This window comes from Lawsonibacter faecis (assembly GCF_014287675.1).
Taxonomy (GTDB): Bacteria; Bacillota; Clostridia; order Oscillospirales; family Oscillospiraceae; genus Pseudoflavonifractor; species Pseudoflavonifractor faecis.
In genome coordinates this window covers 114858-172528 of the sequence record NZ_JACOPQ010000009.1, presented here as the reverse complement: position 1 = coordinate 172528, position 57671 = coordinate 114858, and the positions used below count along the sequence as shown (strand labels likewise).

Below are 57671 nucleotides of genomic sequence, written 5' to 3'. Positions count from 1 at the left end.
GGCGCCGGTCACGGTGCCAGTGAGATTGGTCTCCAGCCTCGTCAGGGCCAGGATGGCGGCGCTGAGGGCGCTTGCGGCCTGATCCACCTCAGCCTGGGCGGCGTCCTGATTCGCCATAACCGTCTTGGCCGCAGCCAGGGCGGACTGGAAGGCGGCCCAGTCGCCGGAGTAGTCGGCCTGCCGCATGCCGTCACCCCGCAGGATGAGCTGGTTCAGAGTGCTCTTTTGGGTTTCACTCACGGAGATGCTCAGGTTGTCCAGGATGAAATCCTTGTAGCCGCCGAAGTTTTTCTCACTCGCCCAGGGGTCCTTCTCTATGTCCGGGCCGAAGCCCTCCGGATACTGGGGTTTCCCACTGGTGGAGCGGATGCCGAACCAGGTCTGGCCGGACTCGTCGCCGATGAGGGTGAAGGTGCACTTGGCCGTTGTGCCCTGCGCCTTGCTCAGGGGGACGGCAGTCACGTCTCCGCTGTAGACGCCGCTGCCGTAGACCACGTCGTATGTACCCTCGGAGCCCATCTGGTAGTCGAAGGAGACGGTGTAGGTCACGCCGGGCTCAAAATGGAAATTCTGGGGGATGGTGTAGTAGACCACGCTGTTCAGCTGCGTCAGGCCGTTGATTTTGACGGACCAGTCGCCGCCCAGAACGTCGCTGACCTTCTTCACGTCCCAGCCGGCCTGGGTGTAGGGGGCGTGGAGCTCGGAGAGGTGGGTGCGCCCGTCGGTGTCGCCCTGGGCGGGACCCACCACGAAGGGGAAGAGACCCTGGGCCACATGCTCAAAGTCCTGGGTGAAGGAGACGAAGCTGCCGTCGGCATCGTAGGTGTAGTGGTCGGACTCGTTCTCCACCACCCGCACGTCGTCGAAATAGGTGCTGCCCTCGCCGTCCTCCCGGCTCAGGGTCAGGGTCAGATCGCCGCTCTCTGGGGCGGTAAAGAACACGTACATATTCTGGAAGTAGCTGGCGCCGTCCTCCGTGGGGTGCGCGTTGCGGTGGACGTAGCTGCCGACGTAGTTGCGGGCGATGGAGCGCAGGGTGTAATTGGAGGAGAGCACATTGCCCTCGCTGTCGGAAACCGTCATGACGGCCCTGGCTTCGCTGCGGTTGTCCACGCCCACGTATACGGCGTATCTCTGGCCGGCCTTCAGGCCGGTCATGACCTGGCTGACGGAGACCTGGCCGTCCATCTTCAGCATGGGAATCTCGTGGTTGGTATACACAACTTCAGCGGCGCCGCCGCCGTCCACGGTCCAGCTGTCGGTGAGCGCGCCGTTGAAGGACACGTCCTTCAGGTGCATACCGGTGCTCCACTCCACGGCGGGGGCGGCGGCGCCGTTCTCGCCCTTAACCACCACATAGGGTGTCTCGGCCTCGATGTTTTCCAGGGTAATCCAGCCGTCCGCCACGGCCACGGTCTGCTCCCCGGTGCGGCCCTGGTCGGTGAGCTTGTAGACCTTCACGGTGGACAGAGTATCCCAGCCCTCCGGGAGCTGCCAGGTGCTCTCGCCGCCCTTTACGTTGTAGTGGTAGAGCTTTCCGCCTTCGCCGTCCCTGGTATCGCCGGCGGTCTTCCAGTACCAGGGAAGCAGGTATTTCAGGTTGCCGGCGGGCGCGTTGCCGGTGAAGTCGCCGGGGTTGGACGCGCCTGTGAGGACGACCCGGCCGTTGAGGGTAATGTTGCGGGAGCGGTACTCCAAGCGCTCCGCGGCGGTCCCGTAGGCGTAGGTGTCGTTAATCTCTCCGTCGGACCCCCGGGTTACCACCACGGTGTCCTTCCGGTCCTGGCTCTGGAGGGTGATCTGTACCTCCGGGGTCCACTGGGAGGTGGTGGACTCACTGAACGTGCTGTGCTTAACGCCGTAGGGGATGGTCACGGCCTCGTCGTTGTCCACCCACTTCATAATGTCGTAGTGCTGGAGGAACTTGGTGGGGAGCATCTGGTTGTACAGCGTGTCGATAAAGAGATCGTACTCCACATCGCCCTGCCACCCCTCAAAGCCCTGCATCACCGGGCCGCCCAGCAGGGGGGCGTTGGCAGCGCCGCCGTAGGTGGGGAAGTCGGGCACGAAGGAGTCCTTGTGGCTGTTGAGCATGAAGCGCATGATGGCGCTGTTGAGCTGACCCTTCTGGTCGTTTTCCCCGTAGGTAAAGTCGCTGACCCAGTGCTGGAAGGTGGAATCCCAGTCGTTGGCGCTGCCCCACTCGTGGACGATGCGCCAGTCGTGGCTGATAATCTCATTGGAGAGCTTCCGGGTCTGCCAGGCGTCCTCAGCGCCGGAGGTGTAGTTGCCCCAGACATCCACGTAGACGTAGTCCAGCTCGTCGGCCACCTGCGCATAGAGCTTGTCCCAGCGCTCCATACGGTTGCCGGAGGCCAGGTCGTAGACGCCATTGATGCCGATACCCTGATCCAGCCAGTTCCAGCGGTAATCCAGGCCGCCGCTGCCGTCTCTGCTGACCATGTCCTCATTGAAGGATTTGGCCTCGGGGTAAAATTCGCTGGCGTTCACATGGATGCCGAATTCCGCGCCGTACTTCCGGCCCTCCACCAGCATGGTCATCATGTCCTCGGCCCCGCCCATGCGGCGGCCGATGTCGTAGTAGTCCGGGTGGCCGGAGTCGTGTCCCTCGTTGGCGTAGCCCTTAAGGAGGATGGACTGGCCCAGGCCGTCGGAGTGGAGGGAGACCCGCTTCACGTTATCCAGGGCGGTGAGGAAAGGGTTGGCCGCCTCACTCTGGAAGTTCATGGAGATACGGGTGCTCACCAGATCGGGGATGCTGTCGCTGTAGGCCGGGATATGGATGATCTCGTTCTCCCGGGCGGCGATGGCGCCGTCCTGCCAGTCCACGGCGCCATCGCCGTTTTCATCCCCGGTGATGACCACCTTGACATAGGGCATCTCGTCCACGCCCTCGCGGATGCCCACCACCTTCTCCTCGGCGGTGAGGTTGGCGTTGCCCGCCTCGTGGGGGTCGCTGCTGCTGATTTTGCGGTCGTAGTACCACAGGGAGCTGCCCGCGCCCACGCTCTTGTAGGCGCCGCTGTCCCGGGCGGAGAGGGTGATGCGGTGGTTGTCCTTGGCCGCGCCGCCCGTACCGATATCGGAGTTGCCGGAGATGCCGGCGCTCAGCTCGTCGTTGGAGAGGAAGACGTACATATAGCGCTGATCGTTCAGGCTGTCCACGTTCAGACTGTCATCCACCGCGCGGAAGTAGTCCCCGCTCTTGATGGTGCTGACGCCCAGGCGGGCCGCCGCCAGGTCCGCGCCCGGCTGGGTGCTGCGCACGGAGATGAGGCTGTGGTCGGGGATCTCAATGCTCTCAATAGGGTACTCCGTCCGCGCGGCGGGGTCGGCGTATTCCACATCGGTGATGTGGAACTCCAGGGTGTTGCCCGCCGCCGTAATCTCGGCGGTAATGACGGCGTCGATGCGGCTGGCCGCGTCCTTTACGGCCATGGTATAGGTGATTGCAGCTTCCGTCTCGCTTGCCTGGGCACTCACGGCGGGCTTAACGTCCACGCCGTTGATGCGCAGGGTGTCCAGCACGGCGGTCTGCCCGTAGAACACCTTGCCCGCGCTGCCGCCCTTCATGGTGTACTGGATGACCCGGGGGAACGCCGTGTCCACCAGCACGTCCATGCCGTCGGTGGAGAGGGTCGCGGTTTTGATTTCCAGCTTCGGCAGCTGAACGCTTATGCCTGTAAGGTCGTCCTCTGCCACAGTTATCTGCCTTTCGGCGCTGATATAGCCATCGGCAGAGATGGTCAGGGTGTACGTCCCAGCCGCCACGCCGGCGATGGTATATCGACCGTCCGCGCCGGTGACGGCCTGCCTGCCGCCCAGCTCGACCAAAGCGTCCTTCAAAGGCGCGCCGCCCTCGCCGGTTACGGTGCCGCTGACGGTGGGAAGCCTGGAGAGGGCCGCGTCCTGTCCCTCCAGGGCCGCGCCGTCCACGGTGATGTTGAGCTTGCCGTCGGCATAGCCCTCCTTGGAGACGGTGGCTGTATAGGCGCCGTCGGCAATTTTGTTGCCGCTGTCGAAGGAGTAGTTGCCGTCGCTGTCGGTGAATACCGTCTTTCCGGCGATGGTCACGGCGGCCCCCTCGATGGGGGCGCCGTCCTTGGCGTCGGTCACGGTGCCGCTGACGACGTAGCCCTCTATTTTCGCCTGACCGGTGTAGGTGACGCCACTGACCAAAATTTCAGTCGACTTATCGTTCCAGCGGCCGACCTTGAAGCCCACGGTGCCGGCGTTGCTGCTGTTGCCGCCGCTGGCGGAGAAGTCAAGGGGCAGCCCGGGGAAGAGGTCCTGGCCGTTGGCGGTGGCCTTGGTCAGGGAGGTCCCGGTCCACTCCAGGCGGACGGTAACCGGCTCACCCACGGCGGGCAGGGCCACCCGGCCGCCCTGGTACCAGGCGCCGTCGCCGCCTGAGAGGGTCTGCCAGAACCAGCCGCCCGCGTCGCAGCCGATAAAGAAGGCGTTGCCGGGGTCTTTATAGTTGAGGTAGACACCGAACTGGGTATAATTATTCGTATGCTCGCTGACCCGCTCCAGAGTAAACTCCAGGAAGTGGGGTGCGTTCACATCCTCCCCCGCCAGCGCGTCGGACAGGGTTTTGTCAAGGAAGACGGCGGGATAGGGATTGTTCACCGTATCGGTCTCGCCGTTCCTGTTGCCGGTTCCCGCCTTCAGGTATCGCTTGCCGTCCCGCAGCTCGTTGACCGCGCCCTCGCCCTTGACGGTGGCGGGGTCCTGTGTCCAATCGTCGTGGATGGCGCCGTCGGCAATGCCCACGTCGGGCGTCTCGGGGACTTCCGGCTCCTCCGGCTCGGTGGGGGCCTCCTCGCCGCTCACCAGGAAGTAATTAATCTCGGTCTGGTACTCATCCCTCTCGGAGGGCTTGGCGTTTTCATTAACCTCATTGGAGATGGTGAGCACCAGGGTGTGCTCACCCTTCCCAAGGCCGCTGACCTTCCAAGCCTCCTGCTCGTTGCCCAGAGCGCTGTCGCCGTAGAAATCCACGTCGGCGCTCTCGCCGTCGTCAATGACGGCCTTCAGGATGGGGCCGTTGAAGGCCTTTTTCCCGTAGACGGCGATGCCGGTCCCGGTGAAGCGGACCGTCACGGCGGAGCCCTCGGTATTGCTGTAGTGGGTGGTCTGACCCTCCGCGTCGGTGTATTCGTGCCAGCCCTCGCCCCATGTGACCGCATCGGTATCCGTGTCCTCAATTTTGGCGGGCTCCTCCGCCGGAGGGGGCTCCTCCGCTGCCGCCGCCGGCAGAAGGGAGAGCACCATGCACAGGGTGAGAAGCAGCGCCAGCGATTTTTGAAGCCTTGATTTTGGCCTGGTCATGCAAAATCCTTCCTTTCCAATTCTAGTTACAGCGTACTGTTCCAGTTGCCGTTGTCTCCATTATACCGATTCCGGGCGCCGCCCGGCTTCTCTATATGTACACTATGTCCATGCTTTTTTATATCTTTAGGCACAAATTTAGTCGCCTGTCACAATAGTAAAGCGTATTTGGGTGGAAACACTGTAATGTGACGGGCCGTATTTCGCGGACATACATGGAATTGGCGGCACGCAAAGATGGAGGCGGCGTCTTGGACGCCGCCTCCATTTTTAAATCTATATGCCTGGGGCCGGGGGCGGACGGTTTGGTCCTTCGCCTTCATCCGCCAACACCGCCGGCAGCGCAAAGCTCAGCAGCTCCGCCAGGGGGACGGCGGGGCTGTACAGATACCCCTGGAACATGGTGCATCCCAGCTCCAGCAGCGCGTCCCGGATGGCCACGCTCTCCACGAATTCCGCGATGACCTGAAACCCCAGGCTGTTTCCCAGGGCGGTGATGGAGCCGATAATCTCACGGGAGCGGCTGTTCTCCAGCACCTGGAGGACCAGGCCCCCGTCGAGCTTGACATAGCGGAAGCGGTTGTTGCGCAGATAGTTGAGGGAGGTCTGCCCCATACTGAAATCGTCGATGGCGAGCACGATGCCGCACGCGCCGAACCGCTCGATATTGGCCGTGATATTGGGCAGATTGGCGAGGGAGGTCTCCTCGGTGACCTCCAGCACCAGGTTTTGGCACACGCCCAACTCCTCCGACAGATGAATCACGCGCTCGGTGAACGTCTGATTGTCCAGCTGATCGGCCACGATGTTCATGGACACGTGAATATGGTCCCCAAACTGCCGGCGCAGTGCGGGGATATCCCGGCAGACTGTGTTGAGAATGGACCAGGTCAGATCCTGAAAGCAGCCGTCCTCCTGGGCCAGGGCCACGACCAGGGGCGGGTACAGCCGGCTGCCGCCGAATTCCCAGCGCAGCAGGGCCTCGGCGCCCACCACCCTGCCGTCGGCGTCAACCTGGGGCTGGTAGAACACCGGAATGGCGTCCGCACGCACGTCGGTGCGCAGCTGGCTGACAATCCCCTTGGCGATGATGCCCAGACTGCCGTTGCGCTCCAGATACCGCGGCCGCCCGCCGGACTGCTCCTGGTCCCGGAAGTGGGCCGTCAGCTCATGGATTAAATAGTCCTCCCGCCCCTCCTGGATGTGCTCGGACAGGCGGACGAAGGGGAGATAAATCAGCGTGCCCAGCGCCACCGTCACCAATTGCACCGCGCTTCCCTTCCAGGAGCCGGTGGCCAGATAGCCGCTGAAAAATACGGGGGTCGTCCAGTTGACCGTCGCCTGCACGGCCGGCATCCAGCCGGATATCACGGCTGCGTAGGACACCAGCATGGAGACGATGGGCGTCAGGATAAAGGGGACGGCCAGGACGGGGTTTAACACCACGGGCAGGCCGAACACCAGAATCTCGTTGATGTTGAAGAGGGCCAGGGGCGCGGCGGAGTAGGCGAGCTGGCGGCTTCCCTTCTGCCGGGAGACGATAAGCAGCGCCAGCACCAGGCAGAGGGTGGCCCCGCTTCCGCCCAGCACGGCGAAATTGTCCAAAAAGGACTTGCTGATGACGCCGGCCGAAGCGCCGTCGGCAAACACCGTCTGCGCCACCGGGTCCAGCGCGTTGCCGCCGTGGATGCCGAATACCCAGAGGAGATCCAGCAGCAGCAGAAATACCACGCCGTTTCCCGGCTCCTGCCGCAGCCCGCCGAAAGCCCGGAAGAGAAGGCCGCTGATCAGATCGTTGAGATTCCCCACGTGGAAAAGCTTCTGCAGCAGAAGATTCCCCACGGCGAACACGACGATGCAAACCGCAACCGGCAGGATGGCCGACATGCTGCTGCGGAAATGGATGTCGTTTCCCGCGCTGTAGGAGCGGTATCTGCGAAAGGCCCCCAGATCGAGGGCAAAAAACAGCCGGGTTGCCAGCACGGAACAGACCATTGCGGTAAATACGCCGGTGGTCCCGAAACAGGACAGCGTGAGCGACCCGCCCTCCCCGCCGAAGGAGGCGATAAAGCAGGCGCAGGCGGCCACCATGGATACAATCCGCAGAGTGAAATTCTCTCCGGCCAGTGCGTCCGAGTAGAAATAGCTGATGGCCAGCACGAGATAGAGGGACAAAAAGCCGGTGGTGGAGTCAATAATGAAGTTGAGAAAGGACACCAAAATACCGCCGCCGAAGGCGGCGAGAAAATCCTGATACGCCGCCGCCGGGAAATTCAGCAGCAGCAGCGCGAAGGAGCCGGTCAGCACCACGGGGATGACAAGCAGAAACCCCTTTTTAATCGCGCTGAGCACCGTATTGTTCTCTATGGCGTACAGCGCTTTGCGGATCGTCCCGATCATGCCGTCACCTCCCCAAATAATAGCCATTTTAACACATTTCTCGCCCTGAAAGAAGAGCCAAGTTCTGCGTCCGGCAGATTCATGATAAATTGCACTGGCCGGTTGGACAGGCTTAATTGCGCAGGAAGGCGGCAGGCCCCCCAAGGGTCTGCCGCCTTCCTGCATTGTAACGGAGATTCTAAGTCACCACAAACCGCTTTGATACCGAGTCCTTCGCGTAACGCTCGTAGATTTCAGGGCGCTCCTCCTTGAGCGCCTTTGTGTCGAGCCGGGTGGAGACGACGGATTTCCAGGATACACGGTAGTCCTTCGTGGTAATCTCATCCACCTCCCGGCGGGTCAGCTCCGCTTTAATCTCGTCCTCCAGCGCGGTAATGCCGTCGTGCAGTTCGTCGGCAGCGCGCTTCAATCTGCGCAGTTCCCTGAGCTTTTCATTGAGAATATCGTCGTTCACGGTACCAGCCCCCATCAGCGTTGATGGTAAACTGTATGATAAAAAAGGGAATGTATGATAGCGCCGCCCTGATTCTCCCGGGGCCTGTACCGCGCCGCGCCGCCCAAACGTTAAAACGCTGAGGACAAATATAGAGAGGAGACTCAGCGGATGAACTGCAGGTTTGAATGTTCGGCGGCAGGAGGCGGGAGAGCGAATGTAGTTTTTGCGTTCCGATATGTCGGTAAATGTTTCCGGTATAAAATCTTGAAATCCTTGCCTTGTCCCCCTATTGTTTACATGTGGGAGGTGTGGAGATGGAGCTGAGGCAGAATCTGTCCGACAATCTGAAGGTTTTGCGGCAGGCGAGGGAGGCGACGCTGGAGGGCTTTTCCCTGGATATCGGTATCAGCCGGAGCACCCTGCAGGAGATTGAGGCGGGCAAGGCCAACGCCACGCTGGACACTGTGGACACCATTGCCGCCCACCTCGGCGTTTCGCCGCTGGATTTGCTGTCGGCAGGGACGGAGACTCCGCAGCAGATTCGCACCATCCTAAACACAATGGAACAGTTCAGCAGACTGACCCCGGAGAAGCAGGAGCTTGCTATCAAGCACTTCCAGGCCCTCATGGCGATTATTGGGGGTGGGGAGCCGTGAGCGTCATCTATGACATGCTCCGGTATGTGGGCGTCGGCCCGCAGTACCGCGGATACCGGTACCTGTCCGTGGCGGTGGAGCTGGTGATACAGCACGGCGGAGGCGACGTGCAGGTGACGAAGGCAATCTACCCTGCGATTGCGCAGCGGTACAATACCACCGGGGACTGCGTGGAGCGCGACATCCGTACGGCTATCCGACGGGCTTGGGAGTCCGGCGGGCAGGAGACCTTAAGCGCCCTGGCGGGACACCCACTGGAGCAGAGGCCGACCAACAGACAGTTTATCTGCCTTCTGGCCGACCAACTGCGCAGGGCGGCACAGGAGAGTCCCGTGGGCATGCTGTGGGTGCAGCTTTTGACAGAGGAATAAAGATGGCCCCGTGGGAACCGTGAACGACGGCTTCCACGGGGTAATTTGTACGGAAACCGGCGCATCCAAAGAAGCGGATTTCTGAGCCGCCTGATGACTGCGGGCGCACCCGTCAGTCCGCTTCCTGCCGGAAAAAATCCGACGCGAGTGCGGTGTAAAAGCATTTTTGCCAGGGACAGAAATCTTGATGCCGGGCCAATTTACTTGGCCCGAGCAGATCAAATAATAGGGGTAAAGCCGCCCAATGACGGCGAAATCCACAAAAAAGGGCAGAAAAGATAAAATCTTTTCTGCCCTTTTTTATGGTGCGCGAGGCGGGAGTCGAACCCGCACGTCCTTGCGAACACTGGCACCTGAAGCCAGCGAGTCTACCAATTCCACCACTCGCGCATATTGTTTGCACTCACCGCAGGGGGCTCAGCGCAAGTGATATATTACCATGTGGACGGGCTCCTGTCAACCCTTTTTTGCGCAAAGACAAAAATATTGCCGCGAGCGCTGGACACACTAGGGACGGAAAGGAAGTGAGCGCGATGAACGGTAACACCGAACTGCTCAATTTTGTCTACCAGAACGCTCAGATGGGCACGGTGACGTTAAATCAGCTGGACGATATCATAGACAACGATGATTTCAAGCGCCATATGAACGCCCAGCTGGAGGGGTACCGCTCCATGGAGGAGCAGGCAAAAAAGCTGCTGGAAGAGAACGGATGCGATGAAAAGGGGCTGACGGCCTTTGAAAAAATCAGAACCTATCTGATGATTGACCTGCAGACCCTGGCGGACAAGTCCGCATCCCATGTGGCGGAGATGATGATGATCGGCAGCAACATGGGGGTCATCAACGCCGTTAAAAATCTGAAGAAATACGACAGGGCGGAAAAGAGCATTAAAAACCTTATGGAGCGGCTGCTGAAGTTTGAAGAGGATAATATACAGCAGCTCAAAAAGTTTCTGTAAAGAGACGGGCAAGAAGCCGCAAAGAAAGCAGCGAAGCAGGCATATGTTACGCCTGCTTCGCTGCTTTCTTGCTCAGGTCTGGTCCTTCTTGTGGATAATCATGTCTAAAATGAGTTTATCCAGCTCGTCGGAGCCCTCGTTGCCCAGAAGGGCGAAATTGTCGATGCTGTCCTCAGGCCGCAGCTCCACAATGCCCTCGTTGGAGGCCACCCGCAGGCGGCGCATGGCCAGGGTGGCGGCCAGCATGGCGGCGTTGGTGCAGGTGGAGATTTTCAGCGCACAGGAGGCCTTGGCCCCGTCGCAGAGCATCCCGGCCACATTGCCCAGCACATTGGAGATGGCACAGGCGATTTCGGGTAGACCGCCGCCCCTGAGCCACACCACGGCGCTGGCCACCCCGGTGGAGGCCACCACCGCGCCGCACAGGGCGGAGAGAACGCCGAACTTGCTCTTGATGTAGATGGTGATGAGGTTGGAGAGGGCGCAGGCCCGCAGCAGCCGCTCCTCGTCCTTGCCGTCCACACGCTCCCACACGGCCACGACGGGAAGGGTTGCGGCGATGCCCTGGTTGCCCGAGCCGGAGTTGGACATGACGGGCAGGTCCACCCCGGCCATACGTGCGTCGCTGGCGGCAGCAGCCAGACTCATGGCGTAATTGGTGGTGTCGTTGGCGCTGGCGCCGGCCGCCACGTCCTCCCGCAGGGTCCTGCCCACACGGAGACCGTAGTCCCCCGCGAGGCCCTCACGGGCGATGGCAGAGTTGAGTTCGATGGCCTGGCGGACCAGGGCGAACTCCTCCAGAGGGGCGGCGGTACAGAACTCATATACGTCGGACAGGTGGTAGGCGGGGGCGCAGCCGTGGTCCTCGCCCTCGGCCCGGCAGCTGTTCTGGTAGACGGTCTCGCCGTTTTTGACGATGGAGTCCACATGGGTGTGGGAGCCGATGACCCGGACCAGGACGGTATCGGCGTCGGTTTTAAGCTCCACCTCAATATAGAGCTTGGCCTCGCATTCCGCCCGGTCCAGCTCCACGTCCCCGGCGGCCACCAGGGCTGCGGCCCTGGCCACAAGCGCCGGGTCCAGGTTCTCCAGCAGCTCCAGCTCCCGGGCAGGGTCGCCGCAGACCGCGCCGATGGCGACGGCGTACTTGGGGCCGGTGAACTCGGTGCCGGGAATGCCCACCACAAAGGCGTTCTTGATGATGTTGGCCGAGGCCCGGAGGATGATGCGCCGGATTTCGCCGGAGGTCTGCGCGTAGGCGGTGGCCCCGGCGAAGGCGATGGCCACGGGCTCGGTGCAGCCGGTAGCCACCCTCATGCCGGAGGACATGGCGTCGCGCAGGGCCTGCATGGTCTGCTGATCCATTTTAATTCACTCCTTGGACAAAAAGAACGGCGGCCCCGAGGGGCCGCCCCACACCGAACGGAGCAGGGCGGGGAGTTCCCCGCCGTCCCTTCCTGTCGCGGTAAAAAACAGCGTCTTAGCTGTTTTTATGCGCGTCGACCCGCCGGAAGGGGTGCGCGCTTTGATTGCAGGGCAGCGAACATCAGGCCTTGTGGGCCACGCACTCAATCTCCACGAGGGCGTCCTTGGGCAGGCGGGCCACCTCGACGGCGGCGCGGGCGGGGCAGTTCTCGGTGAAGAACTCGCCGTACACGGCGTTCATCGCGGCGAAGTCGTTCATATCCTTCAGGAACACGCCCACGCGGACCACGTCGGTGAGGGTCATGCCGGCGGCGTCCACGATGGCCTTGATGTTGGTGAGGGACTGGCGGGTCTGGCTGGCGATATCGTCCCCGGCAAAGGCGCCGGTGGCCGGATCGAGGGGGAGCTGACCGGAGACATAGAGAAAGCCGCCGGCCTTCACAGCCTGGGAGTAGGGGCCGATGGCGCCGGGTGCGCCGGTGGTGCTGATGATCTCGTTCATGGGTATTTTCCTCCTACATATAAAATAAGGAATCAGGCTTGGCTATTCCCTTACAGGATAGAGGAAAAAAGCGGAAATGTCAATGTCAAGAAGAGAGAAAATAAATAGTTTTGAAGCTAAACTGAAAAAGTTTCTGAGAAAAATCTGAAATATTTTTCAGCAACCTGAAATAAACAGGCCGCGCGGCCCGTTATTGTGGTGAAAGGGCAAAACGAATCAACCGCTACCCAAACAGGCGCTGGCGCGCCGAATAAAAATGGAGGTATTGATATGAAACGCATGAGAACCGCCGTCACCGCACTGGCACTCACCGGCGCTCTGGCCGTCGGCGCAGTGGCCGCCACCACCGTGCAGAAAATTACCGCCGACTTGCGGCCGGACATGACCGTCCAGGTAGACGGCGAGGCCCGGACCATGCTGGACCAGAAGGGCAACATCGTCTACCCCATCAGCTACAACGGCACCACCTACCTGCCCGTCCGCGCCCTGGGTGAGATTCTGGGCCAGAACGTGGCGTGGGACAGCGCTACCCAGACCGTCATCCTCACGGAGAAGACCTGGGAGACCGTGGAGCAGTACGCCACCATCGGCGCGGTGGAGAAGGCCATGACCGCCGCCGAGCAGGACATCACAAGCCTGAAGGCGGCGGGCACCTACACCGAGCGGGCCAAGCAGTACGCCGCCCAGATGGTGAAGCTGGAATCTGTCCGCTCCAGCCTGGAGGCCCTGGTGGAGAAGAACCAGGAGGACTTCCGCTCCGGCGCCATCGACTACAAGGCCTTCAACGCCATGCAGGACCGGACCGGGGCTGTGGACGTGCGGCTGAAGGACGCCCAGGCCGCCCTGGAGAAGAAGACCATCGCCGACGACTCCGGCAGGCTCACCGCCTACCAGGAGTCGGACAGCGCCTTGAAGACCCTGGAGAGCCGCACCGCCGAGCTGGAGAAGGCCGTCAAGAGCCTGTCCCCCGCATCCGACTACGCCGGACGGGTGAAGCAGTACCAGGAGCTGTCCGAGAAGCTCTCCGCGCACAGCAGGGACGTGGCCGCGCGGGCCGAGATTATCAACGAGGACCTACGCCAGCAGCGGCTGAGCTACGACGATTACAACACCCTCAGCGCCCGGGCGGGCAGCCTGGACGTGCGGCTGAAGGACGCCCAGGCCGCCCTGGAGAAGAAGACCATCGCCGACGACTCCGACCGCCGCACCGCCTATGAGCAGTCCGCCGCCGCCCTCAAGGATCTGGAGCGCCGTATGAGCGCCCTCAAGACCGAGATAGCAGAGCTGAAAGCGGCCGGAGACTACGCTGGCAGGATTAAGCAGTATTTCGACATGGATGAGAAGCTCTCCGCCCTCGCCAAGGACGTGTCCGCCCGGTACGGCGTCATCAACGACGACCTGCGCCAGGGCCGCCTGACCTATTCCGAGTACAACGCACTCTCCCAGCGGGCCGGGGACGTGGACGTGAGCCTGAAGGACGCCCGCGCCAGCCTGGAGCAGAAGATTTTCCAGGGCGAGGAGGAGCAGCCCGACCCCAAGCCCGATGAGGGGAACAAGACCGTCTACGACCGATATGCGGCCAAGATCAGCGACCTGGACGGCCGGGCCGACAAGCTGTGGAAGGACGTGGAGGGATACAAGCCGGCCAACAACGGACACAGCAACAAGCAGCAGCACAAGGCCATTTTCAACAAAATAGACGCCCTGGATGACGAGACCGATGACCTGGAGGACGCCATTGAGCACTCCTACAAGAAGGGCGAGCTCTCCAAGAGCCAGTACCGCGCCCTGGAGAACAGCCTGGACAAGGTGGACGACAAGCTGGAGGATATGGAGGACTATCTCGAGCACAGGCTGGGGATTGACGACTGACAGTTGGGCGTTGAGCAATGACAAGAGAGCGGGGCAGCCTACCGGCGGCCCCGCTCTCTTGTCAAAAAAGTCCCTCCGGGCTTCCTTGACAGAAGGCTGCATGACGGACGGGGCTCTATTTTTTGAAAAATAGTCGCCCCGTCCGTCATGGGAATTGTCATTTCTGAGGCGTATATCCCCGGGAATGACGGCTCTTAACTTTATTCCGTCGCCTGCGGACGACGGAACTCTGCGAGGCTTGCTCTTCGGAGAGGGTTTTGCCAGCCTGAGCGGGACAGGAGGACGGGCGGCCGCAGGGGCGGCTCCTGCGGCGCGGGGACACGGTTTGGCGGGGCCGCTTGGACTTGTCTTCCGGCCCTGGCTATGGTAGAATAGGACAAAATGAATCGGCCGGAGGTAGACCATGAAAATACAGGAATCGGCGGAAAACTATCTGGAGACCATCCTCATGCTCAAGGAGGAGAAGGGGACTGTGCGGGCCATCGATATCGTCCACCGCATGGAGTTCTCCAAGCCCAGCGTCAGCCGCGCCATGAGCCTGCTCCGGGAGGGCGGCTACATTACCACCGACAAAGACGGCCTTATCGATCTAACCGACGCGGGCAGCGAAATTGCCAAGCGCATCTACGAGCGGCACACGCTCATGACCAAATGGCTGATTGCCCTGGGCGTCTCGCCGGAGACGGCGGCGGAGGACGCCTGCCGCATCGAGCACGACGTATCGGAGGAGACGTTCCAGAAAATCAAGGCTCATATCTCCCGGGAAATTTGAAGGGATCGGTTGCTATCAAGCGGAATATACAAAAAAAGCACGTCCCTGCGGGCAGGACCGCAGGGACGTGCTTTTTGTCGGCCGATTCTGCAACGGCCCCTTTCAGGTGGGCCTACGGCCCTCCAGACGGGCCAGGCGCTCCTTGAGTCGCTGCTTCAGCAGGAAGGTGGAGAGCACGTTGGAGACCAGGGAGAGGGAGGAGATCTGCTCCCGGGTCCAGCGGCGGCTGGCGCGGCACTCATCAAACCCCACGAAGCCGAGGAAGCGGCCGTCGTCCTGAATTGCGCACTGGAGGAGGGACTCGATCCCCTGAGCGGCGAGGCCCGCGTACAGCTCGGGGTGGAGGGCGCGGATATCCTGACAGCAGAAAACGCCGTCGGCGTCGAAATAATCCCGGTAATCGCCGAAGCCGCCGCAGTAAGGGCGGCTTTGGAGGTTGTGGATCTCCGGCGAGACCCCGTCGCCGCACCACTCAAAGGTATTGGTGCACAGGGAACCGTCCCCGCAGTTTTCAAAGATATAGACCCGGCTCACGTCGCAGGACCGGCCCACGATCTCCAGCATCTGGGGGATGGCGGTGATTACGTCCAGAGAGCTGTAGAGCATCCGGAAGGCGTACTGGGCCAGCGTGTAGTCCAGATCCCCGGAGTCGATGCGGCCGCTGACTGCGGAGAGGGACAGGTCGGGGGAGAAGGACGCGGGCCGGGGGCCGGGCTGGTAGAGGGCATAGCTGCCGCGGCCGCTGTTTTTGACGGTATAGAGCGCGTGGTCCGCGCAGCGGCAGAGGGAGAGGTAGTCGTCCCCGTCCTCCGGCCCAACGGCCACGCCCACGCTGCAGGAGAGGGTGGCGCAGCCGCCCTTCTGGACGGGGATGAGGGTGAGCACGCGCAACAGCTGCTCGGCCCTCCTGGCCGCCTCCTCCCGGCCGGAGAGGCAGGGGAGAAAGGCCAGAAATTCGTCCCCACCAATGCGGGAGAGAACGCAGCCGGGGTCGGAACGCTTCTTCAGGTGGGCGGCTACGTCGGAGAGGACGGTGTCCCCGCAGAGGTGACCGAAGTGGTCGTTGATCTGCTTGAAGTGGTCCAGGTCGATGATCATCAGAGCACAGACGCCGCCCTGCTTGAGTCGATCGTCGATGATGGACTGGGCCGCGCGCTTGTTGAGCAGGCCCGTCAGCGCATCCCGCTGCGCCATGTCCAAAAGCTGCTGTTCGTGCCGCTTCTCCGCGTCGATATCCACGATGACGCCCACGGCTTTAATGGGCCTCTCATCCCGGTCGAACTGGGTGGTGGCCCGGATACGGCACCAGCGGTAGCGGCCCTGGCCGTCCCGGATGCGGAATTGAGCCTCCGAGTAGGGAACGCCGGCGGCGGTGTCCTCCATGATGCGGACAAAGGAAGACCGGTCCTCCGGATGGATGTTCTCGGAACAGGGAATGCGGCGGCTGATGGCGCCGGTGGTGGGCTGGTAGCCGAATTTCTTGAGCCAGTTGGGGGAGTACTCCAGGGTGTCGGCATGGATGTCCCACTCGAAAATCACGTCGGTGGCCTGGTCCATGATGATGCGGTGGCGCTCCAGGGTGAGCTTCAGCGCCTCCTCCGCCTGCTTGCGCTCGTCGATATCCAGTACGATGGAGTAGAAGCGCTCCTCCCCGCCCACCACGGTCAGGCGGCAGCGGTCCAGCACCCAGACGGCGGCGCCGTCCCGCCGGAGGAGGCGGTATTCGGTCTCGGTGGTGCTGCAGCCGCCGGCAAGCTGCGCCCGGACCGAGCGGCGCAGGCCGTCCCGGTCGTCCGGGTGGACCAGGACGATGAGAAGATCGTCGGCCTCGGTGCGCAGCTCGTCCCGGGTATACCCCAGCAGGGAGAGAAAGCCGGGGCTGATGTAGGTGAGGGTATAGTCCTCGTCGTTCCGGCAGGCGTAGACGCCGCCGGGGATATTGTTGGAGAGCGACTCCAGCTCCTGGGCGGTACGGGCCTCCAGAGTGTGAAGTACCTCCTGCTCCAGCTGTCTCATTGTCCAAGCCTCCCGTTCTTGATGGGCCTTTTCCTCATTGTAGTACGAAGCGGGGAAAAACGAGAAGGGTTCTTTTGTCTCGTTTTCTGTCGGAACGTGTCAGGAGACCGCGTCCGCCGGCAGAACGGTGACCAGCGAGCGGGTGATGGAGCCGCCTGGGTTCCGCAGGACGTTGACGGCGAGGTAGCAGCGCCGGTAATCCCCCTCCGTGAGCAAGAGGCGCAGGCAGGCCCGGGAGCTGGCGGCGCCCCGCCGGACGGTCTGCGAGAGGGCCTCCGCAAGAATCCAGTCCTCGGGATGGACCAGCTCGGGGGTGAGCATATAGTGGTTTCCGTCCCGGCCCAGCCTCGGATAGAAGGCAAAGCTGTCTGCGCCGGGAGAGGCGTAGTAGACGCCGGTCTCCAGGTCGGCCTCCATCAGAAGGAGGCCGGACAGCTCCATGATGGCGCGGTAGCAGGCGCTCTCCAGCCGGCGGCCCAGATTGAGATGGCGGCGCAGCAGATCTGCATGGCCGCCGTCTTCTGGCGGAGAGGGCGGGGCGGACTTTTCGTCGGTGACGTCCAAGGCGGCGCCGTCGAGAAATTCCCCGCCGCCCGCGGGCTGCAGCCGGAGGAGTACCCAGCGCGTCAGGCCCGAGCGGTGGGCCGCCCGGAAGCTGAACTGGAAGGGGCCGCCGGCGCGCAGACCGTCCGACAGGGCGGCGCGTGCCATGGGCCAGTCGGCAGGGGTCACGGCGAAAGCCAGGGAGGTGAAGCCCGCGTCGGCGGCCTCACCAGGCGTATAGCCGAAGAGCGCGAAGAAGGACTCGTTGGCCCGGCAGAGGGCGGCGGGGCCGTCCGGGCGCAGGCGGCAAAACCCGCAGGGCAGGGCGCCCAAGTCCGTCGGCGCGGTGAAATCCGGGTGTACCGTTTCCATAGCGGCCTCCTATCCGGCCGGCGGCGCGGCCTGATTGGTGGAGAGCGAACGGGCCGCAGCCCTTGCTCATTCGATATTATCATAAAATAAATACGGTATAATTTCAATCCTTTACCAGAAATAAGTATCATTGGACTTGAAAAAAGGGGGAATCACCACTAAACTGGTGGAGAAAAGGGGGACGAGCCGATGATGATTGCCGATCTGCATATCCATTCCAAATACTCGCGGGCCACCAGCGGGGAGTGCGTGAGCGAGTACCTGGACCTGTGGGCCAGAAAGAAGGGCATCGGCCTGGTGGGGACCGGTGACTTCACCCACCCCGCCTGGCGCGCCGAGCTGGCCGGGAAGCTGGAGCGGGAGGAGGACGGGCTCTACCGCCTGCGGCGGGAGTTCGTGCTGCCCGGGGCCGGGGAGCTGGCCGGGGCGGGACCCCGCTTTGTGGTAACCGGGGAGATCAGCACCATCTACAAGAAGGACGGAAAGACCCGGAAGGTCCACTCGGTCATCATTCTGCCCTCCCTGGAGGCGGCGGACGAGCTGTCCCGGCGGCTGGAGGCCATCGGCAACATCCGGTCCGACGGGCGGCCCATTCTGGGCCTGGACTGCCGGGACCTGCTGGAGATTACGCTGGAGGCCTGCCCTGAGGCCGTTTTTATCCCTGCCCACATCTGGACGCCCCACTTCTCCCTCTTCGGGGCGTTCTCCGGCTTTGACAGGATTGAGGACTGCTTCGGGGACCTGACGGGGCATGTCCACGCCCTGGAGACCGGCCTCTCCTCCGACCCGCCCATGAACTGGCGGCTCTCCGCCCTGGACGGGTACCAGCTCGTATCCAACTCGGACGCCCACTCCCCGGCCAAGCTGGGCCGGGAGGCCAATCTGCTGGAGATCCCGCCCGAGTATGCCGCGCTGAAGACCGCCCTGGAGACCGGGAAGGGGCTGGAGGGGACGCTGGAATTTTTCCCCGAGGAGGGGAAGTACCACTTTGACGGGCACCGAAACTGCCACCAGTGCCTCACCCCGGCGGAGGCAGCCGCCAACGGCGGGAAATGCCCGGTGTGCGGAAAGCGGCTGACCATCGGCGTGCTCCACAGGGTGGAGGAACTGGCCGACCGGGCGGAGGGGTATGTTCCCGAGGGCCGTAAGCCCTTCGAGAGCTTGGTGCCCCTGCCCGAGGTGGTCGCCGCGTCCACCGGCGGCAGCGCCGCCGGGAAGAAGGTCGGGGCGATCTACGAGAAGCTGATCCGGGAACTGGGGAGCGAGTTCCACATCCTCCGGGAGGCCCCGCTGGAGGATATCCGCCACAGCGCCGGGCCCTGCGTGGAGGAGGGCATACGCCGCCTGCGTGCTGGAAAGGTGGAGCTCTCGCCGGGGTACGACGGGGAGTTCGGCGTGGTGCGGCTGCTGGACAAGGCCGAGCGGGGGGCGCTGAACGGGCAGGTGAGCATATTCGGCGCCGCCGAGGGGCCCCAGCGGGCCGCAAAGCGGGAGTCAGGCGCCGCCGCCGCGTCCGCGCCTGAGCGGGCGGAGAAGCGGGAGGCGGAGCCGGGGATCCTGGAGGGCCTGAACACCGAACAGTACGCCGCCGCCACGGCGGAGGACCGGGCGGTGGCCGTGGTGGCCGGGCCGGGCACGGGGAAGACCAAGACCCTGGTGGCGCGGGCGGCCTGGCTCATCCGGGAAAAGGGTGTGAAGCCCTCCGAGATCACCGCCGTGACCTTCACCAACCGGGCCGCGGAAGAGATGCGGGCGCGGCTGGAGCGGGAGCTGGGGGGGCGGAAGGCCGTCAGGGGCATGACCATCGGCACCTTCCACGCCATCTGCCTGGGAGAGCTGGAGGACGCCCGGGTGGCCGGGCCATGGGAGACGGCAGAGCTGGCCGGGGAGGTGCTGCGGGAGCAGGGCCTCAGGTCCGCGCCGGGGACGCTGCTGGGGGAGGTCTCCCGGCGGAAAAACGGTCTTCCGGGAGAGAACGATATCCCGGAGGAGGTCTGCGGGCGCTATGATGAGCGGCTGCACAGTGCGGGGCTGCTGGACTTTGACGACCTGCTGCTGGAGGGGCTCAGGCGGGCGCGGGGCGAAAAAAGGCAGTCCAGGCGCTTTCGCCATCTGCTGGTGGACGAATTTCAGGACGGAAACCCCATCCAGTACGAGTTGGCTCTGGCCTGGAACCGGGGCGGGGAGAGTCTCTTCGTCATCGGAGACCCGGACCAGTCCATCTACTCCTTCCGGGGGGCGGACGCGGACTGCTTCGCCCGGCTGGGGGAGGCGTTTCCGGGCCTGAGACAGGTGCGGCTGGTGAAGAACTACCGCTCCACGCCGGAGATTCTGGCCTGCGCCCTGCCGGTCATAGAGAAAAACCCGGGGGCGGACAGGGCGCTGGAGCCCGTCCGGGAGAGCGGAGCCGCCGTGCGGCTGCTGCGGACGGAGAGCCCCCTCTCTGAGGGCATTTTCGTGGCCCGGGAGATCGCCCGGCAGGTGGGCGGTGTGGATATGCGCTCCGCCGGGGAGAACCGGGGGGAGGGGACGCGGAGCTTCGACCAGTTCGCCGTACTCTGCCGCACACGGCGGCAGCTGGAGGCGCTGGAGCGCTGCCTGCGCCGGGACGGAATTCCCTGCGTGACGGCCGGGCGGGAGGACTTTTTAAACGACAGGCTGGTCCGGGGGGCGCTGGCCTTTTTCCAGAGCCTTGTCCGCCCGGCAGACGGCGCGGCGGTGGAGGCGGCTCTCAGGCTGGCCTTTTCCTGCCCGCCCGATCTGGCGGCGGGGGCGGCGGCGGTGTGGCGCGGGACTGGCGGCGGAGCGGAGGCCCGGCGGCTGGCGGCTGCGGAGGGCTATCCCCAGGTGGGGGGCCTCCTCCAATGGCTGGAGCTGACGGAGCGCTTCGCGCCCAGAGCTGCCAGGGAGAAGCCAATGCATCTGCTGCGGGAGTTTGCACAGCAGATGCATTGGGAGGGAGAGGCTCTGGAGGGCCTTCTCAATACGGCGGTCTTCCACCGGGAGATGGCGCCCTTCCTGGAGAATTTAACCCTGGGTCGGGAGGGGGACGTGCTCCGGGGCGGGGGCGGGAGCTATGAGGCGGGGTATGTGACCCTTATGACCCTCCACGCGGCCAAGGGGCTGGAGTTCCCCGTGGTGTTCCTCTGCGGAGTAAACAGGGGGCTGATCCCCTATGAGTCCGAGCGGCGGAAGGCGGATCGGGCGGAGGAGCGGCGGCTTTTCTACGTGGGTATGACCAGGGCCAGGGACGAGCTGCTCCTCCTGGCCGGTGAGGATCCGTCGGAGTTCTTGGCGGATATCCCGCCCGCACGGCTGGAGCTGGGAGAGGCTCACCGGCGGCGAGAGAGGCCCGCGGAGCAGTTGAGCTTGTTTTGAGACCGGCTGAGGAAGGGCGGATTGCGATAACGCGGAGGACGGGGAGAGAGCGTTGAGGGGATGTCCGTTCACAAATGGGGCGTTTCCTCCATATCATGCAGTGATGAAGCAAAAAATCCACTGCAAAATGGAGGGTTTCCCATGTCGAACGGATGGTATCAACTGGAGCGGGAGCGGGGCCGCAGGGGCGGGGCCGTGCAGCAGGACTGCCGGCGAAGCGCGCCGCCCATGCCCATACCCAAGCCTGTGCCGCGCCCCGCACCGGTCCCGCCCGCCCAGCCCAGGACGGAGCGCGGCTCTTTGCCGAAGGAGGAATGCGCCCCCGCGGCCGATCGCGTCCGGGCGGAGCAGGAGGTCTGCCCGCCGCCCCTGCCCGAGCCAAGGCCGGAGCCGGCCTGCGGGGAGCCGTGCACACCCGCCGCTCCCGTGCCGGCAGCCCGGACGGAGCCGGAGGGCCCCGCGCCCCGGAAAATAGAGTGGGCCCCGGTCCAGGGGGCCGGGCCGGACCCCTACGGCGACCAGCTTGGCATTCTCCACAGCCAGACCGTGGGACCGGACGGCCCGGTGGTGCTGCAGGACATGGCGCTCCACGAGACCTTAAACGGATTCGTCCACGAGAAGCTTGTGGAGCGGGCCGTCCATGTGAAGGGGTGGGGGGCCATGGGGCGCTTCATCTGCGAGCACGATATGAGCGCCTATACCATGCTCCCCTTCCTCCAAAGGCCGGGCTGCACCGTGCCCACCGCGTCCCGCTTCTCCCTGGCGGTGAGCAACAAGGGCACGCCGGACACCTCACGGAACGTCCGGGGGTTCTCCACCAAGTTCTATACCGAGCAGGGGGTGTTCGACCTTCTGTGCAACCACCTGCCTGTGTTCTCAGTGCGGGACGCGATACGGTTTCCCGAGTCCATCAAGGCGTTTCTGCCCGCGCCCACCAACAACCTGATCGACCCCCAACGGTTCTGGGACTTTGTGGCCCGGGCGCCCGAGTCCACCAACTTCGTCACCTGGCTCTACTCCGATATGGGCACCGTCAAGAGCCTGCGGCGGCTGAGGGCCTACGGCGTGAATACCTACGTGTGGAAGAACAAATGCGGCGAGCGCCGCTATGTAAAGTACCACTGGATACCCAAGCTGGGGGCGGAGTACATCACCGCCGGAGAGGCGGAGCAGCTGGCCTGCCAAAACCCGGACTGCGCCGGACAGGATTTGTACGACGCCATCCGCCGGGGGGACTGCCCCTGCTATGAGCTGAACGTCCAGCTCATGGAGCCCTGGAACGCGGAGAAGCTGCCCTACGACCCGCTGGACGACACCAAGGTGTGGAGCGAGTCGGATTACCCGCTGATACCTGTGGGGACGCTGACGCTGGACCGGAATCCGGACTGCTACCGGGAACAGGTGGAGAAGCTGGCCTTCTCCCCCTCCAATCTGCTGGAGGGGGCGGAGCTGTCGGCAGACAAGATGCTCCAGGGGCGCTCCTTTATCTACACCGACGCCCAGCGCTACCGCCTTGGGCAGGATTTCCGAAGGTCGAAGGTGAACGGGCAGGCCGACTGGCGGGCGGACTGCCAGGCGCCCTCGGGCATCGGTGTGGAGGCCTGCGGGGTCCAGGAGCGGACGGATATCTGCAGGCAGGACGACTTTACCCAGGCGGGGGAGTTCTTCCGCTCCCTCTGCCCGGAGGAGCGGGAGCGTCTGACGGAAAATCTGGCCGGGAGCCTCGCGGCGGCCTGCGGGGAGGTCCGACGGACCGTGCTGGGCTACCTGTGGCAGGCGGATGAGGAGTACGGCAGAGCCGTGGCGGAGAAGCTGAGGTAAATGCAAACGCCCCTGCCCGTGGAGTGTCCGCGGGCAGGGGCGTTACAGTTTGTCAAAAAAGCTCCGAGGGTGCGCGGGGCGGCCCGACGGTATCAGACCCTACGCCCGGTGGTCCTCCTTCACGAGGCCGGTCTTATAGGCCCGGAGAAGCTCCTTCAGGTCGTCCACCTGGCGCTGGAGGGTGGTGCCGATATCGGTCTCGGAGATTTTAATCTTGTTGTCCATCCGCTCGAAGACCTCGGAGCTGGAGGCGATGTCCCGGTTCTCCCGGACGGCGTTTTCCTTGCCGTCGAAGGGCTTGTGGGACACCAGGCGCAGGCACTCGGAGTTGAAAATCAGCGTATAGCCCGCGATACCGGTGGTGGGCTGGTAGGCCTTGCACAGGCCGCCGTCAATGACGATGAGCCTGCCGCCGCCCTTGATGGGGCTCTCGCCCTTTTTGGACTTCACGGGCATATGGCCGTTGATGATGTGGCAGTGGGGCCCCTCCAGATCGAATTCCTTCAGCAGCGCGTCGCAGACGGCGGGGTCGTTGTAGAGGGTATAGTAGGCGTTCTTGGGTTCGGTCCAGGCGCCCTCGTCCTTGATGAGCCGCCGCTCGAAGGTGGTCATCCGGTCCCGTCCGAAGGTGGGGGAGTTGCGCCCCGCCCAGAGAAACCAGAGAAAGTCCATGCCGAACTGCCGCTCGTCGCTGCCGGGCTTGGCGTAGTACCCCTGGCGGGCCACCGCCTCGGCGTAGTCCAGGAAGGCCCGGCCGGAGCGCTTCTTCCCGCCCAGGGAGAAGGAGAGCTGGGTGCCGTCGGACGCCATGGGGATGCAGCCGTGGAGGAGAAGGTTGCCGTTGTAGACCTTATAGAGCCCGCCCTTGGAGTAGAGGAAGCGGATGTGCTTCTGGAGCTTCTCGCTGCGCTGGAAGGATGCGGTGAGCTGGTTAATCACCTCGTCCTCCTCGGGGGAGAGGTCGTAGGGGTGGTCCCGGTCCACGGTGGGGAAGTCGGCGTCCGCCAGCTGGTACTCAACACCGCCGATGCTGATGCACCTGCGCTCGTAGTCGATCTTGTCCAGCAGGAGCCGGTCCTCCATGCCGAATTCCGGGTTGCGGAGGATCTTCTGCCCCTCCAGCTTGAAGAGGATGACGGTGATCGCCTTGTGCATCTTGGCGGAGAGCATCATGTCCTTCTCGTTGTACTTGGCGGCGTCCCCGGTGAGCTTTACATTGAAGCAGGAGCAGTCGGTGTCCTTATAGACGTCGTGGGCGAAGATGGCCAGGGGGCGCAGGGAGATGCCGTAGCCGGTCTCAATGACCTCCAGGTTATTGTAGTGGATGGAGTTGGAGAGGACGGTGGCTACCAGGGTGCGGCTGCCGGTGGCGGCGCCCATCCACAGAACGTCGTGGTTTCCCCACTGAATGTCCACGGAGTGGTGGTCGATGAGGTAGTCCATGATAACGTCCGCCCGGGGGCCGCGGTCGAACACGTCGCCCACGATGTGGAGATGGTCCACCACCATGCGCTTGATAAGCTGGCAGACGGCCACCACAAAATCCCCGGCCCGGTCGATGTCGATGATGGTGGAGATGATGTTCTCGTAGTACTCCCGCTTGTTGTGAAACTCGTAGTTGGAATTCAAGAGCTCGTCGATGATATAGGAGTACTCCCTGGGGAGGGCCTTGCGGACCTTGGAGCGGGTATACTTGGAGGTGACCAGGCGGCACACGTCGATGAGGCGGTGAAGGCTGATGCGGTACCACTCCTCCATCTCCTCCTGCGTCTTGTCCCGGGAGACCAGGGAGAGCTTCTCCTCGGGGTAGTAGATGAGGGTGGACAGCTCGTCCCGGTCGTACTTGGAGAGGCTGGCGGCAAAGAGCTCATCCACCTTCTCGCGGACCACGCCGGAGGCGCTGTTCATGATGTGGACAAAGGCCTCGTACTCGCCGTGGAGGTCGGAGATGAAGTGCTCGGTGCCCTTCGGGAGGTTCAGGATGGCCCGGAGGTTGATGATCTCGCTGCTGGCCGCCTGGACGGTGGGGTACTGGCGGGAGAGCATCTGGAGGTAACGCAGGTCGGGAGCGGGGGAGACGGCTTCTCTCTTCATGGCGGTAACCATTCCTTTCAGAGCTTTGATGTGTCTGAGGAGCGTCAGACGAAAATTCCTGAAAATGGGGATGTATTGGTTCCATTGTACCATCAAAATAAAAAAATAGAAGCCCGAATTTGTAAAAATTGTGAAAACAGGGAGCGGAGGCTCCGATGGAGGGAGCATTGGATACAAATGGGAGTGGGGCGGTCAAAAAATCCTCCGCAGAGCAAGCCTCGCAGAGTTCCGCCGTCTGTGGACGGCGGAATCAAGTGAATATCCGTCATTTCTGAGGACATGCGCCTCAGTAATGACACTTCTCATGACGGATGGGGCGACTTTTTCCCAAGAAATCGAGCCCTGTCCGTCATGCAGCCTTCTGTCGAAGAAGCCCCTCGGGGCTTCTTCGACAAACTGAAAGGGAGTGGGGGCAGCCGATAGGCTGCCCCCACTCCCTTGAGAGAATACTGATTTCATTATTCGCCTGCGAAAGCCGCGGCGGCGTTGGCGCCGGCCAGGCGACCGGAGGTGATGACCCAGCCCTGGGCCGCGCCGCCGTAGGTCACGTAGGGGACCTGATTGGAGAAGAGCACGCCCATGGAGTCCTGGCCCACGGCGTAGAGGTTTTCAAAGGCGGTGCCGTCGGTCTTGAGGACCTGCATGTCGGCGTTGATGTCCAGCCCGCCGCAGGTGCCGTAGTAGTAGCCCGCGCCGGCCACGGCGTAGTAGGAGCCCTCGGCCAGAGAGGACATGAGGGATGCGTCCTTGCCGAAGGAATCCTCCGCCTCGCCGTTGGCGGCGGAGGTGTACTCCGCGGCGGCGGTGGTCAGGTTGGTCACGTCCACGCCCAGCTTGGAGGCCAGCTCCTCCAGGGTGTCGGCCTTGGTGACGATGTTGTACTGCTCGCCCACGGCGAGGATGGCGTCCAGGTCGGCGATGGGGGTATTGGCCTCCACCTTGCCGCCCTGGTTCAGGAACATGGGCGCGGCGGGGGAGAGCATGCCGTTCTCCCTGAAGGAGTCCATCTGGGCCTGGGAGTAGATGGCGTAGTAGGTGTCGCCGCCCTTCCAGTTATCGAAGGCGATGTTGCCCGCCTCGCTCATGAAGCGGGAGCCGTCGGTCCCCACAATCATGGACTCGGGGGTGAGGACCAGGGCGGAGAGGACGGCCTTCTGGTCGGCGGTCAGCTCGTCGGACTTGATGATGGTCTTGGTCTGGGCGATGTGGACCATGCCGGGCATATCGATGCTGTAGGTCCCGGCGCCCAGAGCCATCGCCATCTGAACGCCTGCGCCCTTGTTCTGGAGCATGGCCTCGGCGCTGAAGGTGCCGCCCAGATACTCCTCGGTCATCTCGGCGTTGCCGAGGAAGCCGCCGGTGGCGAGGATGACGCTGTCGCCGTAAATTTCATAGGTGGTGCCGTCGTGGTAGACGGCCTTCACGCCGACCACCTTGCCGCCGTCGGTCATAAGGTCGGTGGCGGTGAGCTCCAGCATGTAGTCGTTCTTCTCGTTCATGGCCTTGGCCTTGTCCACCGCACTCGTGAACATGGTGGTCTTGTCACCCTCATAGACGGCCCACACAGGCCACATCTTGGGGTGGAAGAAGGCCTTGATCTCGGCGAAGGCGAAGCCGTAGTCGCTGATGAGCCAGTCCATGGTCTCGCCGGATTCGTTGACGAACTCGCGGACGATATCCTCCTTGGCGTCGCCCTTGCAGTACTCCAGCCAGTCGGCAATGAGGTCCTCCTCCTCCACGAACTTCTCGCCGCCGTTCTGGGCGTCCATCTTACTCTGGGGGTTGATGGCCATGGGGCCGGAGACGTTGGTGGAGGTGCCGCCGATCTTGGCGGCGGTGTCCAGTCCGAAGACGGCTGCGCCGTTTTCTGCGGCGCTGATATAGGAGGTCATGCCGGAGCCGCCCAGGCCCACGACGATGACGTCGTAGCCCTCCAGGGTGACGGTGTCGGTCTTCTTCTCCACGGGGGTGTACCACTGGGCGGAGTCGCCGCCGTTGGCGTCAATGGCCTGGGCCACGGCGTTCTTCACGGCGCCCGAGGAGACGGTGGCGCCGGCGATGGAGTCCACCGCCAGAGACTGGCTCTCAAGGATGCGGGGGATGAGGTTGTCGATGACGGTCTGGAGGATGGAGGCGGTCTCGCCATTCTCTCCCACGGTGATGGAGGAGATGGCGTTGTCCTTCAGGGCCACCTCCACGGACACGGGGGTGGTGACGCTGTTGCCGGAGGCCTGATAGGTGGCGGTGGAGTCGGAGACGGGGGCCCTGCCGCTCTCCTCAATGCCGTTGGCCTGGTTGACCACGTCCCTGAGGGCGGACTTCACGGCGGTGGAGGTCATGGTGGCACCGGAGACGGCGTCCAGGTCGGCGGTCAGGGAGGAGACCTCCTTGCCGCTGAGGGCGGCGAAGGCCTCGTTGAAGGTGACGATGGCCGCGCCGCCGATGTTCTCGGTCTCATTGGGACCCTCGGCGGTGAGGGCGTCCACGGTGGTCCCGGCGACGGTGAGCTTCACCGTCACGTCGCCGCCGTAGCCCTTGGCGGAGGCGGTGTAGGAGGCCGTCTGGGCGGGAGTGGCGCTGGGGGTGGGGGTCGCGCCGGGGGTGGGCTTCTCGTCGCCGCTGCCGCAGGCGGCCAGGGAGAGCGCCATGGCCCCGGTGAGCGCCAGAGCGGCGAACCGTTTCATCTGTTTCATTTCTTCCTCCTAAAATCTATCTATTGCGGTTTTTCAGCAGATTCATTATAATTGTTAAAAAGTTTACAATCAAACAACCCTTTGTTGCGGCCCTGCAACTAAAAGTTGAGGGGTGCGGGGGCGGCCCCGGAAATAAACAGGAGTATCGCATCCAGGGGCGTTTTTCATTCTTCACTTCCACAACAGGAGGCGCTATATGGAACTTCGGCAGATGCAGTATCTCATCGCCATCTATGAGCACGGCGGCCTGTCGGCGGCCGCGGAGAAGCTCTTCCTCACGCCCCAGGCGCTGAGCAAGTCCATCCGCAAGCTGGAGGAGGAGCTGGACGCGCCTCTCTTCTACCGGGAGAAGAACAGCCTCATCCTCACCCCCTTCGGAAAAAAGGTGCTGCCCGAGGTGCAGCGGCTGGTGGCCGACTACGAGGACATGATGCGCCGTCTGGAGCAAATCAGCGCCCAGGAGCGGGGCAGGGTGCGCCTGGCCTTCAGCCACGGTGTGCCCAACGCCCTCTCGCTGGACAGCCTGCGGTCCTTCGAGGAGGCCCACCCGGAGGCGGTGGTCGACATGGTGGAGCTGCCCGATCTGCTGGCCGAGGACGCGGTGCGCCGGGAGACGGCAGACATCGGCTTCTCCATCGGCGTGCCCCAGCCTGCCGAGCAGTTTGAGTATCTACGCCTGCGGCACTACCAGCTGTGCGCCGTGGTCCACCCGGACCACCCCCTGGCGGGGCGGGAGAGTCTCAGCATCCGGGACCTGAAGGGCCAGCCCCTGGTAACTAAGAACCCCTATTTTAAGGTGTTCCAGATGGTGGAGGACTGCGCGGAGCGGGCGGGGGTGGAGCTTATCTACGCGCTCCGCTCCCCGGACGAGATCTTGTGGCTGCGGATGCTGGAGGACAACAGGGGCGTGGGCATCGGCGTTTCCTTTCTCCGCAATCCCAAAAAGTCCAGCGGGTCCAGGCTGGTCCACATCCCTTTTGACGATGAGCTGTCGTGGGATATCTATGTGATTGTCAAGAGGGGCCACTACCTCTCCAGGACGGCGGGGGAGCTGCTGGATCATATGAAGGGGCTGGCGGAGGAATAAGCAGCAGGCGGGGCACCGGGGCAGGCCGATTTTTCTCCGTGGGCGGGGCGGGCCAGACATTGACAGAAAGCGCCGCCACTGGTAGAGTAAAGAGGTGCACATGCCTCTTGACAGGACCCGTATTTGGAAGAGGCTGTACCTGGCGCCGGAAGCGGGCGGATTTTATACGGTATCTGCGTCAGGCAGGGCGAAAATTGCCGTTCCTCCGGACGGAATGCGGGATTTGACAACGCAGCATGACGGAACATGGGCCAAAGGACGACCTTGAACGGCGATTGGCACAGGTTCCCTCATTGAGATAGATAATAAAGGCGGGATTAAAATGGATTCTGATAACAGGAAGAATAATGAAATCTACGGCCCCGGCGACGTGGTCTTTGTGGATACGACCCTCATCCAGAAGGCGGCGGAGGGGCTCCAGAAATCCAAGGAGGAGTTCCAGGCCATGCTGGAGCAGGCCGAATTGGGGGACAGTGCGGTCTACCACGACCTGGGCGTGCGGTACGCCGAGGGGGACGGCACACCCAAGGACATGGAGCGGGCCGCCCACTGGTTCGCCCAGTCTGCCGAACTGGGAGATATCCGCTCCATGGAGTCCCTGGGCCGATGCTATCAGCTGGGCGCCGGGGTGGAGGCCGATATGGCCCGTGCGCTGGAGCTCTACCAGTCCGCCGCCGACGAGGGCCACGCCCCCGCCATGACGGATTTGGGCCTCTGCTACGAGAACGGCAACGGCGTGGAGAAGGACTGGGAAAAGGCCTCCGACTACTACCTCCAGGCCGCCGAGCAGGGCTTTGCCCCCGCCCAGACCAATCTGGCGGTGTGTTATCTCAACGGCATCGGCGTGGAGAAGGACGCAAAGCAGGCCATCGAGTGGCTGGAGAAGGCAATCGAGCAGAAGTTCGGCCGGGCCTACAGCATCATGGGGTGCCTCTACCGGGACGGCAACGGCGTGGAGGAGGACCCGGAGGAGGCAGTGCGCTATTTCCGCCTGGCCATGGAGGAGAAGTACGCCCCCGCCGTGTGCGATCTGGGCCTCTGCTACGAGGTGGGCACCGGCGTGGAGAAGGACGAGTCCCAGGCCCTGATCTACTACCGCCAGGCGGCGGAGATGGACTACGCCCCCGCCATGTGCAACCTGGGCTACTGCTACCTGACCGGCATCGGCACCGCGGAGGACCCCAACCAGGCCGCCCGCTGGTTTGAGCGCTCTGCGGAGCAGGACTACCCCCGGGCCCTGCGGCTGCTGGGCTGCCTCTACCAGGACGGCAACGGCGTGGAGAAGGACGAGCCCAAGTCCGTGGAGTATTTCCGCCGGGCGGCGGAGCAGGACTACCCCCCTGCCCAGTGCGATCTGGGCCTTTGCTATGAGTCGGGCACCGGGGTGGAGGTGGACAACGTCCTGGCGGCGGAGTGGTACCGCAGGGCCGCCGAGGCGGACTACGCCCCGGCCCAGTGCAATCTGGCGGTGTGCTACCTCTCCGCCATCGGCGTGGAGCGGGACACGGCGGAGGCGGTGAAGTGGCTGAACAAGGCCGCAGAGCAGGACTACGCCCGGGCGGTGAGCATCCTGGGCGACTGCTACCGGGACGGCAACGGCGTGGAGGAGGACCCGGTCAAGGCCGTGGAGTTCTACCGGAAGGCCTCCGACCGGAACTATCCCCCCGCCCAGTGCAGCCTGGGCCTGTGCTACGAGATGGGCAACGGCGTGGAGACCGACGAGAAGAAGGCAACCGAGTACTATCTGCTGGCCGCCGAGCGGGATTACCCCCCGGCCCAGACCAATCTGGCGGTGTGCTACCTCAACGGCATCGGCGTGGAGAAGGATTTGGAGGCCGCCGCCGCATGGCTGGAGAAGGCCGCGGCCCGGGACTTTCCCCGGGCGCTGAGCATCCTGGGCGAGTGCTACCGGGACGGCGACGGCGTGGAGCGGGACGAGGCCAGGGGCGTGGAGCTCTTCGAGCGGGCCGCCGACCAGGGTTATCCCCCGGCCATGTGCAACCTGGGGCTGTGCTACGAGCTGGGCGAGGGCAAGGAGAAGGACCCCCTGGCCGCCACCGAGTGGTACCGCAGGGCGGGCGAGCGGGGCTACCCCGGCGCCCAGTGCAACCTGGGCTACTGCTACCTGACCGGCATCGGTGTGGAGCGGGACAGCGCCCAGGCCGCACAGTGGCTCACCCGGGCGGCGGACCAGGATTTTCCCCGGGCGCTGAGCCTGCTGGGCAACTGCTACCGGGACGGAGAGGGCGTGGAGCTGGACGAGGCCAAGGCTGTGGAGCTCTACCAGCGCTCCGCCAGGCAGAGCTATCCCCCGGCGATGTGCAGTCTGGGACTCGCCTACGAGATGGGGACCGGAGTGGACCAGGACGGCGCCAAGGCCGTGGAGTGGTATACCCGCGCCGCCGAGCGGGGCTATGCCCCCGCCCAGGCCAATCTGGCGGTGTGTCGACTCAACGGCATCGGCTGCGAGGTGGACGCCAAGGAGGCTGTGAAGTGGCTGGAGCGGGCCGCCGACCAGAACTTCGGCCGGGCGGTGAGCATTCTGGGCTCCTGCTACCGGGACGGCGACGGCGTGGAGCGGGATGAGGCCAGGGCCGTGGAGCTCTATCTCCGGGCCAGGGAGCTGGGGTATATCTCAGCCATATGCAGCCTGGGCCTGTGCTACGAATTGGGTACCGGCGTGCCCGAGGACAAGAAGAAGGCCGTGGAACTCTACACTGAGGCCGCCGAGGCCGGGGATGAGACGGCCCAGTGCAACCTGGGCTTCTGCTATCTCATCGGCATCGGCGTGGAGGCCGACCCGGCCAAGGCCGTGCCCTGGTTCAAGGAGTCGGCGGCCCAGGGCTCCGCCCGCGCCCAGTGCCTGCTGGCCAACTGCTACCGGGACGGCAAGGGCATCGCCCAGAACAAGAGCCTGGCCATCAGCTACTACCGCAAATCCGTGGACCAGGGGTACGCCCCGGCCATGTGCAATCTGGGGCTGTGCTACGAGCAGGGCGACGGCGTGAAGGAGGATAAGCCCCGGGCGCTGGAGCTCTACATCCAGTCGGGCGAGCGGGGCAACACCGCAGCTCAGTGCAACGCGGGGTACTGCTACCTCACCGGCATCGGCTGCGAGGCGGACCCGGAAAAGGCCATCCCCTGGTTCGAGCGGGCGGCCTCGGGCGGCTCCGTCCGGGCCCTGGACCTGCTGGGCGACTGCTACCGGGACGGCAAGGGCGTGGCCCAGGACAAGCGCAGGGCCATGGAGCTCTACCGGAAGGCCGCGGCGGATGGCAACGAGGACTCCGCCGAGAGCCTGAAGAAGCTGGAGGCCGAGCTGGGGTCCGGAGCCGCCCATACCGCCTCTGCGCCCAGGAAGGAGCCGGATCAGAAGCCCAAGGAGAAGAAGGGCTTCTTCGGGAAGCTCTTCGGTAAATAAGTATACATAAGAGAGTGGGACGGCCCGAAGGGGCCGTCCCACTCTCTTTGAGAGCTGTAAGGCGGACGCGGCAGCGTGGCCGCCGAAGGCGCCGGCCTAAAAAATCTGCACCGGCCGCCCGGGAAGGACGGATTTTGAGTGAATCCTGTCTGAAGGGCGATTGGGGCGGGCTTTTAATATTCCGGCTGGGTGGCCAGCGCACCGTGGGAGAGGTAGCTCTGAGAGTAGAAGGCGATGATCTGGGAGAGGGCCTCGTTGGCGGTTTTAAGCTCCGCCTCCTCAAGACCCAGGTGCTGGGAGGCCCAGCGGGCGTGGGCGGCGTCCCGGTCGATATGGCTGGCGTGAACCTGGCGGCCCCGGTCCGTGAGGGTGAGCAGATAGCGCCGCTGGTCCCCGTCCACCCGCTGGCGGTGCACGAGGCCCTTCTCCACCAGCTTGTCCACCATGACGGAGGTGGCGCCCTTGGTGCGGTACATCTGCTCGGAGAGCTCGGTCTGGCTGATGCCCTCGTTGAGCGCGATCATCTTGAGGGTGTGGGCCTCGTTGGCGTGGAGGGAAACTCCGCCGTAGTCGATGGGGCGCTTCTGGATGGCGGTAATGATGCGTTCCATGGTGTAGAGATGCTCGATCATCTGGGAGATTTCGTCGATAGAAGACATAACTGTGCACTTCCCCGTCTAATGGTTTATTGGTTGAAGTATACCACAAATAAATACCCCTGACGAGGAAAAAAGGGAACTGACGCAAAAGTGCGGCCGGAAATTTTCCGGCCGCACTTTTGCCGCTGGCTTAGTCGCAGTCCTCGTAGCTGACCTCCATCTTCACGCGCTTATTGGCGGCGAGCGCGTATACGACGGAAGCGGCCAGTATCACCAGATTGCCCACCAGCTCCAGGGGGGCGGAGGTGGCCAGCATCAACAGGACCTGGAGGGTGGCCACCAGGCCGCCCACGATGCAGACGGTGTTCAGAAGACCTTTGCCCACATGGAATTTGGACTTGCTCCACAGCTCCGGCATGACCTTGGGCAGACGGATGGCGGTGAAGCAGAGGATGACCTTTACCGCGCTGGTGAGGATGACGGTGGAGCTGGACACGATGCTGATGTCCAGGCCCGCCAGGATGGGCACCAGGCCGATGACGTAGAAGAGGAGCAGCACGTTCACGGGGGTGCCGAACCTGGCGTTGAGCCTGCCGAAGACCTTGGGGAGCCAGCCGTCCTTGGCGGCCTGTACGATGGGGCGGCACATCCAGCCGATGGAGGCGTTGAGGGTGGTCAGCAGGGCGAACATGGCGCCGCCCACGATGAAGAAGACGTAGAGGGGCTTGGGCAGAATCGCCTCGGCCACCAGGGCCAGGCTTTTGTTGGCCACGTCCGCCACGGGGAGCACGCCGGCGGCGATGGTGCCCATGACGGCGTACACCACGGAGATGGCGATGGTGGGGACGATGATGGCGAAGGGGATGTCCTTCTTGGGGTTCTTGGCCTCGCCGGAGAAGTTGATGACGTACTGCGCGCCGCCGGCGGCGAAGGAGAGGTAGGCGGAGGCCATGAGCACGCCGGTGAGGCCCTTGGTCATAAAGTCGGGAGGCGCGAAATATCCGGGCTGGAGATTGGGAACGCCGAAGGCGATGAAGGCGGCGATGGCCACCGCCATGATGACGCACATCACCGTCTGGAGGACGGCGGCCTGCTTGGCGCCCAGGATGTTCATCAGGAACAGGATGGTGAGCACCGCCACGGAGATGAGCTTGGCGGGAGCGCCCGGCACCAGGGCCAGCAGATACTCCGTGAACGAGATGACGTACATGGCGATGCCCAGGCCGGTGAAGACGTTGATCAGAGTAAAGATGCCCGCCAGGCGCTGACCGCCGAAGGCGGCCACCTGGGTGTACTGCCCGCCCTTGAACCGGGCGGTGCCGCCCACCATGATCTGGGGGATGGCGGTGAGGACGCAGAGAATGCCCGCGATAACGAAGGCCAGGTTGACGCTGCGGCCCGTCATGCCGATGGCGGTGCCGGTCATGGCCATGATGCCCGCGCCGATGATTTGGCCCACGGCCACGGACACCAGGTCCATCCGGCCCAAGTTGCGCTTGAGCTCGCCTGTGGCTGCGCTTTGGTTGCTCATAATAATTCCTCCCAATCTTTCATTCTGCGGATTCAGGGGGTTGGAGTCTGTCGTTCAGTCGATGGGCTGCGTCTCGACGATTGGAGGACAGGCTCTAGTGCGCAAGAAAAACCTCGGGCTGCTTGGGGGCGGAGAACATGGCCTCCATGACGGCGATCTTCTCCAGCAGGGGGGGAACGCCGATGTACCTGGCGCCGTTGGGACAGGACTGGATGCATTTGGCGCAGAGCAGACAGCGCCAGCCGTCGGTCTCGGACACGTCCAGGGGGTTGATGGCCTGGACGGGGCAGCTTTTCTGACAGGCCATACAGCCGCCGCACTTGCCGGTGTCCGTGGACGGGGCCACGGGCAGATCGGCAGCGGGGGTGTAGGGGAAATTGCCGGGCACGTCCAGGGTGAGCGCGGCGGCGTCCCGCTCTACCAGGAGGGCGGCGGCGTCCCGGCCCAGGGCCCCGGCAGCGGAGAGGTCGTCCCCGTCGGGCCGGCCGCTCCCCAGCTTGTCGGTGAAGCTGTGGCGGCCGATAAAGGCTCCGGCTGCCACGGGGAGGAAGCCGTGCTTCCTGCTCTCGTCCCTCAGCTCCAAAAGCGCGTCCTCATAGGCCCGGTTGCCGTAGACCGCCACCAGGACGGCGGGCACGCCGCCGGCCTCGATATAGCGGAAGAACTCGGCCATTATCCGGGGCACCCGGCCGTAGTAGACGGGTACGCCGATGACGGCCACATCCCCCTCCCGGAGCTGCGCGCCGGTCCAGCGGCTCTCAAAGGAGGTGCGGTCCAGCTCCAGGGAGTCGGGGGCGTTCAGACCCTGTGACACGGCGCGCACGACCCTCCGGGTGCCGTCGGTGGGGCTGAAATAGATGCTCACTGTGCGTTTGATCTCCATCTTACTTGCTCTCCTTTCCACTCAGCCAGGCGGCCATCTCGTCCACAGTGGGCAGGTCGCCGGGATTGGCCCCGTAGTGGGTCCTGCGCACGGTCAGCCCGGCGTCCAGCATCAGCACGGCGGGGAGCTGGAGCTCGTTGCCCTCGTAGGCCCCGTGGGTGAACCCGGCGGCGCGGGCCGCACCGATCTTCTTCAATACAGCGGCGCTTGCCATCTTCTCCATGGAGAGTGCGGGGGCGACGCCGAAGCGGCGGTAGAGGGCCTGGTCCGGGTCGCAGATGAGCTCAAAGGGGAAGTGGTCGGGGCCGATCTGGGCGGTGATGCCCGCTCCGTCGCTCTGGAGGACCACCAGCGCACGGCCGCCCGCCGCGGTAATCTCACCGTACCGGGCCTTTAGGTTGGCCAAATCCAACTGGCAGATGGTGCAGCCGTAGTACCGCAGGAAAATCAGAAGGGTGGGCCTGCCGCCGTTGTCGGACAGACTCCCGGTTCCCCAGGGGGTGGCGTAGTCAAAGTCGACCAGCTTGTCGCCGGGGAATACCCGGTCCAGGGCCGTGCACATCCGGCGCAGACCCTCCTCCAGCATGGAGCGGGGGCAGGCGGTGTTGATGCGCAGGCGGTTTTCGCCGCCGGGGCCGAAGGTGGGCGCGCCCTCCACGCCGCTCTCGATGAGGATGTCGGCGGTCTTCACCAGATAGCTGTCCAGGTCGGCGCGGGCCGCGCCACGGAGGTAAGGGCCCACGTCCACCCAGGCGAAGTAGGTCCCCTCGGGGACGGTCATCCGGGCCTTGGGCAGATGCTCCGCCAGATAGCCCTGCGCGAAGACCAAATTGTCGTGGAGGTAGCCGTTGAGCTGGTCCAGCCAGGGTTCGCCGGTGGCGTAGGCCGCCTGGATGGCGGTGATGGACATGGGGTTGGGGTACATTACGCCGCAGTCCTCCTGGGCCCTCTTGGCCCAGAGTGCCTGGAGATGGGGGTCGTGGATGATGATGTTGGAGTAGGCCATGCCAGCCAGGTTGAAGGTCTTGGAGACCGAGGCGCAGGTGACGATCTCGTCCTTGTGGTCGGGGAAGAGCTTCTCAATGGGGGTGTGCTTCACGCCGGGGGCGACGATATCGTGGTGAATCTCGTCGGCCACGATGCGCACGCCGTTGCGGAAGCAGAGCTCGCCCATCCTGCGCAGCTCCTCCTCGGTCCACACCCGGCCGGTGGGGTTGTGGGGAGAGCAGAGAAGGAAGAGGGTGGTCTTGGGGTCCTTCACCTTTTCCTCAAAGTCCGCGAAGTCGATCCCGAACGTTCCGTCCCGCTCCACCAGCCGGTTGTCCACCGCCGTGCGGTGGTTGCAGGCAATTTTTTTATAGAAGGGGCGGTAGACCGGGGGCTGAACCAGAACCTGGTCCCCCTCGTGGGTCATGATCTGGATGAGATAGCTGAGGGCGGGGACGATGCCGTTGCAGTAGAACACATCCTTCGAGTCCACATACCAGCCGAAGCGGTGCTGGAACCAGCCGCAGACGCTGCGGAAGAACTCGCCGGTGAAATTGGCGCTATACCCGAAGATTCTGCGGTCCACCCGCTCGTGCAGCGCCTCAATCACTCCGTCGGGGCAGGGAAAATCCATATCCGCCACCCAGAAGGGGAGGGTGGATAGTCCGGCGTTGGGATTCTGTACCGGCATGAACTCCCACTTGCCGCAGTTCGTGCCGTGCCGGTCAATCAGCTTGTCGAAATCGTAGGCCATGGAACGCTCCTCCTTTAAAAGTTTAAGTACAAAACCATTTAAGATATAAACAGTTTAGCACGTATCATAAATTTGTCAATCACAGACTTGTATTCCAAGGAGATTTTGGAGGGATGCATAAAAAAACGGATAGTTTTTTGTCGGGGGCGGCGGGGGACAGAGTAAATACAACCTGAGCGGGGGAGCGCATCCGGCCGGCCGCCGCCGATAGCTCCCCGGCAAGGGGGCGGGAAGGGCGCACAGTCTGCCGTCTTGCGGATGGCAGGTCAGCCGGTTGACACGCGTTTGGCTGTTGATTCCTATTTCTGAAATGTGGTATACTCATACTCACATTTGAGTTTGGGGGATACCATGAGCATACTGACCGTAGAAAATGTGACCCACGGCTTCGGGTCGCGCTGTATATTGGAAAACGCCTCCTTCCGGCTCCTCAAGGGGGAGCACGTCGGGCTTGTCGGCGCCAACGGAGAGGGGAAGTCCACCTTCCTGAGCATCGTCACCGGAAAGACCCAGCCCGACGAGGGCACGGTGACCTGGTGCAACCACATCACCACCGGCTATCTGGATCAGTACAGCTCCCTCCCCGCCGGGTCCACCATCCGGGAGGTTCTCCGCGGGGCCTTCGCCCACCTCTTCGACCTGGAGCAGGAGATTCTGGCCGACTATGACAAGATGGCCGACTGCGGTGAGGAGGAGATGACCCGCCTCATGGAGGACGTGGGGGAGATGCAGGAGATTCTGGAGCAGTCCGGCTTCTACGTCATCGACGCCCGCATCGAGGAGTACGCCAACGGCCTGGGCCTGGGCGAGGTGGGGCTGGACCGGAGCGTGGACGACCTGTCCGGCGGCCAGCGGGCCAAGGTGCTGCTGACCAAGCTGCTGCTGCAAAACCCCATGATTCTGATTCTGGACGAGCCCACCAACTTCCTGGATGAAAACCATGTCCGCTGGCTGGGGCAGTTTTTGCAGAATTACGAGAACGCCTTTATCCTGGTCTCCCACGACATCCTCTTCCTCAACGATGTGGTCAACGTGATCTACCATGTGGAGAACGCCACCCTCACCCGCTACAGCGGCGATTACCGCTATTTTGAGGAGATGCACGCCCTCAAGAAGCGGCAGCTGGAGCAGGCCTACGAGAAGCAGCGCAGGGAGATCGCCGGGCTGGAGGACTTTGTCGCCCGGAACAAGGCCCGGGCGGCCACCGCCAATATGGCCCGGAGCCGCCAGAAGAAGCTGGACCGGATGGACGTCATCGAGCTGCCCAGGGAGCGGCTGAAGTCCGAGTTCTCCTTCCGCCCGGCCCGAACCACGGGCCGGGTGGTCATGGAGGCCAGAGGGCTGGTGCTGGGGTACGACGCGCCCCTCACCCGGCCGATGGACCTGCTTCTGGAGCGCAACCAAAAGATCGCCGTAAAGGGTGTCAACGGGCTGGGCAAGTCCACTCTTTTAAAGACCCTGCTGGGCGTTATTCCGCCCATTGCCGGCCAGGTGGAGCTGGACCAATTTGTGGAGCCGGGATACTTTGAGCAGGAGGAGTCCGCCTCCGCCCGGACGGCCCTGGAGGAGTTCTGGGCCGAGTACCCCGGCTACACCAACGGGGAGGTCCGGGCCGCCCTGGCCAAGTGCGGCCTCACTGCCGAGCATATCGGCACCCAGATGCGGGTGCTCTCCGGCGGCGAAAACGCCAAGGTCCGCCTCGCCAAGCTGATGCACAGGGAAATCAACCTTCTGGTGCTGGACGAGCCCACCAGCCATCTGGACGTGGACGCCAAGGAGGAGCTGGCCCGGGCCATCGCCGCCTTCAAGGGTACCGTGCTGCTGGTCAGCCACGAGCCGGAGTTTTACCAGGGAATCGTCAGCGGTGTGTGGGACTTGACCGAGTGGACCACCAAAGTGGTGTGAGCGCGTCTGAGCAAGGATGCCGCGCCCTGCGGGGGTGGGGCGATTTGTGCTTCGGCCCTGCGGGTGCGTCGTTTGTGCTGAGCCAGCGGCGGACTTAAAACGCATAAAAGGCCGTTTTCCGCAGGGAGGGCGTTTATAGGCAGAAAAAAAGCCCGCAAGCAGCGCTTGCGGGCTCTTTTTCTGAGATTTGACTTGCCTTGCGGCCCGGCCGCCGGATGGCAGGGTCCAAACATGCCGGGCGGGAGACTCCCCACAGCACGATTCGTCTCAAATGCCGTAGCGCTCCGCCCAGTAGGACTTCACATCCGAGCCGATCCGGATGAGGTCCCGGGTGAGAGGCTGCCTGGGGGCGGTCATAATTTGTTCCGCGGGGCCTTCCTCAATGATCCTCCCGTGGTCCATGACGCAGATGCGGCCGCAGATGCGCCCGGCCAGCAGAATGTCATGGGTCACCATGAGAAAGGCCGCGCCCCGCCGGGCGGAGGCATCCCGGATGAGGTCGGCGACGCTGTCCTTGACCTCCTGATCCAGCATGGAGGTGGGCTCGTCGAGGACCAGCAGCCCAGGGGAGCAGATGAGCGCCCGGGCCAGAGCCACCCGCTGGCGCTCGCCGCCGCTGAGCTGGGAGGGGAGGCGCGGAGCGTAAGTCCCGGGGTCCAGCCGGACCAGGGCGAGCGCCTCCTCCACCTGGGGCGCACAGTCCCGGAGCCGCCGCGCAAGCCCTGAGAATAGAAGCGGCTCGGCCACGATGCGCCCCACCGGCATGGCAGGGCACAGCCCGGCGTAGGGGTCCTGCCCCACGAACCCGGAGCGCCCCTGCCGCGTCACCGTACCGCTGTCCGGCCTCAGAAGGCCCAGGAGCAGACGGACCAGAGTGGTCTTGCCGCAGCCGCTGGTGCCGATGACGCCCAGTGACTCGCCGGGGGCCAGGGAGAGGGAAATATCATCCACGGCCTGGACGAAGGAGCCGCTCCGCCCGTCCCGGACGGGGAAGCGCTTGCTCAGATGGGAGGCGGCGAGGCAGTCTATGGTAATTCCACCCTTCTGTCACAGAATTGGTCGCCCAGCTCCCGGTCGTGGCTGATGAAGAGGATGGTCATGTCCTCCCGCCGCTTGAGCTGGAGGATGGTCCCCAGCACATCGGCCTGAATTTTGATATCCAGCCCGGTGGTGGCCTCGTCCAGGATGAGGAGCCGGGGGTGGTAGATCACCGCCAGGGCGATGGCGGCGCGCTGCTTCATGCCGCCGCTGAGCTCGTGGGGATACTGGTCCAGAAGGCGGCGGTCCAGGTGCACCAGATCCGCCAGCTCCTCCTCCCGGAGGCGGCACGCGGCGTCGGAGATGCGCCGGTCCCGGAGCCGCAGCATCTCCCGCAGGGTGCGGCGGAGGGTGTAGACCGGATTGAAGGAGTTCATGGAGGACTGGGGCACGAGGGCGATCTCGCTCCAGCGGACGGCGCTCAGCTCCCGCGGGGAGCAGGAGAGCAGATCGGTGTCCCGGTAGAAAATCTGCCCCCAGGCCCGGGCGCCCAGGGCGGGCAGCAGACCCATGATGGCGTTGACCACCGTGCTCTTGCCCGCGCCGGACCGGCCCCGCAGGCACAGTATCTCCGAGGGGAAGAGGGAGAAGCTCAGGCGGTCCACCGGTCTGCCGCCGCACCGGTACTCCACGGACAGGTTCCGGACCTCCAGCAGCGGTGCGTCCGTCATGCCGACCCCTCCTCTCCTCCGCCCTCCAGTGAGTAGCTTATCATCATCAGGGCCAGGCACACCAGGCAGATGCACAGCCCCGGCGGGATGACCCACCAGACCCACGCGCCGGTGATGAGGGCGTTGCGGGACTGGGCGTAGAATATCATGGAACCCCAGCTCTTCACCAGGGGGGTTCCCAGGCCGAGAAAGCTCATGGAGGACTCCATGAGGATGCCCGACTTCACCCGGAGAACGGCCTGATACAGCACCAGGGGCAGCAGCTCCCGCAGGACGTGGCGGGTGAGGATATACCAGTCCCCCGCCCCCATGGCCCGGATGGACTGGAGATAGTCCCGCGCACGGATCTGGATCGTCTGTGCCCGCAGGACCCGCGCCGTCTCCGGCCAGGAGAGGACGCCCAGAATGACCGCCATGCCCGCCGTGCCCGCGCCGGAGAAGGCGGCCAGGACGATGACGGCGGGGATGAAGGGGAGGGTGAGGAAGAAGGCGGTGAGCTTCATGAGCAGCCGGTCCAGCCAGGTCCCGGCGAACCAGCCCGAGAGCATCCCCACCGCCAGGGCCAGCGTCAGGGAGATGGCGGCGGACAGCCCGCCCACCAGCAGGGAGGAGCGGGCTCCGTGGAGCAGCTCGCTGAAAATGTCCTGACCGATATCGTTGGTGCCCAAGAGGTGCCCGCCGCCCGGCGGCAGCAGGGGGGCTGCGGAGACCGCCGAGGGGTCAAACGGGGCGAGGACGGGGGCGAAAACAGCGGTGAGGACAACGAGCAGCAGCAGCCCGGCCCCGATGCCGCCCACCAGCTTGTTACGCATGGTCCACCTCCATTGCCGGGTCCACCCGCCTGTAGAGCAGATCCGCCAGGAAGAGGGCGGCAATGGTCAGCAGGGAGGAGAGGAGGAAGGAGTACTGGATCAGCGGATAGTCCCGGGCGGAGACGGCGTTTGCCATCAGGGTGCCAAGGCCGGGGTAGGAGAAGACCGCCTCGATGAGCACCGACCCGCTGAGGAGGTACCCCACATCCATCATCACCATGGTGAATACCGGGATGAGGGCGTTGCGCAGCACATAAAAGAGCGTGACCCGGCCCTGGGGCACCCCCCGCAGCCGGGCCATGCGCACGTAGTCGGCGCACATTGTGCTCAGCACGGAGTAGCGGGCGGTGGTGAAGTACCGCAGCACCGAGGTGACGACCATCGCCAGCACCGGGAGGGCCAGGTGGCGGCATACGTCCAGCGCCCGCGCCAGGCCGTGGTAATCCTGCCACATGGAGTATGCGCCGTAGGTGGGCAGCCACCCCAGCTGGGCGCCGAACACAGCCAGCAGGAGCAGAGCGATCCAGAACGGCGGGATGGACCCGGCCAGGGTGGTCCCCAGCACCAGAGGGAGGTCCCGCCCCCTGCGCCGCCGCAGGGCGGAGAGGGCGCCCAGCAGGGTGCCGATGAGGGTGTAGAGCACCAGGCTGACGCAGGTGAAGAGGAGCGTCCACCCCGCCGCCGAGGAGATGAGCTGGGTGATGGGCAGCCGCCTGGAGAAGGACACTCCCCAGTTGAGCGTGAAGAGGTCCCGGAGGTAGTAGGCGAACTGGAGGGGGAGCGGGTCGTTCAGGTGGTAGGCGTCCAGCACGCCCATCTTCTCCGCGGCGGTCATGTCCTGGGCGTTCTCCCCCACCAGGGTGCCGATGGGGGAGCCGGGGAGCAGGCGGGGGATGAAAAAGTTGACCACGACGACGAGAGCGACCAGGATGAGGTAGTGCAGCGCCCGCTTTTTCAATATGTCCGCACCCCCTCTGTCAAGATGGTAAGCTGTGTGGGCTGTGTCGATTGGGAACTTGGTCCGGGCGGTGCCTGCGATGCCCGGTCTGGTCGCCGCCAGCCCTCAGACGAATGATGAATCTCCTGCTCAGGGGCTTTAAGGCCGCAGGACGGAGCTTCTTCCCCTGTGCGCGGCTCCGAATGGCGGCGCGCCGCGTTTAACGCCCGTCACTCGGGCAAAAATGAAAAGACATTGACCACGTTGCCGCCCTTCATGCTCTTCCAGCCGCCGTAGAGGGCGGTATTGCAGACCTGGAGGCTGTCGGGGTAGCCCAGGTTGATGAGGGGCGGGTCCTCCGCTACGATCTCCTGGAGCTGACGGAGGACGTCCTCCATCTGGTCCATATTCCGCACCTCCCGGAGGGCGCCGTCCACCACCGCGTCGAAGGCGTCGCTGCGGTAGCCGCATACGTTGTCGCCCCCGGACTCATAGTCGCCGGCGCAGAGGTTCACCAGGTAATCCGGGGAGATGCTGCTCCCCCAGCCCCACATGGCAAAGTCGTAGTCCCGGCCCTTGGAGACCTCGAAGTCGGGCCAGACGTAGGCGTCCACCGTGTCCATCTCCATGGCCTTGACCCGGAGATCCAGCCCCACCTGCCGCAGCTGCTGGGAGATGAGCTCCGCCATGCGCAGGCGCAGGGGGTTGTTGGCGTAGACCAGGATTTCGAAGGAGAGGGGCGCGCCGCTTTCGTCCAGGCGGACGCCAACCGCGTTCTTCTCCGTATACCCCAGGGTGTCCAGGAGCGTGTCCGCCCGGCCGGGGTCGTATGTGTAGTCGAGCCCCTCCGCCGCGTAGGGCAGGTCGCTGCGCACCAGCCCCCGCGTGCCCACGCTGCAGTAATCTCCGTACAGGGTGTGCATGATGCCGCTCACGTCGACGGCGCAGGCCAAGGCCTCCCGGAAAGCGGATTGGTCCATGGGCGCGCGGCCGCAGTTGATGTTCATCATCACGGGGGAGTACCCCGCGCTGGCAAAGACCGTCATGCCCGGCTTGCTCCGGAAGGCGTCAAGCACCTCCGTGCCCACCGTGGAGGTGGCGGCGGCCAGCTCGCCGGAGAGCAGGCTCTGCTGGACGGCGCTGGGGTCCTCAATGATGGGCATCTGGAGGACACGCACCCGGGGCGCGCCCCTGAAGTAGTCTCCCACCGCCTCCAGGCGGTAGTACTGGCCGGGCTTGTACTCCGCCAGCCGGTACATGCCGCTGCCGACGGATTCGGTTACGAGCGTGCCGTCGGGCTCGTTTTCATAAATCGCCTTGGAGATGATGCGCATGGTGCACAGGCCGTCCCGCAGAAAATTGATGTTGGACTCCTTCAGGGTGAAACGGAGGGTATCCCCCTCCAAAATTTCAATGTCCTCGATCTGATTGGCAATCTTGCGCAGCTGGGCCACATTTTGGCCGGCGCAGTACCGGAAGGAGAAGGCCACGTCCTCGGCGGTAAGGGGTGTGCCGTCGTGAAATTTCTGGCCCGGCAGCAGCGAGAACGTGTAGACCCTGGAGTCGGCGTCCACCTGGTAGTCGTCAGATACCATCCAGGGGATGACGTTGTTGTCCGTGTCGGTGGTGAAAAGGGTGTCGTAGACAAGGCGGTTCACCGTCAGGCCGGTGGAGCTGACGTAGGTGAAGGGGGCCAGGGTGTTCTCGTCCTTGGTGACGGCGATGGTCAGCGTTTCCGGGCCGTCGGCCCCGGCGGACTGGGATTGGCCGGGGTCAGCGTTCCCCTGGGGGGCGCAGGCGGACAGAGAGAGGCCCAGCAGCCCGGCCAGCAGGAGGCAGGAGAGCCTTTGCTTCATAAAAATCCTCCTAAGTTGTGTTTGGTCATACCGGGAGCCGGTCCAGCTCGAAGCAGCCCTCCCGGCGGTACTGCTCCGCCAGGGTGGTGCGGTGGTGGCCGGTGGCGCCGGGGTACAGGTAGTAGGCCAGATCCATGGCCCGCTTCCAGGCCCGGCCCCGCTCCAGAGGTGTGGACAGCTCCGCCCAGCCCGGCACCAGCCGGGCACGGAGGGCCTCCTCCTCCGGAGAGCAGGGGCCGCCGAAGTGGATGAGCTGGGTCTCCAGCGCATCCATGGCGGCGCATTTCTCAACCCAGACGTCTTGGATGTCCACCAGGCAGTTGGGGTGGTCGGGGGTGATGTAGTAGATGGCGGGGCAGGGGCAGGGCTCCAGGCCGGACAGCTCGTCCAGGGCGTAGGGGCGGCCTGCGAGGGCCACGGCCTCCAGCACCAGGGACATCACCGGCCTGCGGCCCGGGTCCAGGTCGCCCGCACAGTGGTCGGGGTCCTGGGTGAGTATGATGTCCGGGCGGAACCGGCGAATGGTTTCAACCAGCCTGAGCTTTTCCTCCCGGGTGGGGAGGACCGTCCCGGCATCCATGTCCAGAAACTCCAGGCTCACGCCCAGAATATCCGCGCAACGGCTCAAGTCCCGGCGCATCTGCTCTCCGGCAAATAGAATGGCGGCGTGGGAGACGCCGCCGGCCCTGGCGTTTTTGCACAGCACCCCGCCGCACTCCACGACCTCCATGCTGTAGGCTCCCAGCAGTAAAATCCGTTTTCCGTCCATAAGATCGTCCCTCCTGCATGTCATAAAAAAAGAAGGCGTACCCCATACGGCACACCTTCAGGTATGATGCGCAGCCTTTGCTGCGCGGCTAACCGGGAAATGGACTGCACTCCGGCCCTTCTGGGCCGCCGGAAGCCGCTTGGCTCCTCATTGAAACCAGTATAGCAGAAGGCGGTGAAGCCCGTCAACCGTATTTCGTAAGACCGCATGGACTCGAAGCGGAAGGGGCGCGGCTCCCCTGAGCCGCGCCCCTTCCGTGTAAATTACGTCTCGCCGAGCAGCCACCGGCGGAGGACCCTGTGGACCACGCCCAGGTCGATGGGTTTTGAGATGTGTCCGTTCATCCCGGAGCGCCGCGCGGCTTCGATATCCTCGGAGAAGGCGTTGGCGGTCATGGCGATGATGGGGAGAGTCAGGACGCCGGGCCGGTCCAGCCGGCGGATCTGCCGGGTGGCCTCGTAGCCGTCCATGACGGGCATCTGCACGTCCATCAGCACCAGATCGTAGTGCCCCGGAGGGGCGTCCGCCACTGTGCGGACGCCCTCCGCGCCGTCCCGGGCCTCGTCGATTTCAATGCCTGTCAGGCCGATCAGCTCCCGGGCGATCTCCAGGTTGAGGGCGTTGTCCTCCACCAACAGGAGCCGCTTCCCATGCAGGTCCGGCGTCTCGTCCGGCCGGGTCGCCGCTGCCGCGGCGGGGGCCGCGCTCTCCTGTGCGGCTGCGGGGGGCTGGAGCCTGAGCGGCAGCGTGACGGTAAAAGTGGAGCCGACCCCCGGCGCGCTCTCCACCCGTATGGTCCCGCCCATCATGTCCAGGATGTTCTTGGTAATCGCCATCCCCAGCCCGGTGCCGGTGATTTTGCTGGCGGTGGAGCTCTGGCTGCGCTCGAAGGGGAGGAAGAGCTTATCCAGAAATTCCGGCTCCATGCCGATGCCCGTGTCGGCGCAGCGGAAGCGGTAGCTGCCGTACCCCTCGCGGAGGGACTGCGCCTGCGTGAGTTCCAGGCGGACCGTGCCGCCCTGGGGCGTATACTTGACCGCGTTGCTGATGACGTTGAGCAGAACCTGCCGGATGCGCAGCGGGTCGCCCATCACGCGCTCGTCCTTCAGAAGGACCGGAGCCGTCTCCAGCGTCAGTCCGCCGTCCCTGGCCTGAGGCGCGACAAGCTCCACAACGTCGGCAAAAAGCGCGGAGAGCCGGAGAGGCTCCTCGCTCAGAGAGAGTTTGCCGCTCTCGATTTTGGACATATCCAGCACGTCGTTGACGAGGCTGAGCAGATGGGTGCCGGAGAGCTCGATTTTCCGCAGGCAGTCCGCCAGCCGCTTCGGTTCGGTCAGGTGGTTTTCGGCAATGGCGGTCATGCCGAGAATGGCGTTGAGGGGGGTGCGGATATCGTGGGACATATTGGAGAGAAACTGCCCCTTGGCCTGGCTGGCGGCGTTGGCCGCGTCCAGGGCGGTCTGGAGCGCCTGGCGGCGCTGAGCCTCGTCGTGCTTCTGCTCATCCACGCACCGGGCCAGGAGAATGGCGGTGCAGTCCTCCGAAAAGGGGTTTTCCACCGAGAGAATCTGTACCGAGACCCAGTGATACGCGCCGTCGCTGAGCCGCGCCCGGGCTTCCAGGAAGATCTCACCGGGCTCGGTCCGGAGCCTCTGCAGCATCCGCTGGGGCGAAAAGCGCTCCTGGTACTCCGGCAGGGCGTCCGGGTGGAGCACCGCCTCATAGGAGCGGAAAGCGTCCGTGCAGGTATGTACGTCCAGCCGGTCCATGCGTGTGGCCGGGGAGGAGTAGAGGATGTTCAGCTCGTCCTGGGTGAGGTTCAGGCTCATAATCATGGGATAGGCGCTGGAGATGGCGCTGATGAGGGAGCGGCGCTCCATCAGCTTTTCCCGCTCCCGCTCCTCCTCGGCCAGCTTTTCCAGAGTGACGTCCTGGAAGGTGGCGATGAGGATGGGCGCGCCGTCCATGTCGGTAATGCGCTCCACAATGCCGGAGACCCAGAAGCAGCTCCCGTCCGCCCGGAGGACCCTGTTGACGATGGAGTGCTTGCCGCCGTCGGCCGCGGCGGCACGAAACTGCGCCCAGGCATCCTCCCGCTCCGCGGGGTCCAGGGAGATGCCCTCCGGGATCTGCGGCGCGCCTGTCTCGTCGGCTCCGGGGCTGCCCAGCAGCCGGAGGCCCTCACGGTTGAGCTGCACAATGCGGTAGGGCTCCTCCACGGTGATGAGCGCAATACCCTCGGGGACGGAGTTATAGAGATGGGTGATGAAGGCGGCCTGATTTTCCAGCTTCCTGCGGTTTTTGCGGACGCTTCGGAGGTAAACGGTCAGAATCATCCCAATTCCGAGCAGGACCGTGCCCAGCAGCAGCAGGGCCTGAAGCAGAATGTGCCGGGTCTGGGCGGTGATAACCGATTCCGGCACGATGGAGACCAGATACCAGTCCGACTCCGCCATCAGCGGCGTGTAGCAGAAGACGGTGGGCTCCCCGCTGTACTGGAAGCGGGCCCAGCCGGTTCTGGAGTCCCGGAGGGACTGCCGGAACTGCTCCAACACCGCCGGGTCGTTCTCCGCCAGGGGGAGCATCTCGAAGAGGTTTTGAAGGGTCTTGTTGCTGTTCACATGGGACGAGCGGACGAGTATCTCCCCGGCCGCGTCCACCAGATAGGAAAAGCCGGTGTTGTTGTAGAAGGAGAGGGTGAACTGGTCGGCTGTCTCATCCACGCCGTACTCCTTCACCACGTAGCAGTCCACGCCGTCGGCAAAGGATGCCTTCACATAGCTGTTGAAGACGTTTTTCCCCGTCACGCTGCTGATATGCGGGGCCAGCAGGCCCTCCCCGCCGGGGGACGCACGCAGCGCCTCAGCGACGCACTGATCGTGCTCCGCCATGCCGCTGAGTACCCCGCCGGAGGCCGGGTACACCGACATGCTGGGCTCAATGGTGCCGTAGAGCTGCAGCGTGTCCTCCATCTGCCCCACCTGGGCTGTGGAGACGGTGCCGATACGCCCGCCGATACGGCGCAGAATTTCAAAATCGCCCCGCAGCTGCATCCGCAGGGCGTTTGCCCCCTGCTGGGTGCTCTCGGTGATGGTGCTGACCGAGTTCTGCCAGAGCTGGGTGCTGACGTCGCTGATGAAGCGCCAGGAGCCCAGGCAGACCAGCACTGCAAGCGCCGCGGCCGCCAGGACGAGACCGTATTTGTTCCGTTTCATCCGACCGCCTCCCTAACCTGTTCGTCCAGCCAGCCCATCACCGCGTCCAGCTCCTCCCCGGCCAGGATGCGCCGGGAGGCCTCCGCCGTCAGATCCCAGACGGGGAAGTCCAGCAGGCTGTCCGCGCCGATGACCGCCGTCTCGGTCCGGTAGCTCTCCGCCAGAGGCAAAATTTCCCGGCAGGCGGGGGCGGCGGCGTCCGCCAGGGGGCTGAAGGAGCACTGGTTGTCGGCAAATTTACGGATGTGGTCCTCCTGCAGGAAGCAGGCGACAAACTCCAGCGCCGCCCCGGCGTGGGGGCTGTCCGCGCTCACGCTCAGCCGGGTGTCGGGGTTCACCACCAGCACAGCGCCGTCCTCCAGCACGGGGTAGGGCGTCACCTCAAAGGCGAAGTCCGGCTCCAGCGCGGCCACTCTGTCCGCCGCCCAGGCCCCGGTCAGCATAAAGGGGGACTCCCCCAGGGCGAACTGGGCCAAGTCGTCAGAGGTCTTTTGTGTGGCGAGGGCCTTTTCCCCATCGATGTAGCCCAGTGTGCAAAACTCCTCCGCCAGGGCAAAGCCGGAGGACAGGTAGCCGCTGAGGGCCTCCTCGCCGCGGTTGATGCGCTCGAAGGCCTCCTGCTGGGCGCCGTCCCGGTAGAGGGCGTAAAAGCCCTTGGCGATGGACAGGGTCTTGAGGGAAATGTCGTTGTTGGCAATGATGGGCGTAATGCCCCGGGCGACGAAGTAGTCGCAGGTCTCCCGCCACTCCGCCAGATTTGCGGGGACCTCCCGCCCGTGGGCCTTGAGCAGATCCAAATTGCAGTAGAGGCCGAAGGCCGAGATGGTGGTGGGCACCCAGCAGATGCTCCCGTCCGGCTCAGTCATCTGGCTCAGCATCAGGTCGGAGAAGCTACCGATGGCCTCCAGGCCGGACAAATCCGCCAGTCGTCCCGCCTGGGAGAAGGACAGCGCCGTGTCGTGGTTGACCATAAATACGTCGTCAATCTGGCCGGAGGCCATCCGCTTCTCCAGCGCCTCGTAGTAGGCGGCGCCCTTGAGGCTCTCGTAAGATATGCGGGTGTCGGGGTGCTCCAACATAAAGGCGGTCAGAATCTCCTCAATCACCGTGACGTTTTCACTCTCGTACTTGTTGCCGAAAAAGGAGAGCGTTTGGGCAGGCTCGCGCTGCCCCTCGTAGTTAAATACCTCATTTTTGCTGCCGCATCCGCTCAGAACCAGTAAAAACGACAGAATAACCGCGCAAACACCCCTCTTTACGCCCAAACCCATGCAAAACGCCTCCCAAGGCAGCAAACTCTCTATTTGAGATATTATATCAGACGATGCGGCGCAATGGTAGGGGCAATATCCGAAAAGAGCGGCGGATCGGCTTTAAAAAGACGATCCGCCGCTCTTTTCGGTTTCCAGATCGTCCGCCTGCTTCTGGCGGAGCATCCGGTAACCCACCCCAATGTGGGTCTGGATATACTGGGGGCGGGCCGTGTCCGGTTCCAGCTTCTTGCGGAGCGTCGCCATGAAGACCCGCAGGGAGGGGGTGTCGGAGGAGGCGGGACTGCCCCAGATCTCGTTGAGAATATAGTTGTGGGTGAGCACCTTGCCCGTGTTCTTGGCCAGCAGGCAGAGGAGCTTGTACTCGATGGGGGTCAGGTGGATCTCCTCGCCGTCCCGGTAGGCGCAGCCCGCGGCGTAGTCCACGCGCAGGCCGCCGTTTTCGTAGACGCTGCACTCCCCGCTGGTCTTCCGGCTGTCGTACCGCACCCGGCGCAGGGCCACCCGCAGGCGGGCCAGCAGCTCGTCCACGGAGAAGGGCTTGGTCAGATAGTCGTCCGCTCCGGCGTCCAGAGCGGCTACCTTGTCGCTGTCCTCACTCCGGGCTGAGACCACGATGATGGGCAGATTGCTCCAGGCCCGGACCTTTTTGATGATATCCACGCCGTCCATATCCGGCAGGCCCAAATCCAGCAGCATCACATCCGGGCGGTAGGAGAGGGCGTCCATCACGGCCCCCGCGCCGGTGTTGGCCCGGTGGAACTGGTAGTTCTGGGTCTCCAGGGTGGTGGCGATCAGGTTGCCGATGGCCGCGTCGTCCTCCACAACCAGAATCTGCGGTTTATTCATAGGGCATTACCTCCGAGGCGCGCAGGGTGAAGCGGAAAATGGACCCCCGCGGCCGATTGTCCTCCACGGAGATGACGCCTCCGTGGGCCGTGATGATGGATTTGCACAGGGAGAGCCCCAGGCCCAGCCCGCGCCTGCCGTCCCCGCGGAGATTGTCCGCGGTATAGAACATGTCGAAGAGCTTCGCCTTTGCCTCGTCCGGGATGCCGGGGCCGTCGTCGGCGATCTCCACATGGACGAAGTCCCCGTGCCGGGCGGCGGAGAGGCTGATGCGGGAGCCGGAGGGCGTATATTTGACGGCGTTGTTGACGATGTTGATGACCACCTGGACGATGAGCCGGGCGTCCATGTCCGCCATGAGCAAATCGTCCTCCAGTGAGAGGGAAATCCGGTGGTCGGCGGCGTGGCGGTCCAGATGGGAGAGGGCCTCGTTGAAGACCTCCTCCAGCAGCTCCGGCTGGAGGCTCAGCCCCACCGCGCCGTTCTCAATGCGGGTGATGGAGAGCAGGTTTTCCACAAGGTCGATAAGCCACATGGCGTCGTCATAGATGGAGCGGTAGAGACTGCCGCGCTTCTCCGCGTCCAGCGCGCCGCCGCTCTCCAGCAGGATGCCGGCGTTGCCGGAGATGCTGGTGAGGGGGGTGCGCAGATCGTGGGAGATGGCCCGCAGCAGATTGGCCCGCAGGGCCTCCTGCCGGGCGGCCTCCTCCACCTTCTGCTTGGCCCGGGCCATGGTCTCCTTCTCCAGGGCCAGGCCGCACTCGTCCAGAATGGCGACCATCAGGGTCTTCTCAAAGGCGTCGGGGGGCCGCTGCCCGTCCTCCAGGGAGATGGCCGCCACGGCCAGGACCCGGCTGGTGCCCCGCACGGCCATATAGAGGCACCGGGCGCTGGGCAGGGTGTTGGTGGTGGCGCCGGCGTGCTTGTTGTTGGCGAGGACCCACTCTGCCACCGCCCGCTCCTGGGGGACGAGGCAGGCGGACATGTCGTCCCCCGGGGCGGCGGGAAAGGCGAGGGGGGACTGGAGCGCGCCGTCCTCACCGACAGGGTAGAGGAGAAGATCCCGTTCCAGCAGCTTGCCCAGCTGGGCGGCAGTGACGGCCAGGATGGCCCGGAGGCCCTCGGCCTTCTGCAGCTTCCGGCTGGTCTCCAGCAGGACCTCGGTGCGGTAGGCCTTGTTGGCGCTCTGGATGGCCTGGCGCTTGATTCGGGTGGTCAGGGAGCTGCTGAGCAGGGCAACCAGGAACATGACGCCGAAGGTGGCGATGTAGCTGGGGTCGCTCATCAGGGTAAAGTATGGGAAGGTGAAGAAGAAATTGAAGATTAAAACCGACAGGAGGGAGGCCGCCAGGCTGTAGCTGCGGCCCGAGGTGACCATGGAGACCCCCAGTACGCCCAGAATATAGATCATAATCACGTTTGCGGTGGTGAAGCCCAGCCACATGAAGAGGTAGCCCACGGCGGTGCAGAGGGCCAGAATGCCCAGCATCCGCAGCAGATCCGGCCAGGAGAAGCGCTCCCGGACGGGCCGGAGCGGCCTGGGGCCGCCGCCCTGCCGGGGCTGGTCGGGGATGATGTAGATATCCAGCTCCGGGGCCAGCGCGCCCAGGCGGTCGATCAGGGCCTTGGGGGCGGGAAGCAGGCCCTTCTTCTGGGGGCTGCGCCCCAGGACGATTTTGGAGATGCCGCTGACCTTGGCGTACTCCGCAATCTGGACGGCGGGGTCATCCCCATACGCGGTGGCGATGCGGGCGCCCAGTTCCTCCGCAAGGCGGAGGTTGGCACGCAGCCGCCGGCGGTCCTCCTCCCGGAGGGCGGGAAAGCCCGGCGTCTCCACGAAGAGGGCGGTGAAGGCCCCGTGAAAGGCCTCCGCCATGCGGGCGGCAGTGCGGATCACCTTGGCGTTGGAGGGCGAGGCGGACAGGCAGATGAGAATGTGCTCCCCGGCCTTGGGCCGGGGGCCGTCCCCGGCGCCCGGGGCGCGCTCCAGCCGGTCCGCCGTGCGGCGCAGGGCGATCTCCCGCAGGGCGGCCAGATTCTTCCCGGTAAAAAAGTGGTCCATGGCCTGGGCGGCCTGCCGGGCCCGGTAGATCTTCCCCAAGCGCAGCCGCTCCAGCAGGTCCGCGGGCTCCAGGTCCACCACCTCCACCTGGTCGGCGGAGTCGAAGACATGGTCGGGGATGCGCTCCGACACCGTGACGCCGGTGATGGAGGCCACCACGTCGTTGAGACTCTCCAGGTGCTGAACGTTGACGGTGGTATAGACGCTGATCCCCGAGCGCAGCAGCTCCTGCACGTCCTGGTAGCGCTTCACGTGGCGGCTGCCCTCAGCGTTGGTGTGGGCCAGCTCATCCACCAGTATGAGCTGGGGGCGGCGGACCAGGGCGGCGTCCAGATCGAACTCACGCAGTTCCATGCCCTTATAGGGGACGCGCCTGGGAGGGAGCTGCTCCAGTCCGTCCAGCAGGGCCAGGGTCTCGGGCCGGGTGTGAGGCTCGATATACCCGCAGACCACGTCGGTCCCGGCGGCCAGAGCCCGGTGGGCCGCCTCCAGCATGGCGTAGGTCTTGCCCACCCCGGCGGCGTACCCGAAGAATATTTTCAATTTCCCGGCAGGGCGGCTCTCCGCCTGCCGGATGCTCCGCAGCAGCCGGTCGGAGTCCGGCCGTTCCTCCTCCACTGGGCACACCTCCCGCTTTTTGATACCCCATAGTATAGCACAGGCGCCGTCAGTGCGGTATTGACATTTTTTCGGCGGTGTTAAGATTGCGTTAAGACCCGGCGGGCGGCGGGGCGGAATTTCCGGCATAAAAGGCACTGTTCTTTATGCGGCGTTAACACCGGGTCCATTCTCTTAACGGAATCCTCACCCGTCCGATGATATAATAGCCGCTGTACGGATGCGATACCTGTTTTCCGTGCGCCCGCCGCCCGCCCTGTGGGCGAAACAGGCGGAGGCGCCGGATATCGTGAGGACTTTTGGCTTTGCAGAATCGCAGGGAAATGCAGAGCGGAGATTGTGGGGGAGAGCCGTGCCTTTCTGGAAAAATGAGCGCGTCACGCCGGCGCAGATCATCATCCTGGGATTTTTTCTGATGATTCTCACCGGGGCGGCGCTGCTGATGCTCCCCTGGTCCACCAGCGAGTGGGGCGGGGCCGCCCCGCTGGACGCCCTCTTCACCGCCGCCTCCGCCACCTGTGTGACAGGACTGGTGGTCCACGACACGGCCCTCTACTGGACCCCCTTCGGACAGGGGGTCATCCTGGCGCTAATCCAGGTGGGGGGCATGGGCGTGGTGACGGTGGCGGTGGCGGTATCCATGCTGGCGGGCAAGAAAATCGGCCTGAAGCAGCGCTGGATCATGCAGGAGTCCATCTCGGCGCCCCAGGTGGGCGGGATTGTGCGACAGACCCGGTTTATCCTGAAGACCGCCCTCCTCATCGAGACGGTCGGCGCGATGCTGCTGGCACTGCGCCTTTGTCCCCGCTTCGGGCTTGGGAAGGGGCTGTGGTACGCGGTGTTCCACTCGGTCTCCGCCGTGTGCAACGCGGGCTTCGACCTGATGGGGACGGCGGCGGCGCCCTGCGCCTCCCTCACGGGCTATGTGGGCGACCCGCTGGTCAGCGGCACGGTGGCGCTGCTGATTGTACTGGGGGGCGTGGGCTTTCTGACCTGGCACGACGTTAGGCAGCACGGCGTCCATCTGCGGCGCTACCGGCTGCAGAGCAAGCTGATTTTATCCACCACTCTGGCCCTGCTCCTGGGGGCGTTTCTCTTCTTCTGGCTGTACGAGTTCCGGCAGCCCCAGTGGCGGGGGCTGAGCGCCGGGGAGCGGGGGCTGGCGGCCATGTTTCAGGCGGTCACCCCCCGCACGGCGGGCTTCAATACCGTGGATTTGAAGGACCTGAGCCAGCCGGGGCAGCTCTTCACCATCGCGCTGATGCTGGCGGGCGGCTCGCCGGGCTCCACGGCGGGCGGCTTCAAGACCACCACCCTGGCGGTGATGCTGCTGGGGGTGGGAGCCATTTTCCGCCGCCGGGACAGCGCCTGCTGCTTTGGCCGCCGGGTACCGGACGAGGCCCTGCGCAGCGCCTCCGCCATTTTCCTGCTCTATATCCTCCTGTTCCTCACCGGGGGGATGCTCATCAGCGGTCTGGACGGCGTGCCCATTCTTTCGGCGCTCTTCGAGTCGGCGTCGGCCATCGGTACGGTGGGGCTGTCCCTGGGAATTACGGCGGAGCTGTCCGCCGCCTCGCGCCTGATCCTCATTTTCCTGATGTACTTCGGCCGCGTGGGCGGCCTCACCATGATCTACGCCGTCGCCTCCGGCGCCGCGCCCGGCATCGCCCAGCTGCCCCGGGAGCGCGTCACCGTCGGGTGATGGGAAAGGATGAGTGAATATGAAATCGGTACTTTTAATAGGTCTGGGACGGTTCGGGCGGCACATGGCCCAGAAGCTCCGGGACCTGCACCACGAGGTGCTGGCGGTGGACAGGGATGAGCGGCGGATCAACGACGCGCTGCCCTACGTGACCAACGCCCAGATTGGCGACAGCACCAACGAGCAATTTATCGCCTCCCTGGGGGTGCGGAATTTTGATTTGTGCGTGGTGGCCATCGGGGACGACTTCCAGAGCTCACTGGAGACCACCGCGCTTCTGAAGGAGCAGGGCGCGCCCTTTGTCCTCTCCAGGGCCACCCGGGATGTGCACGCCAAGTTCCTGCTGCGCAACGGGGCGGACGACGTGATCTACCCGGAGAAGCAGATGGCCTCCTGGGCGGCGGTGCGGTACAGCGGGGACCATATTTTCGACTATGTGGAGCTGACCGACGAGTACGCCATCTACGAGACCTCCGTGCCGGGGGCGTGGATAGGGAAGACGGTGGTGGAGCTGGCCGTCCGGCAGCGGTACCGGATCAATATTCTGGCAATCAAACGCGCCGGCACGCTGGAGCCCATGCCGGGGCCCAACCACTGCTTCCGGGCGGACGAGACCCTCTTTATCCTGGGCTGCAACCGGGATACGCAGAAATTTCTTCAGCTTTGATGGGAGAACAGGCATCGCAGCAGCCCGGCCGCTCTGCTCTGGAGCGGCCGGGCTGTTTTTCCGTCCCGCCGCACCGGCGGGGGCGGCGGTCCTACCTGCCGTCCAGGGGGAACAGCAGCTTGAGAAAGAGCTTTTCCGCCGGGGCGCCTCTGGCGAAGTCGAAGCGCCGGTCCCGGCCCTTCTCGTCCAGCACCCGAAAGCTGGCGGGGCCCCGGTCCACGCGGTAGCCCAAATCCTCCAACACCTCCCCCAGGGCCAGCTCCCACTCCAGCAGGAAGATGGCCTCTCCCGTGTAGTAGTGCGTCCAAAGCCAGTCAAATTCCAGGAGCTGGAGGCCGTCCTGCAGGAAGGCCCGCCACAGCGCGGCCTTGTGGGCACAGGTGAGCGCCAGGAGGAGCTGCTCCTGGGGGACGGGCTCCCAGGTCAGGTACGCGAAGAGGCTGCCATCCGTGGGGGCCAGCAGGCCGCAGCCGTGCAGGAGGCCTTCAAACCTGCGGGAAAACACGCCGCAGGGGGCGCGGCAAGGGAGGGCGGCGGCCACTTCCGCCAGCAGGGCGGCGGTGGACGCATCCCCCGTCTCCAGGCGGACGCCCAGGCCCTGGAGACGGTCGAAGGGCCGCCCGGAGACGGACCGGAGGCGGACTGCCGCCTGCCCGGGGGGACCGGGGCGGACGGTCAGCTCGGCGGTCTCCCTGGCGGGGGTGGTGCCGAAGAACCGCGGGGGAGCTTTCAGTCCCGCCGCCAGGGGGCCGGCGCTGTCGAAGACGTCCCGCCAGTGGTAGGACACATCCCGGTAGAGCAGTGTCAGCGAAGAGGCGCCGGGGAGGTACAGGACGGCGGGCGTCTCGTCGAAGAGGCCGCTGAGGGTCCGCGCCAGAGCCAGAAAGCCCGCGGCGGCCGAGGGCGGCGGGGGGACCGGCGGCAGGGGGAGAAGGGTCTCGGAGACCAACTGAAAGGGGTAGAGCATGCTTATCCCTCCAGAATGCCGTCCAGAATCAGGTTGACCTTGAGCACGTTGACCCGGGGTTCGCCGAAGACGCCCAGCAGGCGGCCGGAGGTGGCCGCGTCAATGGCGGCGCGCACCTCGGTCTCGGTGATCCCCCTGGCGGCGGCGATCCGGGCCGCCTGATACTCCGCTGCGGCGGGGGAGATGTCCGGATCCAGTCCGCTGCCGGAGCAGGTGACCAGATCCACGGGAATGGGCGCGCCGCCCATGGCGGGATTGGCGGCCCGGAGGGCGGCCACGCGCTCAGCCACCAGGGCCCCGTACTCCGGGCTGGCCGGACTGAGGTTGGAGGGCCAGGCGTACATGACACGTTCGCCGTTCCCGTCGGTAAAGGAGTCGACGTCAATATTCATAATGCGGCCCCAGAGGTACTCCGGGCCGGTGAACTCCTGGCCCAGAAGCTCGGAGCCATAGGTCCTGCCGTCCACCTCAATGACGCTGCCGTTGGCCTGGCGGGGGAACAGAAGCTGCCCCACGCCGGTGATGAGCAGCGTATAGGCAAAGCCGCACAGGACCATCATGAGCACCAGCATACCGCCGGCGTGCAGAAGCGTTTTTTTCATGGAATACTGCCTCCCTTACACAAGCGCCAGAATGGGCGCGACGATGAGGTCGATGAGCTTGATGGCGAGGAAGGGCACCGCAATGCCGCCCAGACCATAGACCAGAAGATTGTGGCGCAGCAGTCTGCCCGCCGGGACCTCCCGGTATTTGACCCCCTTCAGGGCCAGGGGAATGAGGGCCACGATGATGAGTGCGTTGTAGATGAGGGCGGAGAGGATGGCGCTCTGGGGGCTGTGCAGCCCCATGATGTTCAGCACACCCAGGCCGGGATAGAGGCCCATGAAGAGGGCGGGGATGATGGCGAAGTATTTGGCGATGTCGTTGGCGATGGAGAAGGTGGTCAGGCTGCCCCGGGTCATCAGAAGCTGCTTGCCGATGCGGACGATCTCAATGAGCTTGGTGGGCGAGGAGTCCAGGTCCACCATATTGCCCGCCTCCTTGGCCGCCTGGGTGCCCGAGTTCATGGCTACGGCCACGTCGGCCTGGGCCAGGGCGGGGGCGTCGTTGGTGCCGTCGCCGGTCATGGCGACCAGGTGGCCCTCGGCCTGGTATTTGCGGATCATCTCCAGCTTTGCCTCGGGAGTGGCCTCGGCCAGGAAATCGTCCACCCCTGCCTCGGCGGCGATGGCGGCGGCGGTGACCGGGTTGTCGCCGGTGATCATGATGGTGCGGATGCCCATGGTGCGCAGGTCGGCGAAGCGCTCCTTCACGCCGTCCTTCACGATATCCTTAAGGTGGATGACGCCCAGAATTTTGTGGTCCCTGGCAACCACCAGGGGGGTGCCCCCCTGGCGGGCCA

At 64.4% G+C, this 57671-nt stretch carries 38 protein-coding genes and 1 tRNA gene (2 of these 39 cut by a window edge); 12 read left to right on the top strand and 27 right to left on the bottom strand.

The features are described 5' to 3' along the window. The 3 genes from H8S62_RS12455 to H8S62_RS12445 all read right to left on the bottom strand — a co-directional run. On the bottom strand, positions 1–5355 hold the 5' portion of the coding sequence (locus H8S62_RS12455; RefSeq protein WP_186919623.1) for an endo-alpha-N-acetylgalactosaminidase family protein. Its footprint begins 2250 nt before the window's first position; 5355 of the gene's 7605 nt are visible here — the first part of the coding sequence; its start codon is at positions 5353–5355; its stop codon lies off the left edge, out of view. 276 nt (positions 5356–5631) lie between these two features. Beyond that, complete coding sequence (locus H8S62_RS12450; protein WP_173023599.1) at positions 5632–7755, bottom strand: PTS sugar transporter subunit IIC/EAL domain-containing protein; 2124 nt, start codon at positions 7753–7755, stop codon at positions 5632–5634. A 178-nt stretch (positions 7756–7933) separates the two neighbouring features. After that, positions 7934–8209, bottom strand: coding sequence for a hypothetical protein (locus H8S62_RS12445; protein ID WP_155151801.1), 276 nt, complete (start codon positions 8207–8209; stop codon positions 7934–7936). A 296-nt stretch (positions 8210–8505) separates the two neighbouring features. Here H8S62_RS12445 and H8S62_RS12440 point away from each other — a divergent pair, with 296 nt between their 5' ends. Both H8S62_RS12440 and H8S62_RS12435 read left to right on the top strand, forming a co-directional pair. Next, positions 8506–8847 (top strand): helix-turn-helix domain-containing protein, encoded by a 342-nt coding sequence (locus H8S62_RS12440; RefSeq protein ID WP_155151798.1) that lies wholly within the window; start codon positions 8506–8508, stop codon positions 8845–8847. After that, positions 8844–9218 (top strand): sporulation initiation factor Spo0A C-terminal domain-containing protein, encoded by a 375-nt coding sequence (locus H8S62_RS12435; protein ID WP_155151795.1) that lies wholly within the window; start codon positions 8844–8846, stop codon positions 9216–9218. Before H8S62_RS12440 ends, H8S62_RS12435 begins: the two co-directional genes overlap by 4 nt. Positions 9219–9521: 303 nt before the next feature. Here the strand turns inward: H8S62_RS12435 and H8S62_RS12430 are convergent. Then, positions 9522–9608, bottom strand: a tRNA-Leu gene (locus H8S62_RS12430). Positions 9609–9751: 143 nt separating this feature from the next. Between H8S62_RS12430 and H8S62_RS12425 the strand changes: the two genes are divergently transcribed. Further along, on the top strand, positions 9752–10180 hold the full coding sequence (locus H8S62_RS12425; RefSeq protein ID WP_155151792.1) for a hypothetical protein: 429 nt from the start codon (positions 9752–9754) through the stop codon (positions 10178–10180). Positions 10181–10252: 72 nt separating this feature from the next. On the opposite strand, the gene H8S62_RS12420 is transcribed toward H8S62_RS12425, so the two are convergent. Further along, a complete protein-coding gene (locus tag H8S62_RS12420; protein ID WP_186919621.1) occupies positions 10253–11545 on the bottom strand; it encodes an L-cysteine desulfidase family protein in 1293 nt (430 codons plus the stop codon). Between the two features lie 181 nt (positions 11546–11726). Then, on the bottom strand, positions 11727–12107 hold the full coding sequence (locus tag H8S62_RS12415) for a RidA family protein (protein ID WP_155151788.1): 381 nt from the start codon (positions 12105–12107) through the stop codon (positions 11727–11729). Positions 12108–12377: 270 nt separating this feature from the next. Between H8S62_RS12415 and H8S62_RS12410 the strand changes: the two genes are divergently transcribed. Together H8S62_RS12410 and H8S62_RS12405 are read left to right on the top strand one after the other, a co-directional pair. Continuing rightward, a complete protein-coding gene (locus H8S62_RS12410) occupies positions 12378–13979 on the top strand; it encodes a stalk domain-containing protein (RefSeq protein WP_186919619.1) in 1602 nt (533 codons plus the stop codon). Between the two features lie 403 nt (positions 13980–14382). Then, positions 14383–14751, top strand: a complete 369-nt coding sequence (locus H8S62_RS12405) for a metal-dependent transcriptional regulator (protein ID WP_155151782.1) — start codon at positions 14383–14385, stop codon at positions 14749–14751. A gap of 102 nt (positions 14752–14853) precedes the next feature. Here the strand turns inward: H8S62_RS12405 and H8S62_RS12400 are convergent, their stop codons facing one another. Continuing rightward, positions 14854–16767, bottom strand: coding sequence for a GGDEF domain-containing protein (locus H8S62_RS12400; protein ID WP_186919617.1), 1914 nt, complete (start codon positions 16765–16767; stop codon positions 14854–14856). A gap of 99 nt (positions 16768–16866) precedes the next feature. Beyond that, positions 16867–17682 carry a PAS domain-containing protein gene (locus tag H8S62_RS12395; protein WP_186919615.1) on the bottom strand — a complete coding sequence of 272 codons (816 nt, stop codon included), beginning with the start codon at positions 17680–17682 and terminating at the stop codon, positions 16867–16869. 189 nt (positions 17683–17871) lie between these two features. Here H8S62_RS12395 and H8S62_RS12390 point away from each other — a divergent pair, with 189 nt between their 5' ends. Both H8S62_RS12390 and H8S62_RS12385 read left to right on the top strand, forming a co-directional pair. Beyond that, positions 17872–21060 (top strand): UvrD-helicase domain-containing protein, encoded by a 3189-nt coding sequence (locus H8S62_RS12390; protein WP_186919613.1) that lies wholly within the window; start codon positions 17872–17874, stop codon positions 21058–21060. 141 nt (positions 21061–21201) lie between these two features. Then, positions 21202–22881 (top strand): catalase, encoded by a 1680-nt coding sequence (locus H8S62_RS12385; RefSeq protein ID WP_243255643.1) that lies wholly within the window; start codon positions 21202–21204, stop codon positions 22879–22881. Between the two features lie 99 nt (positions 22882–22980). Here H8S62_RS12385 and H8S62_RS12380 read toward each other — a convergent pair whose 3' ends face one another. Together H8S62_RS12380 and H8S62_RS18380 are read right to left on the bottom strand one after the other, a co-directional pair. Continuing rightward, positions 22981–24975, bottom strand: coding sequence for a fructose-1,6-bisphosphatase (locus H8S62_RS12380; RefSeq protein WP_186919612.1), 1995 nt, complete (start codon positions 24973–24975; stop codon positions 22981–22983). Between the two features lie 458 nt (positions 24976–25433). Beyond that, positions 25434–27668, bottom strand: a complete 2235-nt coding sequence (locus tag H8S62_RS18380) for an FAD-binding protein (protein WP_186919610.1) — start codon at positions 27666–27668, stop codon at positions 25434–25436. 196 nt (positions 27669–27864) lie between these two features. Here H8S62_RS18380 and H8S62_RS12370 point away from each other — a divergent pair, with 196 nt between their 5' ends. Next, positions 27865–28755 carry a LysR family transcriptional regulator gene (locus tag H8S62_RS12370; RefSeq protein WP_155148570.1) on the top strand — a complete coding sequence of 297 codons (891 nt, stop codon included), beginning with the start codon at positions 27865–27867 and terminating at the stop codon, positions 28753–28755. Positions 28756–29077: 322 nt separating this feature from the next. Continuing rightward, on the top strand, positions 29078–32176 hold the full coding sequence (locus H8S62_RS12365; protein ID WP_186919608.1) for an SEL1-like repeat protein: 3099 nt from the start codon (positions 29078–29080) through the stop codon (positions 32174–32176). Positions 32177–32349: 173 nt separating this feature from the next. Here the strand turns inward: H8S62_RS12365 and H8S62_RS12360 are convergent, their stop codons facing one another. The 4 genes from H8S62_RS12360 to H8S62_RS12345 form a co-directional block, all read right to left on the bottom strand. Then, a complete protein-coding gene (locus H8S62_RS12360; RefSeq protein ID WP_186919606.1) occupies positions 32350–32835 on the bottom strand; it encodes a MarR family winged helix-turn-helix transcriptional regulator in 486 nt (161 codons plus the stop codon). A gap of 130 nt (positions 32836–32965) precedes the next feature. After that, positions 32966–34306, bottom strand: a complete 1341-nt coding sequence (locus H8S62_RS12355; RefSeq protein WP_155148577.1) for an APC family permease — start codon at positions 34304–34306, stop codon at positions 32966–32968. A gap of 94 nt (positions 34307–34400) precedes the next feature. Beyond that, positions 34401–35189, bottom strand: a complete 789-nt coding sequence (locus H8S62_RS12350) for a 4Fe-4S binding protein (protein WP_186919604.1) — start codon at positions 35187–35189, stop codon at positions 34401–34403. A gap of 1 nt (position 35190) precedes the next feature. Beyond that, positions 35191–36930: a PatB family C-S lyase gene (locus tag H8S62_RS12345; RefSeq protein ID WP_186919602.1), complete on the bottom strand. Its 1740-nt coding sequence runs from the start codon at positions 36928–36930 to the stop codon at positions 35191–35193. A gap of 351 nt (positions 36931–37281) precedes the next feature. Between H8S62_RS12345 and H8S62_RS12340 the strand changes: the two genes are divergently transcribed. Further along, positions 37282–38835, top strand: coding sequence for an ABC-F family ATP-binding cassette domain-containing protein (locus H8S62_RS12340; protein ID WP_186919600.1), 1554 nt, complete (start codon positions 37282–37284; stop codon positions 38833–38835). A 267-nt stretch (positions 38836–39102) separates the two neighbouring features. Here H8S62_RS12340 and H8S62_RS12335 read toward each other — a convergent pair whose 3' ends face one another. The 10 genes from H8S62_RS12335 to H8S62_RS12290 all read right to left on the bottom strand — a co-directional run bounded on the left by H8S62_RS12335 (position 39103) and on the right by H8S62_RS12290 (position 52933). Further along, the gene (locus tag H8S62_RS12335) at positions 39103–39786 is read right to left on the bottom strand and encodes an ATP-binding cassette domain-containing protein (RefSeq protein ID WP_341481058.1); all 684 of its coding nucleotides are present in this window, start codon (positions 39784–39786) and stop codon (positions 39103–39105) included. 74 nt (positions 39787–39860) lie between these two features. Next, complete coding sequence (locus tag H8S62_RS12330; protein ID WP_186919598.1) at positions 39861–40544, bottom strand: ATP-binding cassette domain-containing protein; 684 nt, start codon at positions 40542–40544, stop codon at positions 39861–39863. Further along, positions 40541–41356 (bottom strand): ABC transporter permease, encoded by an 816-nt coding sequence (locus H8S62_RS12325; RefSeq protein WP_186919597.1) that lies wholly within the window; start codon positions 41354–41356, stop codon positions 40541–40543. Before H8S62_RS12325 ends, H8S62_RS12330 begins: the two co-directional genes overlap by 4 nt. Beyond that, positions 41349–42314: an ABC transporter permease gene (locus H8S62_RS12320; RefSeq protein WP_155148590.1), complete on the bottom strand. Its 966-nt coding sequence runs from the start codon at positions 42312–42314 to the stop codon at positions 41349–41351. The genes H8S62_RS12325 and H8S62_RS12320 overlap by 8 nt, the downstream gene beginning before the upstream one ends. 209 nt (positions 42315–42523) lie before the next feature. After that, positions 42524–44149 carry an ABC transporter substrate-binding protein gene (locus H8S62_RS12315; protein WP_186919595.1) on the bottom strand — a complete coding sequence of 542 codons (1626 nt, stop codon included), beginning with the start codon at positions 44147–44149 and terminating at the stop codon, positions 42524–42526. Between the two features lie 25 nt (positions 44150–44174). After that, positions 44175–44918 (bottom strand): PIG-L deacetylase family protein, encoded by a 744-nt coding sequence (locus H8S62_RS12310; RefSeq protein ID WP_243255641.1) that lies wholly within the window; start codon positions 44916–44918, stop codon positions 44175–44177. 263 nt (positions 44919–45181) lie between these two features. Beyond that, positions 45182–48133: an ATP-binding protein gene (locus H8S62_RS12305; protein WP_186919591.1), complete on the bottom strand. Its 2952-nt coding sequence runs from the start codon at positions 48131–48133 to the stop codon at positions 45182–45184. After that, a complete protein-coding gene (locus H8S62_RS12300) occupies positions 48130–49404 on the bottom strand; it encodes an ABC transporter substrate-binding protein (protein WP_341481057.1) in 1275 nt (424 codons plus the stop codon). The genes H8S62_RS12305 and H8S62_RS12300 overlap by 4 nt, the downstream gene beginning before the upstream one ends. Positions 49405–49506: 102 nt before the next feature. Beyond that, positions 49507–50253: a response regulator gene (locus H8S62_RS12295; RefSeq protein WP_186919590.1), complete on the bottom strand. Its 747-nt coding sequence runs from the start codon at positions 50251–50253 to the stop codon at positions 49507–49509. Further along, entirely contained in the window at positions 50246–52933 is a 2688-nt protein-coding gene (locus tag H8S62_RS12290; protein ID WP_186919588.1) for an ATP-binding protein, read from the bottom strand. Before H8S62_RS12290 ends, H8S62_RS12295 begins: the two co-directional genes overlap by 8 nt. 415 nt (positions 52934–53348) lie before the next feature. On the opposite strand from H8S62_RS12290, the gene H8S62_RS12285 reads away from it, so the two are divergent. Both H8S62_RS12285 and H8S62_RS12280 read left to right on the top strand, forming a co-directional pair. Beyond that, positions 53349–54635: a TrkH family potassium uptake protein gene (locus H8S62_RS12285; protein WP_155148805.1), complete on the top strand. Its 1287-nt coding sequence runs from the start codon at positions 53349–53351 to the stop codon at positions 54633–54635. A gap of 19 nt (positions 54636–54654) precedes the next feature. Beyond that, positions 54655–55302 carry a potassium channel family protein gene (locus tag H8S62_RS12280; protein ID WP_155148604.1) on the top strand — a complete coding sequence of 216 codons (648 nt, stop codon included), beginning with the start codon at positions 54655–54657 and terminating at the stop codon, positions 55300–55302. Positions 55303–55393: 91 nt separating this feature from the next. Here H8S62_RS12280 and H8S62_RS12275 read toward each other — a convergent pair whose 3' ends face one another. The 3 genes in view from H8S62_RS12275 to kdpB are tightly spaced (at most 15 nt apart) and all read right to left on the bottom strand, a layout consistent with a single transcriptional unit that may run on beyond the window. After that, positions 55394–56269 carry a hypothetical protein gene (locus tag H8S62_RS12275; RefSeq protein WP_186919586.1) on the bottom strand — a complete coding sequence of 292 codons (876 nt, stop codon included), beginning with the start codon at positions 56267–56269 and terminating at the stop codon, positions 55394–55396. A gap of 2 nt (positions 56270–56271) precedes the next feature. Next, positions 56272–56871, bottom strand: a complete 600-nt coding sequence (gene kdpC / locus H8S62_RS12270; protein WP_186919584.1) for a potassium-transporting ATPase subunit KdpC — start codon at positions 56869–56871, stop codon at positions 56272–56274. Positions 56872–56886: 15 nt separating this feature from the next. After that, on the bottom strand, positions 56887–57671 hold the 3' portion of the coding sequence (gene kdpB, locus H8S62_RS12265; protein ID WP_186919582.1) for a potassium-transporting ATPase subunit KdpB. It continues 1291 nt past the right edge of the window; only the last 785 of its 2076 coding nucleotides appear in the window; the start codon falls outside the window, past its right edge; it ends in the stop codon at positions 56887–56889.

Coding starts and splice junctions, on each gene's coding strand:
- H8S62_RS12450 (WP_173023599.1), bottom strand. CDS start 7,755: ATGATCGGGACGATCCGCAAAGCGCTGTACGCCATAGAGAACAATACG.
- H8S62_RS12440 (WP_155151798.1), top strand. CDS start 8,506: ATGGAGCTGAGGCAGAATCTGTCCGACAATCTGAAGGTTTTGCGGCAG.
- H8S62_RS12425 (WP_155151792.1), top strand. CDS start 9,752: ATGAACGGTAACACCGAACTGCTCAATTTTGTCTACCAGAACGCTCAG.
- H8S62_RS12420 (WP_186919621.1), bottom strand. CDS start 11,545: ATGGATCAGCAGACCATGCAGGCCCTGCGCGACGCCATGTCCTCCGGC.
- H8S62_RS12415 (WP_155151788.1), bottom strand. CDS start 12,107: ATGAACGAGATCATCAGCACCACCGGCGCACCCGGCGCCATCGGCCCC.
- H8S62_RS12410 (WP_186919619.1), top strand. CDS start 12,378: ATGAAACGCATGAGAACCGCCGTCACCGCACTGGCACTCACCGGCGCT.
- H8S62_RS12405 (WP_155151782.1), top strand. CDS start 14,383: ATGAAAATACAGGAATCGGCGGAAAACTATCTGGAGACCATCCTCATG.
- H8S62_RS12400 (WP_186919617.1), bottom strand. CDS start 16,767: ATGAGACAGCTGGAGCAGGAGGTACTTCACACTCTGGAGGCCCGTACC.
- H8S62_RS12395 (WP_186919615.1), bottom strand. CDS start 17,682: ATGGAAACGGTACACCCGGATTTCACCGCGCCGACGGACTTGGGCGCC.
- H8S62_RS12390 (WP_186919613.1), top strand. CDS start 17,872: ATGATGATTGCCGATCTGCATATCCATTCCAAATACTCGCGGGCCACC.
- H8S62_RS12385 (WP_243255643.1), top strand. CDS start 21,202: ATGTCGAACGGATGGTATCAACTGGAGCGGGAGCGGGGCCGCAGGGGC.
- H8S62_RS12380 (WP_186919612.1), bottom strand. CDS start 24,975: ATGAAGAGAGAAGCCGTCTCCCCCGCTCCCGACCTGCGTTACCTCCAG.
- H8S62_RS18380 (WP_186919610.1), bottom strand. CDS start 27,668: ATGAAACAGATGAAACGGTTCGCCGCTCTGGCGCTCACCGGGGCCATG.
- H8S62_RS12370 (WP_155148570.1), top strand. CDS start 27,865: ATGGAACTTCGGCAGATGCAGTATCTCATCGCCATCTATGAGCACGGC.
- H8S62_RS12365 (WP_186919608.1), top strand. CDS start 29,078: ATGGATTCTGATAACAGGAAGAATAATGAAATCTACGGCCCCGGCGAC.
- H8S62_RS12360 (WP_186919606.1), bottom strand. CDS start 32,835: ATGTCTTCTATCGACGAAATCTCCCAGATGATCGAGCATCTCTACACC.
- H8S62_RS12355 (WP_155148577.1), bottom strand. CDS start 34,306: ATGAGCAACCAAAGCGCAGCCACAGGCGAGCTCAAGCGCAACTTGGGC.
- H8S62_RS12350 (WP_186919604.1), bottom strand. CDS start 35,189: ATGGAGATCAAACGCACAGTGAGCATCTATTTCAGCCCCACCGACGGC.
- H8S62_RS12345 (WP_186919602.1), bottom strand. CDS start 36,930: ATGGCCTACGATTTCGACAAGCTGATTGACCGGCACGGCACGAACTGC.
- H8S62_RS12340 (WP_186919600.1), top strand. CDS start 37,282: ATGAGCATACTGACCGTAGAAAATGTGACCCACGGCTTCGGGTCGCGC.
- H8S62_RS12330 (WP_186919598.1), bottom strand. CDS start 40,544: ATGACGGACGCACCGCTGCTGGAGGTCCGGAACCTGTCCGTGGAGTAC.
- H8S62_RS12325 (WP_186919597.1), bottom strand. CDS start 41,356: ATGCGTAACAAGCTGGTGGGCGGCATCGGGGCCGGGCTGCTGCTGCTC.
- H8S62_RS12315 (WP_186919595.1), bottom strand. CDS start 44,149: ATGAAGCAAAGGCTCTCCTGCCTCCTGCTGGCCGGGCTGCTGGGCCTC.
- H8S62_RS12310 (WP_243255641.1), bottom strand. CDS start 44,918: ATGGACGGAAAACGGATTTTACTGCTGGGAGCCTACAGCATGGAGGTC.
- H8S62_RS12305 (WP_186919591.1), bottom strand. CDS start 48,133: ATGAAACGGAACAAATACGGTCTCGTCCTGGCGGCCGCGGCGCTTGCA.
- H8S62_RS12300 (WP_341481057.1), bottom strand. CDS start 49,404: ATGGGTTTGGGCGTAAAGAGGGGTGTTTGCGCGGTTATTCTGTCGTTT.
- H8S62_RS12295 (WP_186919590.1), bottom strand. CDS start 50,253: ATGAATAAACCGCAGATTCTGGTTGTGGAGGACGACGCGGCCATCGGC.
- H8S62_RS12285 (WP_155148805.1), top strand. CDS start 53,349: ATGATTCTCACCGGGGCGGCGCTGCTGATGCTCCCCTGGTCCACCAGC.
- H8S62_RS12280 (WP_155148604.1), top strand. CDS start 54,655: ATGAAATCGGTACTTTTAATAGGTCTGGGACGGTTCGGGCGGCACATG.
- H8S62_RS12275 (WP_186919586.1), bottom strand. CDS start 56,269: ATGCTCTACCCCTTTCAGTTGGTCTCCGAGACCCTTCTCCCCCTGCCG.
- kdpC (WP_186919584.1), bottom strand. CDS start 56,871: ATGAAAAAAACGCTTCTGCACGCCGGCGGTATGCTGGTGCTCATGATG.